50 protein-coding genes (2 of these 50 only partly in view) are annotated in these 57,671 nt (G+C 63.3%); 15 read left to right on the forward strand and 35 right to left on the reverse strand.

Going from position 1 to position 57,671, the window contains the following annotated elements; translation table 11 throughout:
* The 19 genes from PAN08_RS09530 to PAN08_RS09620 all read right to left on the reverse strand — a co-directional run.
* On the reverse strand, positions 1-773 hold the start of the coding sequence (locus PAN08_RS09530) for a sulfite reductase subunit alpha (RefSeq protein ID WP_269791285.1). 838 nt of this gene lie to the left of the window's left edge; only the first 773 of its 1,611 coding nucleotides appear in the window; its start codon is at positions 771-773; its stop codon lies off the left edge, out of view.
* A complete protein-coding gene (locus tag PAN08_RS09535) occupies positions 770-1,744 on the reverse strand; it encodes an FAD:protein FMN transferase (protein WP_269791286.1) in 975 nt (324 codons plus the stop codon). Before PAN08_RS09535 ends, PAN08_RS09530 begins: the two co-directional genes overlap by 4 nt.
* A 271-nt stretch (positions 1,745-2,015) precedes the next feature.
* A complete protein-coding gene (locus PAN08_RS09540; protein ID WP_269791287.1) occupies positions 2,016-2,822 on the reverse strand; it encodes a DUF4198 domain-containing protein in 807 nt (268 codons plus the stop codon).
* Between the two features lie 26 nt (positions 2,823-2,848).
* Positions 2,849-3,370, reverse strand: a complete 522-nt coding sequence (locus PAN08_RS09545) for a DUF2271 domain-containing protein (RefSeq protein ID WP_269791288.1) — start codon at positions 3,368-3,370, stop codon at positions 2,849-2,851.
* A 40-nt stretch (positions 3,371-3,410) separates the two neighbouring features.
* A complete protein-coding gene (locus PAN08_RS09550) occupies positions 3,411-4,025 on the reverse strand; it encodes a PepSY-associated TM helix domain-containing protein (RefSeq protein ID WP_269791888.1) in 615 nt (204 codons plus the stop codon).
* Between the two features lie 119 nt (positions 4,026-4,144).
* Positions 4,145-5,221 carry an acyltransferase gene (locus PAN08_RS09555; protein WP_269791289.1) on the reverse strand — a complete coding sequence of 359 codons (1,077 nt, stop codon included), beginning with the start codon at positions 5,219-5,221 and terminating at the stop codon, positions 4,145-4,147.
* A gap of 182 nt (positions 5,222-5,403) precedes the next feature.
* Entirely contained in the window at positions 5,404-7,788 is a 2,385-nt protein-coding gene (locus PAN08_RS09560; RefSeq protein WP_269791290.1) for a TonB-dependent receptor, read from the reverse strand.
* Positions 7,789-7,923: 135 nt separating this feature from the next.
* Entirely contained in the window at positions 7,924-8,331 is a 408-nt protein-coding gene (locus PAN08_RS09565; protein WP_269791291.1) for a hypothetical protein, read from the reverse strand.
* Between the two features lie 181 nt (positions 8,332-8,512).
* Positions 8,513-9,199 (reverse strand): Fe2+-dependent dioxygenase, encoded by a 687-nt coding sequence (locus PAN08_RS09570; protein ID WP_269791292.1) that lies wholly within the window; start codon positions 9,197-9,199, stop codon positions 8,513-8,515.
* Positions 9,200-9,247: 48 nt separating this feature from the next.
* Complete coding sequence (locus tag PAN08_RS09575) at positions 9,248-11,536, reverse strand: catecholate siderophore receptor Fiu (RefSeq protein WP_269791293.1); 2,289 nt, start codon at positions 11,534-11,536, stop codon at positions 9,248-9,250.
* 207 nt (positions 11,537-11,743) lie between these two features.
* Positions 11,744-12,166 (reverse strand): hypothetical protein, encoded by a 423-nt coding sequence (locus PAN08_RS09580; protein ID WP_269791294.1) that lies wholly within the window; start codon positions 12,164-12,166, stop codon positions 11,744-11,746.
* Positions 12,167-12,454: 288 nt separating this feature from the next.
* Positions 12,455-12,787 (reverse strand): non-heme iron oxygenase ferredoxin subunit, encoded by a 333-nt coding sequence (locus tag PAN08_RS09585; protein ID WP_269791295.1) that lies wholly within the window; start codon positions 12,785-12,787, stop codon positions 12,455-12,457.
* Positions 12,784-13,320 carry a GNAT family N-acetyltransferase gene (locus PAN08_RS09590; RefSeq protein WP_269791296.1) on the reverse strand — a complete coding sequence of 179 codons (537 nt, stop codon included), beginning with the start codon at positions 13,318-13,320 and terminating at the stop codon, positions 12,784-12,786. Before PAN08_RS09590 ends, PAN08_RS09585 begins: the two co-directional genes overlap by 4 nt.
* Positions 13,321-13,560: 240 nt before the next feature.
* Entirely contained in the window at positions 13,561-14,817 is a 1,257-nt protein-coding gene (locus PAN08_RS09595; RefSeq protein ID WP_269791297.1) for a cysteine desulfurase, read from the reverse strand.
* Positions 14,814-16,076: a Fe-S cluster assembly protein SufD gene (gene sufD, locus PAN08_RS09600; protein WP_269791298.1), complete on the reverse strand. Its 1,263-nt coding sequence runs from the start codon at positions 16,074-16,076 to the stop codon at positions 14,814-14,816. The genes PAN08_RS09595 and sufD overlap by 4 nt, the downstream gene beginning before the upstream one ends.
* Positions 16,076-16,840: a Fe-S cluster assembly ATPase SufC gene (gene sufC / locus PAN08_RS09605; RefSeq protein ID WP_269791299.1), complete on the reverse strand. Its 765-nt coding sequence runs from the start codon at positions 16,838-16,840 to the stop codon at positions 16,076-16,078. Before sufC ends, sufD begins: the two co-directional genes overlap by 1 nt.
* A gap of 36 nt (positions 16,841-16,876) precedes the next feature.
* Complete coding sequence (locus PAN08_RS09610; RefSeq protein ID WP_269791300.1) at positions 16,877-17,287, reverse strand: lysozyme inhibitor LprI family protein; 411 nt, start codon at positions 17,285-17,287, stop codon at positions 16,877-16,879.
* Positions 17,284-18,759 carry a Fe-S cluster assembly protein SufB gene (gene sufB / locus PAN08_RS09615; RefSeq protein ID WP_269791301.1) on the reverse strand — a complete coding sequence of 492 codons (1,476 nt, stop codon included), beginning with the start codon at positions 18,757-18,759 and terminating at the stop codon, positions 17,284-17,286. Before sufB ends, PAN08_RS09610 begins: the two co-directional genes overlap by 4 nt.
* Positions 18,760-18,777: 18 nt before the next feature.
* The gene (locus PAN08_RS09620) at positions 18,778-19,224 is read right to left on the reverse strand and encodes an SUF system Fe-S cluster assembly regulator (RefSeq protein WP_269791302.1); all 447 of its coding nucleotides are present in this window, start codon (positions 19,222-19,224) and stop codon (positions 18,778-18,780) included.
* 229 nt (positions 19,225-19,453) lie between these two features.
* On the opposite strand from PAN08_RS09620, the gene PAN08_RS09625 reads away from it, so the two are divergent.
* Positions 19,454-19,921 carry an SET domain-containing protein-lysine N-methyltransferase gene (locus PAN08_RS09625; RefSeq protein ID WP_269791303.1) on the forward strand — a complete coding sequence of 156 codons (468 nt, stop codon included), beginning with the start codon at positions 19,454-19,456 and terminating at the stop codon, positions 19,919-19,921.
* An 89-nt stretch (positions 19,922-20,010) separates the two neighbouring features.
* On the opposite strand, the gene PAN08_RS09630 is transcribed toward PAN08_RS09625, so the two are convergent.
* The 3 genes from PAN08_RS09630 to PAN08_RS09640 all read right to left on the reverse strand — a co-directional run bounded on the left by PAN08_RS09630 (position 20,011) and on the right by PAN08_RS09640 (position 21,672).
* Positions 20,011-20,595 (reverse strand): DUF1439 domain-containing protein, encoded by a 585-nt coding sequence (locus PAN08_RS09630; protein ID WP_269791304.1) that lies wholly within the window; start codon positions 20,593-20,595, stop codon positions 20,011-20,013.
* A 95-nt stretch (positions 20,596-20,690) separates the two neighbouring features.
* Positions 20,691-20,996 (reverse strand): DUF3861 family protein, encoded by a 306-nt coding sequence (locus PAN08_RS09635; protein WP_269791305.1) that lies wholly within the window; start codon positions 20,994-20,996, stop codon positions 20,691-20,693.
* A gap of 277 nt (positions 20,997-21,273) precedes the next feature.
* Positions 21,274-21,672 (reverse strand): HU family DNA-binding protein, encoded by a 399-nt coding sequence (locus tag PAN08_RS09640; protein WP_269791306.1) that lies wholly within the window; start codon positions 21,670-21,672, stop codon positions 21,274-21,276.
* Between the two features lie 303 nt (positions 21,673-21,975).
* On the opposite strand from PAN08_RS09640, the gene PAN08_RS09645 reads away from it, so the two are divergent.
* The 3 genes from PAN08_RS09645 to PAN08_RS09655 all read left to right on the forward strand — a co-directional run bounded on the left by PAN08_RS09645 (position 21,976) and on the right by PAN08_RS09655 (position 24,974).
* Complete coding sequence (locus tag PAN08_RS09645; protein ID WP_269791307.1) at positions 21,976-22,410, forward strand: OsmC family protein; 435 nt, start codon at positions 21,976-21,978, stop codon at positions 22,408-22,410.
* A gap of 109 nt (positions 22,411-22,519) precedes the next feature.
* On the forward strand, positions 22,520-23,200 hold the full coding sequence (locus PAN08_RS09650; protein ID WP_269791308.1) for a glycine zipper 2TM domain-containing protein: 681 nt from the start codon (positions 22,520-22,522) through the stop codon (positions 23,198-23,200).
* A gap of 88 nt (positions 23,201-23,288) precedes the next feature.
* Positions 23,289-24,974: an amidohydrolase gene (locus PAN08_RS09655; RefSeq protein WP_269791309.1), complete on the forward strand. Its 1,686-nt coding sequence runs from the start codon at positions 23,289-23,291 to the stop codon at positions 24,972-24,974.
* A 126-nt stretch (positions 24,975-25,100) separates the two neighbouring features.
* Here the strand turns inward: PAN08_RS09655 and PAN08_RS09660 are convergent, their stop codons facing one another.
* Both PAN08_RS09660 and PAN08_RS09665 read right to left on the reverse strand, forming a co-directional pair.
* Entirely contained in the window at positions 25,101-26,762 is a 1,662-nt protein-coding gene (locus PAN08_RS09660) for a fatty acid--CoA ligase (protein ID WP_269791310.1), read from the reverse strand.
* 32 nt (positions 26,763-26,794) lie between these two features.
* Positions 26,795-28,639: a 3-hydroxybutyrate oligomer hydrolase family protein gene (locus PAN08_RS09665; protein ID WP_269791311.1), complete on the reverse strand. Its 1,845-nt coding sequence runs from the start codon at positions 28,637-28,639 to the stop codon at positions 26,795-26,797.
* An 89-nt stretch (positions 28,640-28,728) separates the two neighbouring features.
* Here PAN08_RS09665 and PAN08_RS09670 point away from each other — a divergent pair, with 89 nt between their 5' ends.
* Complete coding sequence (locus PAN08_RS09670) at positions 28,729-29,427, forward strand: response regulator transcription factor (RefSeq protein WP_269791312.1); 699 nt, start codon at positions 28,729-28,731, stop codon at positions 29,425-29,427.
* A 25-nt stretch (positions 29,428-29,452) separates the two neighbouring features.
* Here PAN08_RS09670 and PAN08_RS09675 read toward each other — a convergent pair whose 3' ends face one another.
* The 4 genes from PAN08_RS09675 to PAN08_RS09690 all read right to left on the reverse strand — a co-directional run bounded on the left by PAN08_RS09675 (position 29,453) and on the right by PAN08_RS09690 (position 36,447).
* Complete coding sequence (locus PAN08_RS09675; RefSeq protein ID WP_269791313.1) at positions 29,453-32,797, reverse strand: PAS domain-containing hybrid sensor histidine kinase/response regulator; 3,345 nt, start codon at positions 32,795-32,797, stop codon at positions 29,453-29,455.
* A 78-nt stretch (positions 32,798-32,875) separates the two neighbouring features.
* On the reverse strand, positions 32,876-33,361 hold the full coding sequence (locus tag PAN08_RS09680) for a MaoC family dehydratase (RefSeq protein ID WP_269791314.1): 486 nt from the start codon (positions 33,359-33,361) through the stop codon (positions 32,876-32,878).
* Complete coding sequence (locus tag PAN08_RS09685) at positions 33,358-34,236, reverse strand: alpha/beta hydrolase (protein ID WP_269791315.1); 879 nt, start codon at positions 34,234-34,236, stop codon at positions 33,358-33,360. Before PAN08_RS09685 ends, PAN08_RS09680 begins: the two co-directional genes overlap by 4 nt.
* Before the next feature lie 12 nt (positions 34,237-34,248).
* Positions 34,249-36,447, reverse strand: a complete 2,199-nt coding sequence (locus tag PAN08_RS09690) for a TonB-dependent receptor (RefSeq protein ID WP_269791316.1) — start codon at positions 36,445-36,447, stop codon at positions 34,249-34,251.
* A 155-nt stretch (positions 36,448-36,602) separates the two neighbouring features.
* Here PAN08_RS09690 and PAN08_RS09695 point away from each other — a divergent pair, with 155 nt between their 5' ends.
* The 4 genes from PAN08_RS09695 (at position 36,603) to PAN08_RS09710 (ending at position 42,328) form a co-directional block, all read left to right on the forward strand.
* A complete protein-coding gene (locus PAN08_RS09695) occupies positions 36,603-38,006 on the forward strand; it encodes a GntP family permease (RefSeq protein ID WP_269791317.1) in 1,404 nt (467 codons plus the stop codon).
* 86 nt (positions 38,007-38,092) lie between these two features.
* Positions 38,093-39,097 carry a PHB depolymerase family esterase gene (locus tag PAN08_RS09700; RefSeq protein ID WP_269791318.1) on the forward strand — a complete coding sequence of 335 codons (1,005 nt, stop codon included), beginning with the start codon at positions 38,093-38,095 and terminating at the stop codon, positions 39,095-39,097.
* Between the two features lie 231 nt (positions 39,098-39,328).
* Positions 39,329-41,674 (forward strand): TonB-dependent receptor, encoded by a 2,346-nt coding sequence (locus tag PAN08_RS09705; RefSeq protein ID WP_269791319.1) that lies wholly within the window; start codon positions 39,329-39,331, stop codon positions 41,672-41,674.
* 228 nt (positions 41,675-41,902) lie between these two features.
* The gene (locus PAN08_RS09710; protein ID WP_269791320.1) at positions 41,903-42,328 is read left to right on the forward strand and encodes a hypothetical protein; all 426 of its coding nucleotides are present in this window, start codon (positions 41,903-41,905) and stop codon (positions 42,326-42,328) included.
* A gap of 60 nt (positions 42,329-42,388) precedes the next feature.
* On the opposite strand, the gene PAN08_RS09715 is transcribed toward PAN08_RS09710, so the two are convergent.
* Positions 42,389-42,772 (reverse strand): glyoxalase superfamily protein, encoded by a 384-nt coding sequence (locus PAN08_RS09715; RefSeq protein WP_269791321.1) that lies wholly within the window; start codon positions 42,770-42,772, stop codon positions 42,389-42,391.
* Positions 42,773-42,812: 40 nt separating this feature from the next.
* On the opposite strand from PAN08_RS09715, the gene PAN08_RS09720 reads away from it, so the two are divergent.
* The gene (locus tag PAN08_RS09720; RefSeq protein ID WP_269791322.1) at positions 42,813-43,448 is read left to right on the forward strand and encodes a hypothetical protein; all 636 of its coding nucleotides are present in this window, start codon (positions 42,813-42,815) and stop codon (positions 43,446-43,448) included.
* A gap of 23 nt (positions 43,449-43,471) precedes the next feature.
* On the opposite strand, the gene PAN08_RS09725 is transcribed toward PAN08_RS09720, so the two are convergent.
* The 6 genes from PAN08_RS09725 to PAN08_RS09750 all read right to left on the reverse strand — a co-directional run bounded on the left by PAN08_RS09725 (position 43,472) and on the right by PAN08_RS09750 (position 47,856).
* Entirely contained in the window at positions 43,472-44,080 is a 609-nt protein-coding gene (locus PAN08_RS09725) for a hypothetical protein (RefSeq protein ID WP_269791323.1), read from the reverse strand.
* 41 nt (positions 44,081-44,121) lie between these two features.
* Positions 44,122-44,481, reverse strand: coding sequence for a hypothetical protein (locus tag PAN08_RS09730; protein WP_269791324.1), 360 nt, complete (start codon positions 44,479-44,481; stop codon positions 44,122-44,124).
* A gap of 17 nt (positions 44,482-44,498) precedes the next feature.
* A complete protein-coding gene (locus PAN08_RS09735) occupies positions 44,499-45,299 on the reverse strand; it encodes a hypothetical protein (protein ID WP_269791325.1) in 801 nt (266 codons plus the stop codon).
* A 125-nt stretch (positions 45,300-45,424) separates the two neighbouring features.
* On the reverse strand, positions 45,425-45,865 hold the full coding sequence (locus PAN08_RS09740; RefSeq protein ID WP_269791326.1) for a GFA family protein: 441 nt from the start codon (positions 45,863-45,865) through the stop codon (positions 45,425-45,427).
* A 21-nt stretch (positions 45,866-45,886) separates the two neighbouring features.
* Entirely contained in the window at positions 45,887-46,762 is an 876-nt protein-coding gene (locus tag PAN08_RS09745) for a PhzF family phenazine biosynthesis protein (protein ID WP_269791327.1), read from the reverse strand.
* A 233-nt stretch (positions 46,763-46,995) separates the two neighbouring features.
* Complete coding sequence (locus PAN08_RS09750; RefSeq protein ID WP_269791328.1) at positions 46,996-47,856, reverse strand: PhzF family phenazine biosynthesis protein; 861 nt, start codon at positions 47,854-47,856, stop codon at positions 46,996-46,998.
* Between the two features lie 334 nt (positions 47,857-48,190).
* Here PAN08_RS09750 and PAN08_RS09755 point away from each other — a divergent pair, with 334 nt between their 5' ends.
* From PAN08_RS09755 to PAN08_RS09775, 5 genes are all read left to right on the forward strand, one after another.
* On the forward strand, positions 48,191-50,794 hold the full coding sequence (locus tag PAN08_RS09755; RefSeq protein ID WP_269791329.1) for a bifunctional aspartate kinase/diaminopimelate decarboxylase: 2,604 nt from the start codon (positions 48,191-48,193) through the stop codon (positions 50,792-50,794).
* Positions 50,795-50,869: 75 nt separating this feature from the next.
* Entirely contained in the window at positions 50,870-52,258 is a 1,389-nt protein-coding gene (gene murL / locus PAN08_RS09760) for a UDP-N-acetyl-alpha-D-muramoyl-L-alanyl-L-glutamate epimerase (RefSeq protein WP_269791330.1), read from the forward strand.
* Entirely contained in the window at positions 52,239-53,678 is a 1,440-nt protein-coding gene (murD, locus tag PAN08_RS09765) for a UDP-N-acetylmuramoyl-L-alanine--D-glutamate ligase (protein WP_269791331.1), read from the forward strand. Before murL ends, murD begins: the two co-directional genes overlap by 20 nt.
* Before the next feature lie 186 nt (positions 53,679-53,864).
* Positions 53,865-54,662: a dienelactone hydrolase family protein gene (locus PAN08_RS09770; RefSeq protein WP_269791332.1), complete on the forward strand. Its 798-nt coding sequence runs from the start codon at positions 53,865-53,867 to the stop codon at positions 54,660-54,662.
* A gap of 1,679 nt (positions 54,663-56,341) precedes the next feature.
* Positions 56,342-57,671, forward strand: partial view of a YadA-like family protein gene (locus PAN08_RS09775; protein ID WP_269791333.1) — the 5' portion only. The gene runs 1,382 nt beyond the window's last position; only the first 1,330 of its 2,712 coding nucleotides appear in the window; it begins with the start codon at positions 56,342-56,344; its stop codon lies beyond the right edge, outside the window.

Genomic DNA, 57,671 nt, shown 5'->3' on the forward strand with positions numbered 1-57,671 from the left:
TGGAATACCGTGCCACCGACACTGCCAGGGTTGAGTGCTTGCCGCTGCTGCAGCTGCCATGGCTGGTAGGCCGGTGCGCTCCAGTCCGGCACGTCGGCGGCATTGCCACCGAGTTGGCCGAGCAACTGCTGCCAATGGCGCAGTGCATCCGGGTCGGCATTGTCCACTTCCACCGTGTCGAACAACGGGTGTGCGCCGTGTTCGCGGAGCCAGTCATCCAGTTGATGGCCGAACGCACAGAAATGGTCGTAGGTGCGGTCGCCGAGTGCGAGCACGGCGTACTGCAGTTGCGGCAACGAGGTGGACTGCGTCATCACCCGGCTGAGGAAGGCGAGTGCGTGATCGGGTGGATCGCCTTCGCCGGTGGTGCTGGCGATGAACAACGCGTTGTGGGTGCTGCCCAGCAACGCGGCGTCCACCTGGTCGAGCGCGCGCAGGCGGGTTTTGTGGCCGGCAGCGCGCAGGCTCTCTGCGGTGCGTTCGGCCAGCTGCTGGGCGAAACCGGTTTGACTGGCCCAGACCACCAGCACCGGCGGCACGCCGTCATCGCGGATGTCTTCTTTGCGTGGGCGCACCCGCCACCACAGCGCGAAGCAGGCCGCTGCATAGATCGCGGCTGCGACCAGAGCGCTCGTCCATTGCACTGGCAGCGGCGACGCCAGCCACCAGCTTTCGCGCAGATGTAGACGCAGCAGCAGGAATGCCACTAGCAGCAGCGCGGCAATCATGCCGAGATTGCCGAGCACGGCACGCGGGGAGCGGTGGGAACTCATTGCGTCTCTGCATCCAGGTAGCGCTGGAAGGCGGGCGTCATGGCCTCTTCCAGCCCGGCGTTGCTACGCGATACAAAGCGCGCGGCAAGGTCATGTTCGTTGGCGAATGCCAAGCCCTGCTCGGCGCCCATCACCGTGAGCGCGGTGGCCCAGGCATCGGCGCGCATCGCTTCGTGGTCAATCACGGTGACGGCGGCCGTGGCGCGTGTCACCGGTGCCTGCGTGCGCGGGTCGAGCGTGTGGCTGTAGGACACGCCATCGTGTTCGTAGTGATGCCAGCGGTCACCGGAGGTGGCCACGGCGAGATCGTTCAAAGCCAACACGCGCGGTGGATATTCGGCGCCTGCGTCTTCTTCCGGTGCCGATTCCACCAGCACCCGCCACGGCTGGCCATCGGGCTTGAGGCCGTAACCGTGCAACTCGCCGCCTACTTCCACCAGCGCCGCGTCGATGCCGTTGCGGCGCAACCAGCGGCTGACCAGATCCACCCCGTAACCCTTGGCGATGGCGGATAAATCCAGTTGCAATCCACCGGGTTGCAGGGCCGACTGCGTTTGCGGATTCAACTGCAGCTTGTTCCAGCCACACCGCCTGGCGACATCTGCCAACTGTGCGGGGTCGGGCGCGCGCTGTGTAGCAGCGTTGGCACCGAAACCCCACAACGCGACCAAGGGGCCGATGCTGGGGTCGAATGCACCATCACTGCGCGCAGCGATGTCATGCGCGGCGACCAGCACGTTCCAGAAATCGTTTGGAATGGGATGCCAACTGCCGGCACCGGCGCGGTTATAGCGGCTGATGTCCGAGTCCGCTTCCCAGGTGCTCATCTGCGCGACTACGCGGTCCAGCTCGGCCTGGATGCCGGCATGCAGCGCATGCAGGTCACGACTGCGTGGCGCGACCAGTTTGGCGCTCCACGTGGTGCCCATGGTGTGGCCGCCAAGGGCGGCGATGTCGGAGTTGGGGGACATCGGTATCTGTTTGGCGGAGGGCTGTTTGCGTGGATTCCCAGCGCGAGAATCGCATGTCACGTCCCTTCTCCCGTTTGCGGGAGAAGGTGCCCCGAAGGGGCAGATGAGGGGGCGCCTCAATGGGCCATGAAACGTCGTGCTGACGAACGCGTCGCCACGCGCCCAGTTGGTGAACCCGTCTTGTCACGAAACGGGTAGTTCAACGACAGGACTTCGATTTTGCCCTCACCCCAACCCCTCTCCCGTATACGGGAGAGGGGCTTTGAGCGCATTACTGCGGCAGTACTTCCAGCGTGGCGACATAGCTCAGGCGACGTACGTTTGCCTGCGGTACCGAGGTCTTGTTGTCTTCGGTGCCGGTTTCCAGCCAGTACATGCCGGCTTCCGGCCAGGTGACCGAGAACTCGCCCTTGGCGTCGGTGGTCACCTTGATCTCTTCCTGCGCATTGCGGTAACGCGTACCGCCACGGGTGATCTCAACTTCCAGACCGGCCTGCGGCTTGCCATCCACCAACAGGCGGAACTTGGCCTGCTCGCCATTGACCAGATCGTTCGGGTGGCCCAGTGCGACCATCTCCAGGCCCTTGCCGGTCGGCTTGAGCGCGGTGTCGTTCGGGTTGCCGTTGGTGACGAACGTTTCAACGCGGCCTGCGGTCTCGGACACCTTCAGCTCCGGCGCGTCCTTCGGCACTTCGGCAGCGAATTTCTCCGCATTGCCACGCCAGCGCTTGGGCTTGCCGTCTTCCTGCCAGGTGGCCGACAGACCGGCATTGACGTTGGCCAGACGGTAGGTGCCCTGCTGGGTGAGCTCCACGTCGAACACGCTACGGTACTTGCCGGTAGCCACGTTCTGCGGCTGCACGGAGCTGCCATCAGGTGCGGTGATGACCAGGTTGTCGATACGCAGCGGCACATGGTTGAAATAGAACAGGTCGTTGGACACGGCCGCGTCCACCGTGATCCACGGATTGGTACCGGCAATGACGGTCTGCGACGGCTGCAGCCAGGCCTTGTGGGCGGAGGCGGTGAACGGCAGTGCTGCGGCAAGGGCGGCAACAAGAATCAGGGAACGCTTCATCGGATAGCTCCAGTGACGTGGGCGAATCAGGGTTTGACGGCGAGAGTGACGGCACCCAGTTCGGCGGTGCCTTGGGCGCTGCCGTTCTGTGCGGCGCGGGCCGGCCAGGTGAAGGGAATCTTGACCAGTTCGCGGCCGCCCACTTCGCGTGCGGCTTCCACCACCAGCGTGTACTGGCCGGCGGCCAGGCCGCGCAGCTGCGGCTGGCGGTCATTGAAACTGAGCTGGTGCTTGCCGACCGGGCGGGTCGGGCCGGTCACGCCATCCACCGGCACCTGCAGCGTGCGCCCGCTCTTGCGCCACCACTGGCGCAGGTCCGGCAGCCACTTGGTGCCATGGCCTTCGGCGGTGTCCTTGAGCTGGTACCAGACCGACAGGTTGGCCGCGACCTTCTGGTCGGCGCCTTCAATCCACACCGCGACATACGGGCGGTGGTACTCGGCCACGTTGAGCGAAGGCACTTCGACATTGACGTCGAGGCTGGCGGCGTAGGCCGCAGGAGCGGTGGCGATCAATCCGCTCAGGGCGATGGTCAGGGTGACGCGCATGGTGCGACTCCGGGGAGGGGAACGTTCGGTGAGGAGCAGGTCAATGGATGAGGAGCAGGGCAATCAACAGCGGGATGAGCAGGCCCAGACCGACCAGCGGCCAAGTCATGCGTCGCTGTCGCGCATGCAGATGCAGCAGGAACAGACCGGTGATGCAGAACACCAGGCAGGCCACGGCGAACAGGTCCAGGAACCAACCCCAGCCCGGGCCGGCATTGCGGCCCTTGTGCAGATCGTTGAAGTAGGACACCCAGCCGCGGCGGGTTTTTTCGAATTCCACCGCGCCGGTTTCGCGATCGATGCTCAACCATGCATCGCTGCCGGGGCCGGGCATGGACAGATAGATTTCTTCCGGCGACCACTCGGCAGGGCGCTGGCCGATGGACACATCCAACTCGCGCGACAGCCAGTCAGCCACCTTGCCCGGCAGCGGAGCATTGCCGTCCTCGCGCGTGCCCAATGCCTTGAGCAGCGGTGCAGACAACTCGATCTTCTGGTTGTGCACGTCGGGCTTGGCTTCGATCTTGGACGCGTGGTTCAAGGTGATGCCGGTAATGGAGAACAGCAACATGCCGATCAGACAGACCGCCGAACTGATCCAATGCCATTGATGCAATGTGCGCAACCAGAAGCCACGGCTGGCCTGTTGTTGCACGATGTTGGCGGATGCGCGGTCGGCTGACACGGGATTAAGACAAATGGGAAGCCAAAGATTAAATCACTAATGAGAATGATTCGCAATTTGTATCCATTTGTATCGTAATCCCGCCGACTTCAGCCTGGCATGGGACGCGGTTCCGGCCGCTTCCCCCTGCGCAGGAACCGCAGCTGCTGCAGCGGGCGTTCAAGCATCCGCCAGGAAATCAACCCGGCCGCGACGCAGGCCAACACGGCCAGCAGCACGAACAGCCAGGAGTGCCATACGGCGGTGTTCAGCCCACTTTTCTGCCAAAGCCGGCCCATGGCGGAAATCACGAAGACATGGCTCAGGTAGAGCGAGTAGGAACTGTCGCCGATCAGCAGCAGTGGTCGGGGCAGGGAAGGCTCGGTCGCACGTTCCCAACGGACCAGTCCGAGCGTGATCAGGGCGGCGGGCAGGCCGAAACCCAGCATGCGCAACGAGGCCGACGTTGCCTGCGCATCGACGTGGGCAAGCGCAAGCATGACGCCCACGAATCCAGCGGCGCCGATGCCGGCGGTGGGAAGGGCGAGGCGCGCGGGCAGCCGATTCCAGTACAGGCCAACCAAGGCGCCGGCGATGAATTCCAGGGTGAGCGGGCTGCTGGCAATGCGCTGCCAGGGAGCGGCGGTGGGCCCTAGTAGATGATGTGCGGCCAAGGTGATCACCGCCCAGCCGAGCAGCAGCCACGGCAGCTGCGACTGGCGGGCGAAGGCAATCAGCGCCGCCATCACCAGGTAGAAAAACATCTCATGGATGAGCGTCCAGCCCACCGTGAGCAACGGCAGTTGTGGTTGCGGCCAGAGCAGATAGGACGCGACGATGTTCTGGTCTTGGTAGGAGCTGTTGGCCATGCCCGGCGCTACCAGCATCAGCAACACGACGATGCTTGTATAGAACCAGTACAGCGGCAGAACACGCCAGCCGCGCCGTACCAGGAATTGAGCCGCGTTGCGTGGGCTGCCGTAGCGGCCGGCGGCGATGGTTGTCATCACAAAGCCGGAAAGGACGAAAAACAGATCCACCCCGCTGTCGGCAAAGCGCAGCAGCGCCGGAATGACGGGGCTGGCGGCGGAGTATTTCTGCTCCACGATCTCCAGATGAAACAACACGACCAGCAATGCAGCGATGGCGCGCAGCGCCTGTACGGAATGGAAGGGTCGGCTGGTCATGAAGCAAGGGCGTTTTTGAGTGTGCGGACTGTATCACCGGGTGCGCGATCCGGTGCCGCTGACAGAAACGACAAAGCCCGCCATCGGCGGGCTTTGAGGTAGTGACTACACCGATGGCAGCGTCCGTATGCTGCCGTCGGTATGCGGGGACCGCCTTGCCCGCGCCGGGCGGGCAAGAATTGTCAGAACCGGGCGTTGAGGCTCAGCCAGAAGCTGCGTGCCTTGTCCTTGTTGTTGTAGTCGTCCATGAACAACACCTCGTTGGTGTTATCGGCATAACTGCCATCGCCGTCCAGGTCGGTAAAGGTGGTCTGGTAGGTGGTGAAGTCACGATCGAACAGGTTGTTGATGCGGGCGTTGACGGTCAACCACTCCGTGGCCTCGAACGATGCGCCCAGATGGAACACGGTGTAGTTCTTGTAATACAGGGGCTTGCCGGTGACGGCGCTGACAGCGTTGAAGCGTTTGGAACGCGCTTCGCCGGTCAGGAACAGGCTGAAGCGATCATTGGCCTGCCAATTGAACGTGGCGTTGGCCATGTGCTTGGCGCTGTTGCCCAGCGGCAGCCCCTTGTTCGCGCCACTCTTCTGCTCGCTGTCGGTGTAGGTGTAGTTGGCGCGCAGGCTGAAGGCGTCGTTGATTTCCCAACGGCCGGCCACTTCCGCACCCTGGATCACAACTTCATCGATGTTCACCGTCTTGCTGCTGGTGGCGTAGCCCAGCTCGGCGTACTCGCCGGTGCTGGTGCAGGCAAGGCTCAGGCCCGCACCGCAGGGCTGCGAGGAAATCTTGTCGTCGAACTTGTTGTGGAACAGCGTGGCGTTGAAGTTGTGGCCGTCCGGATGCTGCCAGTACACCGCCAGCTCGGTGCTGGTGCTGGTTTCCGGCTTCAGATCCGGGTTGCCGAACATCGGCGAGGTGCCCTGGCCCCCGAAACCGGTGACGCCGTCATACAGCTGCGTGGTCTTGGGGGTCTTGAAGCCAGTGCTGACACCGCCCTTGACCGTCCACTGCTCATTGACGGTGTACACACCGTACAGGCGCGGGCTCAGGTGGTCGCCAAACACTTCGTGGTCGTCGAAGCGCAGGCCATAGGTGATGGCCAGCGGCGCGATTACGGTCCAGGTGTCCTCGGCAAACAGGGAGTACATGTTGTGCTCCTGCTTGCGGCCCGGAGTGCCGACTTCCATGCCGAACACCCCGTCGGTCAGTTCACCGCGAATCACCTGCGTGCCAAACACTGCAGTGTGGTCACCGGCGGCCTGGAACGGGACGTCGACCTTGGCATCAAGCGTGTACTGCGAGCTTTCCAGCGTGCGCTGGGGGCGCGGAAGGAAGGCCTGCTCGGCGGCGGCGCGGCGCTGTGCTTCAGTCAGGCCGGCGTACGCACCGGTGGCATTGAGCATCTGCAGCAGTTGGCGGCGCTCAGCCACGGTGAACGGCATGGTGCGGCCGTCGTTATTGGTAGCGACGTGCGAGAGCGAGACAAAGCTGTTGCCGAAGTCCCACTTGCCGTCATGGGTCAGTGCCCAGGCGTCACGGGTGAACTCCTGGGTCGGGCCGTAGCCGACGCGGGGATCGGCGCGGGTGCAGTTGCGACGGGCGATGCAACTGGTGGAATTGCCACGCCAGATCGAGGCGATGCCATCGACCGTACCGACCGGATATTCCTCAACACCCTGATCATTGATCTTGATCGAGTTGTCGTATTCCTGACGCGAGGTGTCGTAGTCCAGGGTGATGGTCTGGTCTTCGGTCGGCGTCCACGCCAGGCTGATGCCGCCGGCCTTGTTGGTGTTGTCCACGGTCTTGCCGCCGCTGCCAAAGCCCAGTGCGCGGTTGTGCTCGACGCCCGCCGGATCGGTGACCGAGGAGTAGACCGGGTTGGAGGCCTTGCGGTCGTACCAGCTGGCGCGCGCGCTGAGGTTCAGCACGCCTGGCACCAGTGGGCCGGTGACGAAGAGATCGGCGGTGCTGTCATCGCCAAACTCGTCGTTGGTCTCGAAGGTACGGGCAACGGTGGCCGAACCATGCCAGCTGTCCAGCGTGCGCTTGGTGATGACGTTGATCACGCCACCCATGGCATCGGCGCCATACAGGGTGGAGGCCGGGCCGCGGATCACTTCGATGCGCTCGATCGCATCCAGCGGCGGAATATGGTTGAACTGGTTGCCACCGAAGTTGTTCGGGTAGATGTCGCCGTGATTGTTCTGGCGGCGGCCGTTGATCAGGATCAGCGTGTAGTCCGAACCCATGCCGCGCATCGAGATGGTGCCCTGGCCGGTCTTGTCGCGGGTTTCGCCCACATCCACGCCTTCCAGGTCACGCACGGCATCCAGCAAGGTCATGTACGGACGCTTGGCCAGCTCTTCCTGGGTGATGACCGAGATACTTGCCGGCGCATCGGTGATCTTCTGCTCGAAACCACTGGCGGTGACGACCACCTTGTCCAGTGTGGTCGGGGCGCCGTTGCCATTGGCGTGGGCGGTGACGCTGAGTGCACCGAGCACGGCGGCGGTGAGCAGGTGGCGGGAGACGGACGCACGACGGCGATGGCACTGGGCCATGGGGAACCTCGGAAGGAAGTAGGTGAGAGCAGGTGCGCAGACGGTTGCCGCGTTGACTTCACTGCGGCGAACGTTGCGACAAAAGAGAGAAAAGCAGGTAACACTCAGGCCGGAAGTGGCCCGGGAGTGAAGCGATCAGGCCAGCGGGGGTGCTTGGCCGCGTTGCTGGCGCTGGCTTGGCAACGTGTAGTGCAGCTGGCCTGACGCCGCGGGGATCCGCGGAGCATGAGCAACGGCGGCGATCTTGAAGCTGTTCCCTTGCAATGAGGGGTACAGCTGGATGGCGCGCGGTGCGCGCAAACGGGTTACCCGGCGAAGCTTGGCGGGGCTTTCTTCTTCAAGCGATTTCTCACCGCCCGAGCGTTCTTCACCGGCAGCGGCGGTGGTGGTTTCGACCAGGCCAACGCGCGGTGCGTGCTGCCCGATCTGCCACAGCGAGGCCAACAGCGACAACACGAGCAACGCGCACAGGACCACCGGACGCAGCGCATTGGAGCGCTGTGCGGTGATGGCCCGGTACTGATGGCGCTGCGGTTGCTGCACTGAAATTCCCAGGTGGAGCGCGCGGCCAAGTCAGCCGGGCGTCTTCGGGCGGGAATTGTAAGTGGGAGTCGTTAGCTTGTGCAAATGAGAATTGATCGTGATTGACGAATGTCACTCACGATCCTCCGGTGAGGCGCGTGGTGAAGGCATACCGAGCCATCGCTGACGGGCTGGCAGGGCCTCAGGTTTCAGCCCATTGCCGCAGCAGGTTGTGATAAATGCCGGTCAAGCTGACCAATGAGGAGTGCTGGGGGACATCGCCGGTCAGCTGCTGGATCGACAGGTCCAGCTCCCACAACAAGCGGCGATGCGCGTCGTCACGCACCATGCTTTGGACCCAGAAGAACGAGGCCAGCCGTGCACCACGTGTGACCGGTTGCACCTTGTGCAGGCTGCTGGAGGGATAAACCACCAGGTCGCCGGCAGGCAGCTTTACCTCGTGCTCACCGTAGGTGTCGCTGATCACCAGCTCGCCGCCTTCGTATTCCTCCGGCTCGCACAGGAACAACGTGCAGGAGATGTCCGAGCGGATATGGCTGCGGTGTTCGCCGTGGCCGACCGCCATCACCGAGCCGTCAACATGGAAGCCATACTCGCCGCCGCCCTGGTAGCGGTTGAAGCGCGGCGGCAGGATCCGCAGCGGCAGCGCCGCCGCGAAAAATTGCGGGTTGCGCTCCAGCGCGGACAGCACCGTAAGCCCCAACGATGCTTTCAATGGCGAGCTGTCGGGGAGTTGTTCATTGCGCTTTACCTGCGCACCGCGATGGCCGACGGTCTGTCGACCGTCAGTCCAGTCGGCGGCATCCAGGGAGTGGCGAATATCCGCCAGTTCCTGCGCGGTCAACACATTGGGAATGTGCAGCAGCATGGGGTTTTCCGGTAGAGGCGCGGGGAGGATATCCCCGCGCCGTCTGGCTCAGAAGCGGAAGTCCGCACTGAACATGAAGGTACGCGGGGTGCCCGGGGTGTAACGGTAGCCGCTCTTGTTGATTGCCGCGACGTACTGCTTGTCGAACAGGTTATAGGCGTTCACGCGCAGCACCAGGTTGTCGTTGACCGCATAGGACGCCACGGCGTCATAGACGCTGTAGGACTTGGTGAACGCCGGGGTGCCCTTGGCGCCGTCGGTGCCGCGGTGCATCTCGCCGGAGTAACGCACGCCGCCACCGATGGTCAGGCCGAACGGGAAGACATAGCTGGTCCAGCCGGTGAAGGCATCGTCCGGCGTATAGGTCAGGTTGTTGCTGCCGTCGGCGGTCAGCAGATTGCCGGTATCCACCTTGCTGTTCATGTGGGTATAGCCGGCCGAGACCGACCAGTTGTCGGTGATCTTGCCGACGGTGGAGACCTCAATGCCTTCCACGGTTTTCTGGCCGTTCTGGAAATAGCCGTCGGCCACGCTGCCGGTGATTTCATTGGTCACTTCGGTACGGAACAGCGCTACGTTCAGTGCCAGTGCGTCATCCATGAACGCCCATTTGGTGCCCACTTCGATGGTGCGGGCTTCCTGCGGGTCCATGTTGATGTTGTTGACGTTGCCGGCTGTTTCGTTGAGCTGGAAGTTGCTGCCGCCCGGGGGCTGCTGCGAAAGGGCGTAGTTGGCGTACAGGCTGACCGCTTCGCTCGGCTTGTAGACCGCGCCGACCTTCCAGTTGATCAGGGTGTCGGAATCTTCCAGCGACGGCAGGGCGATCAACGTGCCGATCGGATTGCCGGCGCAGTTCGCGGCGGTGCACAGCACGGAGCTGCTGTATTCGGTTTTGTAGTGGTCGGCACGCACGCCAGCGGTGAGCATGAAGCTATCGGTGAACTTCAGGGTGTCGAACACATACAGCGAGGACGTGGTGGTCTTGCCGTCGGTGCGGGCACCGGTACGGCGGGTGCTCAGGCCAGTGGCATTCCAGTCCGGGTTGTACAGGTTGGCCGGGCCCCAGTCCGCGCCGACGGTGCCGGCCTTGCCCCAGGATTTCTGCTGCTCCTGGGTGAACTCCAGGCCGGTGCTGAGGTTGTGTTGCACGCGGCCGGTGACGAAGTCGATACGCAGGTTCAGCTGGTCGGTAAGGATGGTGTTTTCCTGATCCTTGTAGGTCAGGTTGCTGCGATTCATCGTGTAGCTGGACAGATCATTGATGTCCGTCCACTTGATGTTGCCAGTGGCGCCGCCGGTCGACATGAAGGCGGTGAGCAGATAGTCCTGCTCGGTCTTGCCCCAGCGGGCGGTGTTGGTGAGCTTGAAGGTATCGGAGAAGTCATGTTCGAAGCGGAACGTCGCCTGCTGCGCGGTCACGTCGTCGTGGTCGTAGCGGGTGCCGTAGAAGTTCTCCGGGTTCACCGGATGGCCGGCCAACTGCTCCAAACCCGGCTGCGGGGTCCAACCCGGCAGGCCGATGGTCGGCACGAAGCCGTCGGGAATGTTGTCCTGCTTCAAGTAGAGCAGGTTGAGGAAGTAGCGGGTGTCGGTGCCCAGGCCGAAGCCGAACGACGGCGCGATACCCCAGCGCTTGTCGTTGACGTGGTCGCGGCCGGCGACATCGCTGTCCTGCCACATGGCGTTCACGCGCAGCGCGGCGGTGGCGCCAAGGGTCTGGTTCCAGTCGCCGGTAGCACGCTGCTGGCCGTCAACACCGGCTGACAGGGAGCCGGACACTGCGTCACGCAGGTTGGCTTGCTTGCTGATCATGTTGATCGCGCCAGTGGGTGCGGTACGGCCGATGTCGGTACCGGCCGGGCCCTTCACCACTTCGACCTGCTCGGTATTGAACACATCGCGCGAGATCGAACCCAGGTCGCGGATACCGTCCACCAGGATGCTGTTCGAGCTGTCGAAGCCGCGCATGTACACGGTGTCGCCGGTGCTGGTATTGCCGTTCTCACCAGCATAGAAGGTGCCCACGCCAGCGCTGTTGCGCAGCGCTTCGGTCAGGGTGGTCGCGCCCTGCTGGTTGAACAGGTCGCTGGTGATCACCTGGATGGTCTGCGGGGTGTTCTGCAACGACTGGGTGTACTTGGTGTTGGCCGACTTCTCGCTCTTGTAGCCGGTCGTGGCATGCACCTCGACCTGGTCCAGCGTCTGCGCCTCACGGCTGGCGGACTGCGCCAGCGCCAAGGCCGGGAACGCGACCAGAGTGATCAGGCCTGCGGTGGAGGCCAGAGTGCCGACGCTGCGCGTCGGGGAAACATGCTTGCGGCTTTTGATATGCGTCATGGGGAAAAGGTGTGCCAGGAAAGGGGAGTGACGGCCACGCACCGACGCAGGCCGAAGGCCGGGGTTCAAGTGCGCAGAACGGGAGGGAGCGGTCAGCAGCTGGCTGGCCATGGCCGAGCGGGAGAGCCCGGGATCATTGGCTTGCAGGCGCGGTGATGAGGGATGGATTACGGCAGTGCACTGGCTCGCCGCCAGCAACGAACGCAATCAGGCCAGCGGAGGGGCGTGGCCGGGATTCAGCAGCAGATACAGCGCCGGGGGATAACGGTGTGACCGCTCCACGGCGTGCTGGAGCAAGGTGTCGGTGGCGGCTGCGACAAACATGCCGGCCGGCGCCGCCACGGGGGCAGTCGGCGGGACGTGGCTGTCGACAGGACGCTGGCGCGCGCTGCGGGAGGACTCGGCGCCGGATTCCGCAATGGCGACAAGGTCGGGCAGATCGTCTGGATGGCCCCGGTCAGGGCTGATCAGCACCTGCGCTTCCGCCGATGAGGCGCTGGTCGTGGCAGGCAGGCTGTGGCCCAACATCGTCCAGGCCAGCAGCATGCCGACTACCAGCATCAGCCACGGCAAGCGCTGCCGCACAAGGGCGGTCAGTTGCTGAATGGCTGAGGACGGCGGGTTGGGCATGGACTGCGGGAAGGGGCGGAATCATTGCGGAAGTGCAATGGATGCGCATCTTATTGAGAATTGTTTGCGTTATCAATATTGAGAAGTGGCTGTACCCATACGAAGAACGGCTGGCTGGAATTGGCCGGAAGCATTGGCAGTGGGGCTAGCCGGGTTCAGCGGCGCAACCGATCAGGTACGAGATGGCTACCCGCTCATCCATCTGCCGTGCCTGGGCCTGGGCCAGGGGCGGAAGCGCGGACGCCCCTTTCGGGGCGCCGGATGGAGCATTGATTGCGGGCCTGTGGATCAGTCGCGGTCGTCGCGGGACCAGATGCCGCCGTGATCCCGCTTGACCGGGAATTTGGGCACCGGCGAGTAGGCAGGCGCGCACAGGGCACGGCCATCGCGGATGTCGAAGCGGGCACTGTGCAGAATGCACTCGATGCTGCCTTCGACCGGGTCGATCACGCCCGAAGACAACTCGAATTCCTCATGGCTGCATTGGTCTTCCAGTGCGTACAGCTCGCCATCCAGGTTGAACACCACCAACGGTGTGCCGGTGACTTCGTCGAAGGCCGTCTTCATTTCGCCGGGGAGCAGTTCTTCGCTGGCGCAGATGAAAGTCCAGGTCTCGCTCATGCCGTGGCTCCCAACCGCTTTTCCAGCACTTCAAATTGCAGGTCGTCACGCTTGGGGATGCCATAGCGGGCATCGCCGTACGGGAATGGCTTCTTGATGCCGGTGCGGACGTAGCCACGGCGCTCATAGAACGCAATCAGTTCATCGCGGCAATCGATCACCGTCATCTGCATCGTCGGCAGTTGCCATTGCTCGAACACATGGCGCTCTGCCTGTTGCATCACCTGCTTGCCGACGCCGCCACCCTGGGCGGTAGGGCTGACCGCGAACATGCCGAAATAGCCATGGCCGTCTTCATCGGCGACATGGCAGCAGGCCTGCAATTGACCGTTTTGTTCGGCGATCAGGATGACGCTGCGCGGGCGGTTGATGTCGGCAAGGATGCCGTCGGCATCAACGCGTTGGCCATCGAGGATGTCGGCTTCAGTGGTCCAGCCCACGCGGGACGCATCGCCGCGATAGGCAGAGGTCACCAGTTCGATCAGGGCCGGGATGTCGGCGGCGGTAGCGGTGCGGAAGGTCAGCTCGTTCATGCGCACATTCTAGAACGGCGGCCAGCGAGCGGGGAGTCGGCTTATGCGGGACGTGCTGGAAGTCTGTTCACGTCGAAATGTTTCGACGCGTCTCAGGAAGACGCGGGGCGAAACGGAACAACAGTTCAAACCCGCCAGAACGTGTTTGCCTGGGGTGCCGTAGTTGCCCGGATGGTAAGGACTGTAGGAGCGTGACGGTTGCGGCGTCACCGCACACGTACCATCACGCACTGCTGGGTTTCAGCCCAGCAGCGTGCGCACTTTCTTCAGCGCGGCCATGAACGACTCGATCTCTTCGTGCGTGTTGTAGAACGCGAGCGAGGCGCGGCAGGTGGCGGCGACGCCGTAGTACTGCAGCAGCGGGTGCGCGCAGTGTTGGCCGGAACGTACCGCGACGCCCTGCAGGTCGAGCAGGGTGGCCAGATCGTGTGAATGCGCACCTTCCACCAGAAACGACACCACGGCCGCCTTGTGCGGTGTGGTACCGAAGATGCGCACGCCTTCCACGCGCTGCAGCTCTTCGGTGAAATGCGCCAGCAATTCCTGCTCGCGCGCTTCGATATGCTCGCGGCCCAGCGCTTCCAGGTAATCCACTGCCACGCCCAAGCCGACGAAGCCGGAGATGTTCGGCGTGCCCGCTTCAAACTTGTGCGGGGCATCGTTGAACACGGTGCCGTCGAAGCTGACTTCCTTGATCATCTCTCCGCCACCGATGAACGGCGGCATTTCCTGCAGCAGTTCGCGGCGTGCCCACAGCGCGCCGGTGCCGGTCGGGCCACACATCTTGTGGCCGGTGATCGCGTAGAAGTCGCAACCGATGGCGGCAACGTCCACACTCAGGTGCGGTGCCGCCTGCGAGCCATCGATCAGGGTGACGATGCCGCGCTTGCGTGCTTCGCGGCAGATCTCGCGGACCGGGTTGATGGTGCCCAGCACGTTGGAAACGTGGGTCAGCGCCAGCAGCTTCACGTCGGCGGTCATGGCGGCATGCAGCGCATCCATGTCCAGGCTGCCGTCCGGGCTGATTTCAGCCACGCGAATGGTGGCGCCGGTGCGCTGGGCGACCAACTGCCACGGCACGATGTTGGCGTGGTGCTCCATGCGCGAGACCAGGATGACGTCACCGGCCTTCAGGCGCGGCAGTGCCCACGAATAGGCCACCAGATTGATTGCGAAGGTAGTGCCGCTGCACAGCACCAGCTCATCGCCGCGCACGTTGAGGAAGCGCGCCAGCTTGGCGCGTGCGCCCTCGTAGGCTTCGGTGGCCTCGGTGCCCAGTGCATGCACCGCGCGGCTCACGTTGGCGTTGTAGCGGCGATAAAACTCATCCACCGCGCCGATCACCGGCAGCGGCTTCTGCGAGGTGTTGGCGTTGTCGAAGTACACCAGCGGCTTGCCGTTGACTTCACGCATCAGCAGCGGGAAGTCGGCGCGCACGCGCTCCCAATCGGGGGCGGTGGCTGGCGCCTGGATCGGGCGCGGGGAAGAGAGGTTCATACCATGCCTGCCTGCTGCAATGCCTGGTCCAGGTGGCGGGCCAGCTTCTCGGTGAGGATGCCTTCCACAGCTGCCAGCGGCTCGTGGCAGAACGCGGCACTCAGCATGGCGCGCGCCTGTTCGGACGGCACGCCGCGCGAGCGCAGGTAGAACAGCGCATTGGCATCGAGTTGGCCCACGGTGGCGCCGTGCGCGGCCTTGACCTCGTCGGCATCGATCACCAGCGTCGGCTGGGTATCGATCTCGGCATCGGCGGACAGCAGCAGGTTCTTGTTGGACAGATACGCATCGGTGCCGTCGGCGCCTTCGCGGATGTTGATGCCGCCATGGAACACCACGCGGCTGCGGTTGGCGGCCACGCCCCGCCACACCAGCTCGGCGCTGGTATCGCGGGCAATGTGCTCAATGCCCAGGCGCGTGTCGATGTGACGACGGCCCGTGCCCAGCAACACGCCGTTGGCGACGAGCTTGGCGTTGTCGCCTTCCAGCCGCACGTTCAACTCGTGGCGGCTCAGCGCGGCGCCCAGTTCCAGATCAATGCGGCGGTACTGCGCGTCGCGTGCCAGCACGGCATCGGTACGCAGCAGGTGGGTGGCACGCGGGCTGTCGGCCTGCACGCGGGCGTGCGAGAGCACGGCATCCTGCGCCAGGTGAACGTGCACCAGGGTGTTGTCCAAGTGCGCACTGTCGCCGGCCTGCAGGTGGTGTTCCACCAGGCCCAGCGAGGCGCCACGGCGCAGCTCGATGAAATGACGGTGATGCCAGGCACGGTCGACTTCATCCGGTGCGCTGACAAACACCAGGTGCAGCGGCGTATCGCTGTGAATGCCTTCGGCAACCTGCACCAGCACGCCTTCATCGGCGAGTGCTGCGTTGAGCTGGGCGAAGACCTCTTCTGCGCGGTTGAAGCGGCGGCCGAGGAAACGGGCAGCGTCCGGCTCCTGCTGTTTGACCGCAGACAGCAGGCGTACCTGCACGCCTGCATCCACGCCGGACAAGTCGCTATGTACATCGCTCGGGCGACCATTGACGAACACCAGACGCGGCGTCGGGATGTCGGCCAGCAGCGCGGCGTCGATATCCAACGCCTGCAGCGGTGCGGCGCTGAAGCTGCGGCGTTCGAGCTGGCGCAGTGAGGTGTACTTCCACGCTTCGTTGCGCGCGGCAGGCAGGCCAGTCTTCAGCGCGGCTTCGAGCACTTCGGCGCGCTCGTTGCTGCCGCAGAAACCAGCGGCCAGTGAGTCGAGCAGGGCAGTCATTACTTGGCTGCCTCGCGAACCACGCGGTCCTTCAGGAAATCGTAGCCGTGTGCTTCCAGCTCCAGCGCCAGTTCCGGGCCGCCGGTCTTGACGATGCGGCCATCGGCCAGCACATGCACCACGTCCGGCTTGATGTAGTCGAGCAGGCGCTGGTAGTGGGTGATGACCAGGAACGAGCGGTCGGGCGAACGCAGTGCGTTGACGCCGTCGGCCACGCTCTTGAGCGCATCGATGTCCAGGCCTGAATCGGTTTCGTCCAGGATTGCCAGCTTCGGCTCCAGCACGGCCAGCTGGAAGATCTCATTGCGCTTTTTCTCGCCGCCGGAGAAGCCTTCGTTGACGCCACGGTGGAGCAGCTCGTCCTTCAGGTGCAGCACGGCCAGCTTCTGGCGCACCAGCTTGAGGAACTGCATCGAATCCAGTTCTTCCTCGCCCCGCGCCTTGCGCTGCGCGTTGAGCGCGGCACGCAGGAAGTAGGTGTTGTTCACGCCGGGGATTTCCACCGGGTACTGGAACGCCAGGAACAGGCCGGCAGCAGCGCGTTCTTCCGGCGCCAGCTGCAGCAGGTCGTTGCCTTCAAACTGCACCAGGCCTTCGTTCACGTCGTAGCCTTCGCGGCCGGCCAGTACGTTGCCCAGCGTGGATTTGCCGGCGCCGTTGGGGCCCATGATGGCGTGGACTTCACCGGGCTTCACGTCCAGCGACAGGCCCTTGAGGATTTCCTTGTCGCCGATGCTTGCGTGGAGGTTTTCGATCTTCAGCATGAGGGTGCGGTCTTCAGTAAGTAGGGGGCAGGGCGATCAGAGATCGCCTTCGGCGCGGTCGATGAAGGTGGCGCGCAACCACTGGGTGCGCTGCCGGGTGAGTTCGGCCAGGGCGGCGGAATGCAGCATCGGGTACATCGACCCGTACAGCACGCGCGGGTTCTCATCCTTGCCGACCGGATAACGCGCTTCGACGTCAGCGTCGCGCAGCGGAACCCACAGGCGCTGGGCCGCGCGCAGTTTTTCGATGGCTACCGGCTGACCCTGCAACTGCTGCATCACCTGCCGGTACACGGCATTGAGCTCGGCATCGGCAGCCTGGGCCTCGCGGGCAACACATTCGTTGATGTCCAACTGCGTGACCGCGTCGGCACAGGCCTTGTCCTGCGATGCGGCAGAGGCGGCGAACGGCAGCAAGGCCAGCAGGAGAAGTGGCAGGCGGCTCATCCGACCGATCCTTCAAGCGACACTTCCAACAGCTTCTTGGCTTCCACGGCGAACTCCATCGGCAATTCCCTGAACACCTGCTTGCAGAAGCCGTCCACGATCATCGACACCGCGTTTTCCTGATCGATGCCGCGCGTGCGGCAATAGAACATCTGGTCGTCGGAAATCTTGGACGTGGTCGCCTCGTGCTCGACAGTGGCGCTGGGGTTCTTCACCTCGATATAGGGGAAGGTGTGGGCGCCGCACTTCTTGCCGATCAGCAACGAATCGCACTGGGTATAGTTGCGCGCGCCATCGGCACCGGCAGCCACTTTGACCAGGCCGCGATAGGTGTTCTGGCCCCGGCCGGCGCTGATGCCCTTGGAGATGATCTTGCTCTTGGTGCGCTTGCCGATGTGGATCATCTTGGTGCCGGTGTCGGCCTGCTGACGATGATGGGTAAGCGCCACCGAATGGAATTCACCCACCGAGTCATCGCCAAGCAATACGCAGGACGGGTACTTCCAGGTGATGGCTGAGCCGGTTTCCACCTGGGTCCAGGTCACCTTGGAGCGGTCACCGCGGCATTCGGCACGCTTGGTGACGAAGTTGTAGATGCCACCGACGCCGTTCTCATCGCCCGGGTACCAGTTCTGCACCGTCGAATACTTGATCTCGGCATCTTCCAGCGCCACCAGCTCGACCACCGCGGCGTGCAGCTGGTTTTCATCGCGCATCGGCGCGGTGCAGCCTTCCAGGTAGGACACGTACGCCTTGTCTTCGCAGATGATCAGCGTGCGCTCGAACTGCCCGGTGTTGCTGGCGTTGATGCGGAAATAGGTGCTCAGCTCCATCGGGCTGCGCACGCCGGCCGGCACGAACACAAAGCTGCCGTCGGAGAACACCGCCGAGTTGAGCGCGGCGAAATAGTTGTCGCCCACCGGCACCACGGTGCCCAGGTACTTGCGCACCAGCTCCGGGTATTCACGGATGGCTTCGGAGATCGAGCAGAAGATCACGCCCTTTTCGGCCAGTTCCTTGCGGAACGTGGTGCCGACGGAGACCGAGTCGAACACGGCATCCACCGCCACGCCGGCCAGCTTGGCCCGCTCATGCAGCGGCACGCCGAGCTTGTCGTAGGTGTCCAGCAGTTCCTGGGGCACTTCGTCCAGCGACTGGTACTTCGGGCCCTTGGGCGCGGAGAAGTAGCTCAACGCCTGCAGGTCGATCGGCTCGATTTCCAGCTTGGCCCAGTTCGGCTGCTGCATGGTCAGGAAGTGGCGGTAGGCGTCCAGGCGCCACTGCGTCATCCACTCCGGTTCTTCTTTCTTGGCCGACAGGGCGCGGATGACATCCTCGTTCAGGCCGGGCGCGAACGAGTCGGACTCAATGTCAGTGACAAAGCCCGCCTCGTACTTGCGGCCCAGCTGTTCGTGGATCTCACGGTTGGGGGTGTCGACGATGCCGGGGTTTTCAATAATTTCGGTGGCCATGGGGCTGCCTACTATGGTTCAGGAGACGACGTCGACGCTGATGCGGCGACGGTCGGCAAGCGGTAAGGGGTGCAGCATCTGGGCGAGGGTGACCGCGCGCAGGGCGTCGCTGACAACGTCGTTGATGAGCCGCCAGTTCGAGCGCACGCCGCATTGGCTGGCGATGCCGCAATGACTCTCACCTTGGCTGCATTCGGTAATCGCAAGCGGGCCTTCCATTGCCTCAACGATCTCGATCAGGGTGATTTCGCTGGCGGCGCGGGTCAGGCGGTAGCCGCCGCGCACGCCACGCAGGCCTTCCACCAGTCCGGCCTGGGCCAGGGGCTTGAGCAGCTTGCTGACGGTCGGCGGTTCCAGCCCGGCCGCTTCGGCCAGCTCGGTCGCGCTCAACACCTCGTCCGGCCGCGCGGCGAGCACGGTCATGACAACGGTTGCGTAATCGGTGAGCTTGGTGACGCGGAGCATTATTTGGCAGGGGGTAATCAATGCGGACCAAAATTGTACGCTTTGCGGGCGCCCGGTCCAAGTTTTCCTGTTCAGGTGGGGCTGGGGCCGGGCAATGAGAGGTGGGAAATGGGCGTGCAATGGGCGCCAACCGCGAGTTGCGCCGTTGTTCCCGAACCCTTGCTGCCTGTTTCCCGCTTGCGCTGTATGGGCGAGAATCCCCGCTTCTCATTAGATTTCGGTCAGATACATGCCCAAGAAAATCCAGGCGCGCAAATCCGCCATCCACGGCAACGGCGTGTTTTCGCTGGCAGCCATCAAGAAGGGCGAGCGCGTCATCGAGTACAAGGGCAAGCGCCGGAGCCACGAAGAAGTGGACGCCGACGATACGGGCGACGTGGAAAGCGGACATACCTTTCTGTTCACGCTCAACGATGAGTACGTCATCGACGCCAACCACAAAGGCAATGATGCGCGCTGGATCAACCACAGCTGCGACCCGAACTGCGAAGCGATGATCGAAGAAGTCGAAGGTGACGACCGCACCGCCGACAAGGTGTTCATCGAAGCGGTGCGTGACATCAAGCCCGGCGAAGAGCTGACCTACAACTACGGCATCACCCTGGCCGAGCGCCACACCGCGCGCCTGAAGAAGATCTGGGAATGCCGCTGCGGCTCGCCCAAGTGCACCGGCACCATGTTGCAGCCCAAGCGCTGATTCGTAAAACAGTGAGCAGGGGCAGGGAATGACCGTGCAGCAGGCATCACGCCGTTATTGCACCGTCATTCCCCGTTTCCCGGCCTTCGTCAGTTGCCCAACAAACCCTGCGGCACATAGCTGCCCAGGTTCTGGTTGAAGGTCACCGCGATGCGGCCGTTCTCGATGCCCACCGACTGCACCTGCAGCACGCCCATCACCTTGGCGATGGCCGGGTCGATCTTGTAGATCGGTTCGCGGCGTGCGTAGTCGGCCAGCCAGCTGTTGAGCAGGCTACGGGTGCTGGAGTCGATCTCGCCGCCGGCCATGGCCGGGCGGAAGTTGTCGACCGTGGGCTGGTCCAGGTGGAAGCCCTGTGTCTGCGGGTTGTAGCGCAAGCCGCTGCTGATCTGCACATTGCCAACCGGCATCGATGAACCACCGGCTGCCATGGCCAGGTCGAAGCCCAGATCCAGACGGCTGCCCTGCGGCAGGGTCAGGTGCGGTTGGCTGACGGTGAGTGCGAGCAGGCCGCCCAGCGCCTTCTGGGTGCGCGGGAAGCTGCCATCCAGGTATTGCTGCACATCGGCGGCGCCCACCGTCAATTGCTTGCCCTGCACCTGTGGTGCGGCGTGAGCGGTGGTGGCCAGGGCCACGCAGGCGATGGCGGGCAGAAGCAGGTGGCGCAGGTTCATCGGAGCGACTCGCGGCAATGGCAGGTAGGGATGCGCACGATAACCGGAACCGGTGAATGCTCAGTTAGTGGAAGCGCAACGTCACCAACAGCGGTTCATTCTTTACTGCGCAGCCCGTCGAGCTTGTGCAGCAGCTGACCCAGCTCTGGTTGGAGTGTGGCCAACGGGCTGTCGGCGCGCACCGACGTTTCCGCCAGGGCAGTGAGTAGGCCAGTGACCACGACCAGGCTGGCGTCGTCGTTGCAGGACAGGCGGCGCAGGCGCTGGGCGGATTCAAATTCGTGCATCCAGCTGTGCTGGCTGTGCTGCTCGAACTCGATGCTGCAGCGGCCGATGCACTGCTGGCCGTCGGTTTCGATGGGGGTGACGCTGATGCGATAGCGATGCTTGCTGCGGGTCATGGCGGCAACGTGACCTATGGGGGAGTGCTTACCATAGGCCCGCCCATGCGCCGGCACGAGGCGTTGAACCAACACGCTGTGTTCCAGTGTTTCAGGGGGCATTGCCGGTGGAACGCAGCGGCCCACGGGAGCGTTGGCACCTTGCTGCCGAGCCATGTTCGGCGGTGGCTTTCCCGATAAATCGACAGCGGAGTTTGGTTCCGCTCTACGGGAATGCGGGCAAAAAAAACGGGACGGCAATGCCGTCCCGTTTCGTCCGCCACAAGGGGCGCGCTGATTAGAGCGCGGCGTCCTTGAGCTTCTTGAGCGGGCGAACCTTCAGCTTGGTGGTAGCCGGCTTGGCGGCGAACCACTGCTCTTCCTTGGTGAACGGGTTGATGCCCTTGCGCTTCGGCTTGGCAGCAACGCTGACGGTGGTGATCTTCAGCAGGCCCGGCAGAGTGAAGCTGCCAGCGCCCTTCTTGTTGATCGAAGCAGCAACGGCGCCTTCCAGGGCGGCGAACACGGCGCGCACGTCCTTGGCAGCAACGGTGGTGGCTTCGGCGATGTGTGCAACCAGACCCGACTTGGTCAGGGCTTCCTTGATCGGCTTCGGTGCGGCCGGCTTTGCGGCGGCCTTGGTGGCGACTTTCTTCACTGCCTTCTTCGGGGCAGCCTTTTTAGCGGTCTTTGCCATGATTTCCTGTTCCATTGAACGGTTGGTTGTTTGGTCGTGCCGACCCCGTCGGCAAGCGAAATGTAGGGCATGAATTGCATGCCGCCAATAGGCAATCGATAAAAAACCCCATAAAAATTGCTTCTGAGTACCTTGTCGTCCCGCATGGATGGCGAAAGTGGCATGAAATCAGCGCTTCCGCGCGGGTATGCAGGCGCTTGTCCCGGTGTGTCCGTTTGCATGGCTGTGTACCCGCCGCGCCGCACAATGCGCTAACACGTGATGTTCTAAGGTGGCCCGGTGTCTACCAACAGGAGTCGTTCCATGGGTATTTCGCGCCACGCCACCGCACATTGGGAAGGGGACCTGAAGTCCGGCCAGGGCCGTTTGAGTACGCCACAAAGTGGCTTGATGGAGAACACGCGCTACGCCTTCAACAGCCGCTTCGGCGATGAGAAGGGCACCAATCCGGAGGAGCTGATCGCCGCCGCGCATGCGGGCTGCTTCACCATGGCGCTGTCGGCCAAACTGAGCGAGGCCGGTTTCCCGCCGACCTCGCTGGACACCCGTGCCGATGTCGACTTGTCCATGGACGGCGGGCCGCAGCTGTCGCAGATCCGTCTGAAGGTGAAGGCAGTGGTGCCGGGCCTGGACGAGACAAAGTTCCGCGCAATTGCCGATGACGCCAAGCAGAACTGTCCGGTGTCCAAGGCGCTCAGCGCGGTGCCGGTCAGTCTGGAAACCGAGTTTTCCGCCTGATTCATGAGACGGACGGGCGGGCCCTGTTGGTTGGGTCCGTCCGGTTCAGGCGTGTTTCACCCGATGCACCTGAGCATCGCCACATTCCAACCCGAGTGATCCTTCCGCCATGCTTCGTTCGCTGCCTTTTGCCGGTGTTCTGATCTTGGGCGGATTGACCGCTTTCAACGCCTCGGCCCAACGTTTCGATGACGGGCAATACCGCCCGGACCCACGCTATGACGACGGCCAGTACCGCCCGGGCAACACGCAGAACAACAACGGCCCGGCCTACGACTACGCCCGTGTGGTGCGGGTGGATCCGATCATCGTAGGTGGCGATCAGGGGCGTGGTGAGCGCTGTTACGAACGTAGTGACGGTGATTATGTCCAGGGCAATGACGGCAACGGCTATCGCAACGACGGCTATGTGGACCGTGGCTATGACAATGGCGGCTATCAGCGCACTGGCAACGAATCCGGTCGGCAGATCGCCACGGTGATCGGTGGCCTGGCCGGCGCGGTACTGGGCAGCCGCATCGGTGGCGGCGATGGCCGCTATATCGGCACTGCGGTGGGCACCCTTGCCGGTGGTGCCGCCGGGCGGGCCATCTACGATGCCAACAATCGCACCCAGGATTACCGTCGTGGTGATGTGCGCGTGTGTGAGCCAAGCGGCTACGGCAGCGAGAGCGAGCGCGTTGACGGCTATGACGTCACTTACGAATATGCCGGCCGCGAGTACCGCACCCGCCGCGATTACCACCCTGGCGAGCGCATCCGTGTGCGCGTGGACGTCAGCGCCGACTGATTCGGCGGTCAGCTTCGCACCTTGATGGTTTGTCACGCCTGCGCGATGACGGCATAGTCGCCGCACATCCTGTTCAGGAGTGCCTGCAATGCGTCGTGTCGCCTGTCTTGCCCTGTTGCTCCCCTGTCTGCCGTTGAGCCCGGCCCATGCCGAAGTGCGGGTACTGGTGGCCGATACCATCCGCACCGGTGATCCCGCCCAACCCGTGGCCGGGGCTCTGGCCTGGGATACCGACAGTGGCCGGCTGCTGGATGTAGGCAGTGCCGAGGCCATGCTGAAGCTCTATCCCGATGCGCCGCGCATCAATGCCGGTGAAGCCACGGTAGTGCCGGGGTTGATCGACGCGCACGCGCACCTGGTTTACCTCGGTGACGCGCTGGCACAGACGGACCTTTCCGGGGCGCGCAGCCGTGCCGAAGTGGTAGCGCGGTTGCAGGCGTTCGAAAAGAACCTGGCGCCGGGTGAGTGGTTGCTGGGAGCAGGCTGGGACCAGAACCGCTGGGACGACACCGCGTTCCCGACTGTGGCCGACCTTGACGCAGCCTTCCCGGACCGTCCGTTGTACCTGGACCGCATTGACGGCCATGCCGGCTGGGTCAACAGCGCGGCGCTCCGCGTCGCCGAGAAGGGCGGCAAATCATTGAGCGGCGACTGGCAACCGGAAGGCGGGCGCATCATGCGTGACGCTGCCGGCAAGCCGACCGGTGTGCTGGTTGATGGCGCTTCAACGTTGGTCCGCGCGCATATCCCGCCGCTGGAGGATGCTGCCCGCGAGAAGCGCCTGACGGCCGCGCTGCAGGCAGCCGTAAGCAACGGTTTGACCGGTGTGCATGACATGGGCGTGTCGCGCGGGGATCTGGCGCTGATGAAGCGGCTGGCCGACCAGGGCAAGTTGCCGCTGCGCATTGATGCCTATGCCAACGGCAACCAGGGCGCGCTCGACGATTTGTGCTCGAACGGTCTCTATACCCATGCCGGTGGCCGGCTGCAGATGCATGGCGTGAAGCTGTTCATGGATGGCGCACTGGGTAGCCGTGGCGCGGCGATGTTGGCCGACTACAGCGATGACCCGCATAACCGTGGCCTGCTGGTGACGTCGCCGGCGGATTTTGAAGTGGCAGTGCGCAAGGCTGACGGCTGCAAGGTGCAGGTGGCCACGCACGCCATTGGCGATCGCGGCAACCGCATCGTGCTGGATACCTACGAAAAAGTGCTGGGCGCGCACAAGAGCGATGACCACCGCTGGCGCGTAGAGCACGCGCAGGTGGTGTCGCTGGAGGACATTCCGCGTTTCGCCAAGCTGGGCGTCATCGCCTCGATGCAGCCGACGCACGCCACCTCGGACATGGGCTGGGCCGAGCAGCGGGTAGGGCCGGAACGAGTGAAGGGTGCTTATGCCTGGCAGCGCTACCTGCACAGCGGCGCGCGGCTGGCATTGGGTTCGGATTTCCCGGTGGAGCAGGTTGATCCACGGCTAGGGCTCTATTCGGCGGTGACCCGGCAGGACCGTGATGGTCGGCCGCCGGGTGGCTGGCAGCCGGAACAGCGTTTGAGTGCCGAAGAAGCATTGCGTGGTTTCACCAGCGACGCTGCGTGGGCCGGCCATGACGAAGCCCAGGTCGGCAAGCTGCAACGCGGCCTGCGCGCGGATTTCGTGGTGTTCGACCAGGATCCGCTGAAGGTGCCGGCCGAGCAGTTGGACGACTTGAAGGTGCTGTCGACCTGGGTGGATGGTGAGCCGGTTTACAAGGCTGCTGTCGCACCTGAGGGTTGAAGCCAGCCGGGATGGCGGCTCAAGCCCCCGAAACGAATGCTGCAGGACGGAAGTACCGTCCTGCAGCGAGAAGTTTGGACGCGGGGTGCTGTGTTCCTGTAGATGTCTCGCCCGTAGGCCGGTGCATCAAGTGCCGGTTTCACCTGTTGGCTGGTCGTGCAGATCGCGCAGCTTCCGCTTGTTGATTTTGCCCACGCTGGTGCGTTCGATCGAATCGACAAACCGCACCCGCTCTGGAATCGCATAGCGGGAAATGTCACCGGATCGACTGCGCGCTGTCACCAGCTCGATGATCTCGCTTTCGGTCAACTCGCTGCCGGCATGCTTGACCACCAGTGGCAGTGGTCGCTCGCCCCATTTCGCGTCAGCGATACCGATGACCGCAACCTCACTGACCGAGGGGTGCATTGAAATGATGTCTTCCAGCGCAAGCGAGGAGATCCATTCGCCCCCGGTTTTGATGACGTCCTTGATGCGGTCGGTCACGCGCAGGTAGCCACCGGTGTCGATATTGCCGATGTCGCCGGTATGCAGGTAGCCGCCTTCCCACAACGCAGCGGAAGCGTCTGGGTTGTGCAGATAGCCTTGGGTAAGCCAGGGGGCACGCACCACGACTTCACCGGTTGCAGTGCCATCGTGGGCGACGTCGTTCATGTCTTCGTCGACGATACGCAGGTCTACCAGCGGTATCGGGATGCCGGCCTTGGTCCGCAGGGACAGTGCTTCGTCAGAACCGGCCAGCGCCTCGGTATCGATCTGGGCAAGGGTAAGGACCGGGCAGGTCTCGGACATGCCGTAGCCACCGAAGATGTCGATGCCACGTGCCAGGGCCTGTTGCGCCAACGCACGCGGCAGCGCCGCGCCGCCGATGATGACTTTCCATCCGCGCAGATTGGTATCTGCTGCCGCAGGGTGCGCCAGCAGCATATGCAGGATGGTCGGCACGCAGTGCGAGAACGTCACTTTTTCCCGCGCGATGAGTTCCAGCAATCGCCCCGGCAGGTAGCGGCCCGGATAGACCTGCTTGATGCCCATCAGCGTGGCCACATACGGCACTCCCCATGCATGGACATGGAACATGGGTGTGATTGGCATGTAGACATCATCACGGTGCAGGCGGCCTTGCGTTGCCGCGCTGCCCAGTGCTGCCATTGCGGCCAGCGAATGCAGCACCAGCTGCCGATGGCTGAAGTAAACGCCCTTTGGCAGGCCGGTGGTGCCGGTTGTATAGAACATCGTGGCGCGGGTGTTTTCGTCGAAATCCGGGAAGCTGCTGACCGGCTCGGCTTGCTTCAGGCCCGCTTCGTACTCTGTGGCGAAACCCTCCGGCAGCTGGCCACCTTCGTCGTCCAGCAGAATCCGCGTGCGCAGATCCGGCAGTTGCTCGTCGATGCCTTCGAGCACCTGCAGGAATTCGCGATTGGCCAGGATTACCCGTGCGCCGCTGTGGTTCAACGTGTAGGCGATCTGTTCCGGTGCCAGCCGGATGTTCACCATCATCAACACCGCGCCGATCATCGGTACCGCGAAATAGCTTTCCAGATAGCGGTGGCTGTCCCAGTCCATCACCGCCACCGCATCACCGGGTTTCACCCCCAACGATTGCAATAGGCCCGCCAATTGGCTGATGCGTGCATGCAGCGTGCGGTAGTCGTAGCGCACGTTGTCGCCGTAGACGATCTCTTGTTCGGGCCGCACCGCCAGCGAGGTATGCAGCAGCTGCTTGATCAGCAGCGGATAGGCGTAGGCGCCGGGATCGGGCGGGTTTGATGATGCGGAAGAAGACATGTGGATTCCTGAAGGGCGGCGTGGGGCGGCCGTCAGCGGCTGGAAACAGCGGGAATGGACAACTGCGCAGGCTGCAGCGGTGCGTCCGCACGCGGCGTTGTTTCGATCAGCGCGTCCTGTGGCAGGCCGCGCGTGGGATCTTCAAGGTGGGCCCACACCTGGTCCATCGCCGCGAACATGTAAGGCAGCAGCGGCACATAGCGCTTGCGGTAGTCCGGGAACGCCAGCAGCGAATCGAAGTGCTGTGCATTGCTTATCCGCCAGTAGGCGATCTGTGCACCGGCAGCGCGTGCCTGAGGTACATAGCGGTCGCTGGTCATGCTGATCGGCACCAGCCCATCGTCGATGCCATGAATGACCACGATTGGCAGGCCGGGGCGGGGAGCGTTGGCTGTTGCGTTGGCGATGCCGGCACGCACACGTTTGGCGTCGGCACTGTCGCCGGTCCACAGCGCACGCAGGCAGCTCAGGCCGCGCAATGGCTCATCCGGCGCCAACACCGCGTTACCGTCCACCAGTGTCACGCCGCTGCCGGGCGGAATGCCACTGGCTTCGCTCCACCAGCTCGCGCGTAGCTCGGCTGCCGCAGGGCCGGGCTTGCCATCGGGGCCGGTGGCCGGGAATGTGTAAGCGCAAGGATGTTCGCCTGCGGCATAGCGGCCATAGGCCGAGGCATACGTCGCCGCAATCGCACGCCACAGATCGAAGCCGGTCGAAAACGCACCTGCACGCAGCGCGCCATCGCTCAGGCCTGCCTTCGCAAGCTGCTCTCGTGCCGACTGCGCCTGTGCAACGACGTCCTCGCCCTGCACCAGCCCAGCGGTTTTCAGTAAAGCGCATTGACGAGCCCCTGCGGGCTGCGTTTGTGCATGCAGGGGCGGCTGTGGCAGATCATCCAGCGCAAGCAGTGCGCAGGGCATCAGCAGCGCGGCCTGGGTCACGAAGTCGTACAGCGGCGCTGCGCCCGCGACCGATACATTGGGTTCACCAGCCACCATTGCATCAAACCAGTCGCCTTGGATCTCAGCGGCACGCAACACGGCGCCGCCACCGTTGGAGACGCCCACGCCAAGCGTGCGCGTGTTGGCCGGCGTAAATGGTGCCGATTGCGGGTAGGCGCGATCCAACGCCTGCAACCCGAATTGCACTGCCTGCAACAGATGCTGGCCCCAGTCCGCTTCGGGGTTGTCGCCCGAATGCGCATGCTTGAACGCAATGCCATGCGAGGTTTCCACAGCTTCCGGCGTAAACGCCAGCGCGCCTTGGGCGGCTGGCGTGCCATCGGCTTGGAAGCCGAGCTTGGCCTCCAGGTCGTAGTAGTCGCTGCCGGCGCCCTTGTCGGTGTAGGCCACGGCACATCCGTGGGCCAAACCCCAACTGCCAGCGACGGAGATCGCACCATAAATGCCACGGGAGCCGGATGACGCCGTTGCTACCAGACAGCGCCGTGAGGGATCGAAGTTGTCGGGTACCTGCACCAGCACGCGATGTGGGTGGCGCGCCCCGGCAATGCGGGCGTAGGCAGAGAACTCGCGTCCCGGCGAAGACTGGACCGTGCCGTAGTTGTCGCCGAAGCCACCGCCAGGCGTCAGATCGGCGATGCCGCGCCAACTGCTCCAGATAGCGCGCTGTCTTGCTTCTGCGGCGGTAGGCAGGGCAGGGTTGGTGAATGCCGGCCCCTTGGTGGAGCGCAGGCCTTCGAGCCCCAGCCCCGCGGTCAGCAGGTCATCGTTGGCGCGGTGCTGGGTTTCACGCCACTGCTCGAACACGGGTGTTGCAGCGGCTGCGCGCAGGTCAGCGGCTTCGGCGACGGAGACGCAGCCAGACAACAGCGGCAGCGCGGCACAAAACAGGGAGACACGACGGGGAATGTTCATCGCTCCACACTATCAATCCCGTGTAGATGTGCCAGCGTACCTAGGTACCCGTCCTCACCTGCGGATGAATTTGCTAACCTCGAATCGCCATGCCAACCCTGCTCATTGCCGATGACCACCCCCTGTTCCGGGCCGCGCTGCATCGCGCGGCCGAGGAGGCGGTTGTGGATCTGCAGATCAGCGAGGCCGATTCACTGGAAGGCGTGCTTGAGACCATCGAGAGCCAGCAGATTGATCTGATGCTGTTGGATCTGCACATGCCGGGCAACCACGGTCTTGCAGGCTTGGCGACGATCCGTGCATTGCAGCCCGGCCTGGCGATCATCATCGTTTCGGCCAACGAAGAACCGCATGTGATCCGCCGCGCCATCGACCTGGGTGCCGCCGGCTACCTGCCCAAGAGTTCGGGACTCGTGGACCTGCAGCAGGCATTGCAGACCGTGCTCGACGGCGAGCGCTGGATCCCTGCGATGCTGCGTGAGACCGTCGCCCGGGTTGCTCCTTTCAACAAGGACGCCGACCTGGCTGCGCGCCTTTCCAGCCTGTCCTCACATCAATACAAGGTACTGAGCCTGGTGGCGGAAGGGCTGCTCAACAAGCAGATCGCGGACCGGCTTGGCGTGCAGTTGCGGACGGTCAAGGCGCATATGACGCGCATCATGAGCCGGCTTGGCGTGCGCAACCGGGCACAGGCAATCCGCGTGCTGCACGAACTCGGCCTGACCGATCCGTCGCGGCAGATTGACGACACTACCGGGCAGAAGCTGGCCGAACACTCAGAGGCCTGAGCTCCGCGCGGCACCTGGTCGTTGATCAGCGAGCGCCGGAGGCCTGATCGACCACGCGTGTCGCCAGCAGGTGGTTGATTGCCCAGCGCAACGCCAGTGGTTTGAACGGCTTGGACAGCAATGACAAACCAACCTCACGCACCGCCTCCCGCGTGTCGATGCCGGTATCGGCGCTGAGGATCACGGTCGGGCGCTGACCATGTGCGGCGGCGAGCCGCTTCCACAACCGGGCCCCGGTATCGCCATCATCAAGGTGGTAGTCGAACAACCACAGGTCTGCGTCGCGCGCGGGCGCATCACAGCTGTCGCCGTCGCGCAGTGCGGTCACTTCGCAACCCCAGGCCAGCAGCATCTGCCGCATTGCTTCCAGCGCATCGGGATCGTTGTCGACCACCAACACGCGCGTGCCTTTGATGGCGCTGTTGCCGCTGGGGTGTTTTTCATTCAGGGAGGACGGGGCCGGCTGTGCACGGGCCACGGCGATGGAGAAGGCCGAGCCGTGGTCGATCACGCTGTGCAGGGCAAGTGGCACGTGCAGCAGCCCGGCGATGCGATGGGCAATTGCCAGGCCAAGTCCCAAGCCTTGTCCATTGCTGCGATCTCCGCGCTGGAACTCTTCGAACACCAGCGTCTGCTGCTCGCGCGCTATGCCTGGCCCGCTGTCGTGCACCGCAATGGATAGCGTGTCGCCCCGACGGCGGATGCCCAGCAGTACGCCGCCACGACGGGTATAGCGGATAGCGTTGGCCAGGAAGTTCTGCAGCACACGACGCAGCAGCAGCGGGTCGCTATGCACCCACGCGCGGGTGGGAACGTAGCGGAACTGCAGGCCGCGTGCGGCTGCTAGCACAGCGAATTCCTGCGCGAGCGGATCGAGCACGGTGGATAGCGCGAATGGACGCGGATCGGCGACCAGCCCACCGGCCTCCAGTCGCGAAATATCGAGCAGGCCGGAGAGCAGGTCATCGGTGGAGTCCAGTGCGCCACGGATCTGTCGCAGGAAGCTGTCCAGGAATTCGGACTCGATGTGCTGTGACATGGCATCGGTGAGCAATTGCGCGGCATGCAACGGTTGGATCAGGTCGTGGCCGACCGCTGTCAGGAATCGCGTTTTTGCCATGTTGGCGCGCTGGGCCTCGTGCACGGCATGCTCCAGGCGCGCAGTGCGATCCTGCACGCGGCGTTCCAGTGTGTCGTTGCTGCGCTTGAGCGCATCCTCAGCCAGACGGAACGCGGTGACATCGGTGAACGTGGCGACATAACCACCGCCCGGCATCGGGTTGCCTCGGATCTCGACGATGGTGTCGTCCGGAAAGATCCGCTCCGATAGATGCGGCGTGCCGCGCCGCATGTGCGCAACGCGTCGGGTCAGTGCCTTGCCGGGGTTGTCGCCGGGTGCATCGCCGATCTTCAGTTGCCCCAATGCCCATGCAGTGAGGTTGGCCACTGGCTGTCCCACCTGCAGAAGGTCGGGTGGAAATTTGAACAGCGCGGCATAGCGGCTGTTCCAGGCCACCAGCTGCAGCTGGGCATCGACCACGCTGATGCCCTGGCTCATGTTTTCCAGCGCCGCTTCCAACAGGCGCTGGTTGAAGCGCAGCACCTGGGTGGCCTCACCGACGGCACGGGTGACCGCCTCCAAGGGTGCTGTGCCGCCATCGCGCGCGGCCTCGATCAACAGGCGTGCCATACCCGCACCCACCACTGCGGTGAGTTCGCGTTCAATGGCGGTGACACGTTCGTCATCAAGCATCTGCCCGGCATGCCCGGCCATCAGCTGCCGTGCCCGTTCCTGGCCGAGAAAACGCCCCGCCGTCTTGCGCAACGAGGCTGCGGCCACCGCCTCCCGCTGCAACGGCAGCGACGGGCGCACCGCACGCGCCACCAACGCAATGGTGATCAGGTTGACCACCAGGCTGGCGCTCATGCTGATGGCGATATGCCCAGGCTGCATGCGCAGCGAGAACAGCGCGAGCCAGTGCAGCCCATCGGAGCTGGCCGAAGGCTCAGCCGCGGGGATCACCATGGGCAACAGCACCAGCCATAGCCATACCAGCGATCCCAGTACGATGCCGGCCATGATGGCCGGTGACGGCGTGCGCGGACGGTACACCGCCAGCAGCACCGCCGGTGCCAGCTGTGCCAGCGCGGTGAATGACATCAGGCCGAAATCGCTGAGTGCCTCGGTGCCGCTCATGGCGCGGCTGTACAGCCACGACATCAGAAATACGGCAAGGATGCCGGCACGGCGGAACGCCAGCACGCGCGGACGCAGATCGGCGCCGGCATCGCCGTCCACGCCGCCGAGCAGGCGTGCGCCGAAACCGTGGTTGCCGAGCATGATCGACAAGGTCAGCCCCGACAGAATCATCATGCCCGTCGCAGCACTCAGGCTGCCCAGGTAGGCCAGCAGCGCAAGGACGTGGTGGCCGCGTGCCTGTGGCAGTGCCAGCACATACAAGTCAGGTGACACCGACTGTCCCAGTTGGGCCGCACCGGAAAGCGCCATGGGCACCGAAGGTAGCCCGATCAACAGCAGGTAGAGCGGAAACAACCAGCGTGCAGTTTTCAAGTCGGAGGACTGGCGCAGCTCGACCACGCCGACATGGAACTGATGGGGCAGGGTGAACGCCGCCATCGCGCCCAGCGCAACCATGGTGATGAAGTCCGGGATCACCGAGGGCGGCGGCAGGTGCAGCATCTTTTCGAGCAAGGGGCTGCCCGATTGATGTACCGACAGTGCTGCATACAGGCCGATGGCCAACAGCGCCGCCAACTTGAGCAGCGATTCCAGTCCCAGCGCCACCACGATGCCGCGGTTGTGCTCGGTTGCCGAGGCCTTGCGCGCACCGAACAGCATGGTGAACGCCGCCATCGTCAGCGCGAACCAGAACGACATGTCCAGTTGGTGTCCGCTGGCTGCGAATTGCTCGCCCAGCAGCGCGGTGAGGCCCTGGCTGACCGCTTTCAGCTGCAGCGCGATGTACGGAATGATGCCAAGCAGTGCGACCAGGGTGATGGTGATGCCAAGCCCCTGATCCGTACGCAGCCGCGCTACCACCAGGTCGGCGATGGTGGCGCTGTTGTGTTGTTTGGCCAGCCGCCCGAGCCGTGCCAGAAAGGGCAGGCCGAAGGCAAAGATCAAGGCCATGCCGATCAACGTCGGGGGGATCGGGAAACCCCATTGCACGCCTTGCGAGGCAGCCCCGTAGTACGTCCACGCGGTGCAGTGCACGGCCAGTGACAGTGCATAGATAGCCGGCCAGACTTTTGTGAGGCGGTGGCCCTGACGCTCGCCCCATAGAGCGACACCGAACAAGAGCACGGTCCAGGCGATGCAGGCGAACAGGACGATGGAGGGTGTCAACATCGCTCCAGTGTAGAGAGATGGGCGGCCGGCGTGCGGGATGCTGGCGGGGCGCCGAAGTGGCGGTGATATGGGCCGGCGCTAGGGCTCAATCACGATCAGCGACAGGTGCTCGGCGACCAGCGCCACTTCGCCGGATGGCACCCGTTCCACCGTCTTGTGCTGGGTCAGCAGCCATTGTCCCGGCTGGCGGCACTCCAGCGAACGGAGTTGTGAGCGCACGCGGATTTCCGAGCCGCTGGGCACCGGTGCAAGGAAGCGGACTTTGTTCAAACCGTAGTTGAGCACGCGGGCGATGCCGGGGAAGCTGACCAGCGCGGCGACGTCTTCCTCGATGGTGAGTGAGAGCAGCAAGAAGCCGTGCGCAATGGTTCGCCCGCCCGGCAACGCGTCCTGTGCACGGACCGGGTCGACGTGGATCCAGTTGTGGTCACCGGTGGCATCGGCGAATGCATCGATGCGCGATTGCGCCACGCGCATGCAGGCGCCCAATCGCTCGCTTGCGGCCCAGTGGTGCAGGGCCAGCAACGCAGTGGGCATCTCTTGGTTTGTGTCGGCGGCGTTCATCGCACACCTCCCAGCAGGGCCAGGATCGCGTCGCGAGCCACCGGCTCAGACAAGGTCGGTGCATGACCGACATCCGGTACTTCGACCAGGGTTGCCGTCGCCGACGTTGCCACCATCTGCCGTGCCACGTCCGCCGGAAGTATGTCCGACAACGCGCCGCGCACCACCAGTACCGGAGCACGGCGGGTCAGCGACCGCACCGCACGCCATAGCACCGGTCGTAGCAGCCACAGCACCCAGGGCCGGGTGGTGCGGATGACGGCGGGATCGTAGTCCAGCTCCAGCAGGCCATCATCGCGTTGGCGGAACATGCGCGTTGCCATGGCACGCCAGTCGTCGGCGCTGAAGCGTGGGAAGGACGCTTTGCCGATTGACTCGGCGTAGGCGGCTGCCTGCTCCAGATCCATCGGTGGCAAGGTCTTGCCGGCATATTTGCCGATCCGCGCCAAAGCCTCGCGCGGCACCTTGGGGCCGGCATCGTTGAGCACCGCTGCGGCGATGCGGCCAGGCGCGCGGGTGGCAAGGGTAATGGTGACCAGCACCCCCAGCGAGGTGCCAATGAACACGGCCTTGTCGACACCTTGGGAATCCAGCAGCGCTGCCATGTCGTCGGCGTACGTCCGTGCGTTGTAGCTGGACGGGTCTGGCGCGCGCGCTGAACCGGCCCGCCCGCGCAGGTCGACGGCGAGCACGCGCCAGCCGGCCGCCGTCAGATACAGGGCGACGGCATCGAAGTCGGCTGCATTGCGGGTCAACCCCGGGATGCACACCACCGTGCCGCGGGGGGATTCCCCCGGGCAAGGTGGATAGTCGCGTGCATGCAGGCGCAGGCCATCGTTGCTGTTCCAGTACAGATCGTCGTAAGACTGCGTCATGCCGGGTAGTTCCTAGAAATCGTAGCGAACGCTGAGACTGTACTGGCGCGGCGGGCCGTAGAAGCCTATCAACGTGCCGACCGCCGGGATGTTGTAGCCCGTGGTGCGGTACTCCTTGTCGGCAAGGTTGGTGCCTTGCAGGGAGAAGGTCCAGGCGTCATTGGCCTTCCAGATCACGCCGGCATTGACCAGGCCATAGCCATCCTGCCTGATCGCTGGACTCAGGTCCGTGGTCGGCCAGACCTCGCTCTGGTAGCTGTAGCCCACCCGAGCGGAGAGATTGCTGCCATTGGACAGTTCGGTGCGGTATTCCACGTTCAATGCACCCGAGAACTCTGGCGCATTGGTGAACTTCATCTGGTCGGCGACGTTGACGCCACGGTCCATGTACTCGTCGTACTTGGTGTCCAGCCACGCCAGGTTGCCGGTGATGAGCCAGTGCTGCGTCGGCAGGTACTGGTACTCGATTTCCAGGCCGTTGACCGTACCGGCACCGGCATTGGTGAAGTCGCCGAAGAACGCATCGTCAACGCCGTCGCCATTGGTATCAATACCGGTGAACACCGACAGCTGGATGTCCTTGTACTTGTTGTGGAAGGCCGACAGGTTCAGGAACAGGCGCTGGTCGAGAAAGGCCATCTTGCTGCCGATCTCGAAGCTGTCCACGGTCTCGTCGTCGAAAGGCTCGGCCGAGCGCGGTACCGCCACGGCATTGGCGCGGATGTTGTAACCACCGGACTTGAAACCGCGTGTTGCCAACCCGTAAACCATGATGTCCGGGGTGATCTCGTAATCCAGCGACACCTTCGGTGACACGTTCTTGAAGTTGGTGGTCTTGTCGAAATCGGCAGCGACGGCAATCGGACGGCTGAAGGTCGCATCGGCGTAGAAGCGGTTCAGCACGATCGCGCGCTTGTCCTCGTCGGTGTAACGCGCACCGACATCAAGCTTGAGCTTGCTGGTCAGGTCGAAGGTCCAGTCGGCATAGAGCGCGATGCTGTCGGTCAATACCTTGCCGCGCGTGTCGCCGAACTGCAGGTTGAAGAAGTTGTTGCGGATCTGCCCGCCCGCTTCACCGCTGAATTGGTACAGGCCGACCACGCCGCGCACACGTCCGCCTGCGTCGTAGTTGAACTGCACTTCGTTGCTGACCTGGTTGTCGGCATACGAGCCGCCGACGTCGGCCAGCTTGATCGGCGTGGTATCGAAGTCGATGTTGGAGTGGCTGTCGGATTCGCGCTTGGCAATCACATATTTCAATGCCACGTCGTCGTTGGGCCGCCAGTTCACCGTCGCCGAGGCGCCCTTGGTTTCGACACTGTTGAGATTGGGCATGCCCGAGCGGATGTCGTAACGGTCGTCCATCGGCGGATACGCAGGAGTGAACGGGTTGGGCGCCAGCATCTTCGAGCCACGCATCCCGGACTGGTCATCGATCCAATCCAATGCGAACTGCACGTCGAAATCGTCGCCCGCGTAGGCACCCAGGTTCAATCGTGCCGCGTTGATCTGTTTGTCGCTGATCGGTTGGCCGGTAAGCGTGTTCTCGCCGAAGCCGTCGCGGTTCATGCTGGCCACCGCGACGCGTGCGCGCAGGCCACTGTCCGCCCCACCCAGCGGGCCACCGATGGCCGCCTTGGCGTCGAGCTGGTTGTAGTTGCCTGCGGTGATCTGGGCGAAGCCCTCAACCTGCGTTGGCAGACCGCGCGAGATGTACTTGATGGCGCCGCCAATGGTGTTCTTGCCGTACAGCGTGCCTTGGGGGCCGCGCAGCACTTCGATACGCGAGACGTCGAACACGTCCAGCAAGGCACCCTGCGGACGCGCGATATAGACGTCATCGAGATAGATGCCCACGCCAGGGTCCGCACCCCAGGTGGGATCGGACTGGCCGATACCGCGGATGTACGCAGTGACCGTGCTGCTGGCACCGCGTGCCGCATAGATGGTCAGGTTGGGCACCTGTGCATCAAGGTCGCCGATGTCCTGCACGTTCAACTTGTCCAATGCTTCGGACGTGAAGGCAGTCACCGCCACAGGTACTTCCTGCAGGGTTTCTTCGCGCTTGCGCGCGGTCACCGTGATGCTGTCCAGGTTGGTGGCCGAAGCGGCCTTGCCCGCTACTGGTGCTGCGCTTTGCGCCTCTTGCGCCAGTGCGGGCCCGGAGGCCAGCAGCGCGCCAATCATCAGGCTCAAACAGTTCCGCTTCATTCGGTCCTCCCCAGGCATGTGCGTTGCAGATGGCCCATTGCCACCCGTGGAGCCTAGGCTAGCGACGAACGTGTGCACCAGCGAGTGGACCTAGGTCCAGTCGGCAGCGGCCGTCAGATACGGATACTGGGCGCCTCCTCATCTGGAAGCGCCGTATGTCGTTACTGATCGTACTTGCAGCGCTCGGCTTCCTCATGCTGGTGGCCTACCGTGGCTACAGCGTGATTCTGTTCGCACCCATCGCCGCACTCGGCGCGGTGTTGCTGACGGATCCTTCGCTGGTGGCACCCATGTTCACCGGCTTGTTCATGGACAAGATGGTTGGGTTCCTGAAGCTGTATTTCCCGGTGTTCCTGCTGGGTGCAGTGTTCGGAAAGCTGATCGAACTCTCTGGTTTTTCCAAGTCGATTGTGGGGGCGGCGATTCGCCTGTTTGGCCCGCAGCGGGCGATGCTGTCCATCGTGTTGGTGTCTGGCCTGCTGACCTACGGCGGCGTGTCGCTGTTTGTCGTCGTGTTTGCGGTGTATCCCTTCGCTGCCGAAATGTTCCGGCAGAGCAACATCCCCAAACGCTTGATTCCGGCAACACTGGCCGTTGGTGGTTTCAGCTTCACCATGGATGCGTTGCCCGGTACGCCGCAGATCCAGAACATCATCCCGACCACGTTCTTTGGCACCGATACCTGGGCCGCACCGGTGCTGGGTGTTCTCGGCAGCGTGTTCGTACTTGCCGTCGGCATGAGTTACCTGGAGTGGCGCCGACGCGTTGCCGTGCGCAATGGCGAGGGTTATGGCGACCCCGCAACCCTGGTCAACGAGCCGCTGCCATTTACGGGCACTGCGCTGGCGAATGCAGGCATCGCGGTGTTGCCGCTGTTGCTGGTGTTTGTCTCGAACAAGCTTTTCACTCTGGGCATACCGCACTGGTATGGCGCCGAACACAGCTTCGTGCCCTCGATCATGGGCAAGTCCGCGCCGGTGGTGCAGGAAGTGCCCAAGATCGCCGCGATCTGGGCGGTCGAGGGCGCGCTGCTGGTCGGCATCCTGTCGGTGATGGTGTTGGCCTGGCGCCCGGTCGTCACCCAGTTCGCCGACGGTACGAAGACCGCCATCAGTGGCGCGCTGTTGGCGGCAATGAACACGGCCTCCGAATACGGCTTCGGTGCGGTGATCGCGGCGCTGCCTGGTTTCATGGTGGTGGCCAACACGCTGGGTTCGATCAAGGACCCCTTGCTGCACGAAGCCGTCACCGTGACCGGCTTGGCCGGCGTAACGGGCTCAGCGTCTGGCGGCATGAGCATCGCGCTGGCGGCGATGGCCGACACCTTCATTGCCAATGCGCAGGCGGCCGGCATACCGATGGAAGTCCTGCACCGCGTGGCCTCAATGGCCTCGGGTGGCATGGACAGCCTGCCGCACAACGGCGCCGTCATCACTCTGCTGATGGTGACCGGGCTCACCCATCGCCAGGCCTACAAAGACATTTTTGCGGTGACGATCATCAAGACGCTCGCGGTGTTCGTCGTGATCGGCATCTATTACGCCACTGGCTGGGTTTAACAGCAGCGTTGCAACACGCTCTGGATGCTTCGTCCAGAGGTTTTTCGGTACGACTTCATCCACGACTCACGCTTGAGGATCTGGTTATGAAATACGGCATCGATACGATCAAGACGGGCATGGTGTTTCTGTTTACATGGCTTGCGTTGGCCGGGAGCGCCAATGCGCAAACGGCAACCGGGCACTGGGATATCGGCTTGTACGGCAATATTTTCGGTAGTCGCGAGTATCAGGTGTGGGTACCTGCCGACTATTCGGAGACACAGGCGCAGCCGTTGTTGTTGGTGCTTCACGGGTGCGTCAACGGGCCGAACCTGATGGGGGAGGCTTCCGGCTTCAATGAGGTTGCCGATGCAGAAGGCTTCATCGTTGTGTACCCACGGCAGAACGTGACGTCCAACCCGGCGCGTTGTTGGAACTGGCAGCTGCCGATCAACCAGGCGCGAGGCAGTGGCGAGGCGGCCATCCTGGCCGGCATCGTGGACGCGGTGAAGGCGGGCTACAACGTCGATCCGCGTCGGGTCTACGTCACCGGAATTTCCGCTGGCGGTGCCATGACGTCGATCATGCTGGCCTGCTATTCGGATGTCTTTGCCGCAGGCGCGGTGCATTCCGGTGGCATGTACAGGGGCGCCACCACGGTCTCCGGCAGTGCCTACGCGCTGTTGGCGGGCAGCATCTACTCGCCGGACAGCAACGGGCGTCTGGCCTGGCAGTGCTCGGGCTCCCCATCGCCGCGTCCGCTGCCGGTGCTGGTGTTCCATGGCAGCGCCGACAGCACGGTCAACCCGGTGAACGGCCAGCAAGCGGTGCGCCAGTTCCTGCAGACCAACGACCTGGCCGATGACGGTTTTGACAATGATTCGGTGAAGTACGTGCCCACCAGCACCCTCAATGCGCAGGTGCCGGGCGGCCGCGCCTATACCATCGACAACTACACCTATGGCGGCAAAACGCTGGTCCAGCACTATGTCGTGCACGGCATGGGGCACGCCTGGAGCGGCAGCGATTCTGGCCTGCCATTTACGGACCCCAAAGGGCCGGATGCGACCTTGATCACCTGGCTGTTCCTGAAAGAGCATCTGCGTTGAGTGGATGAATCACCTATGCCGTCAACGGGGGAATGACGGCATGGGTTGAAGTGTCGGCAACGCCAGCGCCGGGGCAGGTCGCTCCGGCGCTGGCGTTTGTCTTCAGGGCGGCAAACGTGGGCAATGCCATCCAACTGCAACGTTGTGCGGTGATGCTATGCGCGCCTCATGCCGCGCGATCGGCCCTGTCCGGGCCGAGCGGTTTCATCACCTGCCAACCAAGGGCATCCCATGCAGCTTCACCCCGCCGCACCTGCTTCCCGTTGCACCCACCGTACGTTGCCGCGCCGCTCCCTGCTGGCGCAGGCCTGTGCATTGCTGATCCTGCCGTTGGCTGCACAGTCGGCGCTGGCGCAGGAAGTCACCCAGACTGTCGCGCGTAGTTCTGCCACTGCACTGGATGCCATCACCGTCACCGCTGAGCGCCGCGAGCAGAACCTGCAGGACGTGCCGGTATCGGTAGGCGTGGTGCAGGGCGAAGCACTGCGCAGCTACACCGAAGGCGCTGACGACACGCTGCTGGCACTGTCTGGCCGTGTACCGAGCTTCTATGCCGAAACCACCACGGGCCGCATTTTTCCGCGCTTCTACATTCGTGGTTTGGGCAACATCGACTTCTACCTGGGTGCCTCGCAGCCAGTGTCGATCATCCAGGACGACGTGGTGCTGGAACACGTGGTGCTCAAGTCCAACCCGGTTTACGACGTAGACCAGGTGGAAGTGCTGCGCGGCCCGCAGGGTTCGTTGTTCGGCCGCAATACCACTGCCGGCATCGTCAAGTTCGATACGGTCAAGCCCAGCCAGGAAGGCAGCGGCCGGGTCAACGTGAGCTACGGCAGCTTCAATACGGTGTCGGTGGACGGCGGCATGGGCGGGGCGATCAATGATGTGCTGTCGTATCGTATCTCCACGCTGTACCAGCATCGCGATGACTGGGTGGACAACACCTACAGTGGCCCCAGCGCCGACGGCACGGTGACGCCGAAGAAGGACACGATGGGCGGTTACGACGACCGCAACCTGCGTCTGCAGCTGCTATTGCAGCCCAATGACCAGTTCTCGCTGCTGGCCTCGGCCCACACCCGCGATTACGACGGTACTTCGACTCTGTTCCTGCGCAATGCGCTGAGCAAGGGTTCCAACCGTGTGGACGTGGCGCGCGACAATGTTGCCTACGACGAAGCCGACAACAACCCGCAGGCGTATAAGACCCACGGCGGCTCGGTCAAGGCGACTTACGATTTCGGCGCGACCACGCTGACCTCGATCAGTGCCTACGAGACCACCTCCGGCTACAGCCGTGGTGACACCGATGGCGGTGCTGCGGCCGATTTCCCGGTCAATGGCGTGGCCAACGGCTACGGCCAGTCGATGGGTCAGGTGCGTGACCTGGACCAATTCACGCAGGAAGTGCGGCTGGCTTCCAATAGCACCGATCCGTGGTCGTGGCAGGTGGGTGCGTTCTACTTCGATGGCCGTGACACCACCGATTTCTACCAGCGCGCCTGGTTTCTCGACACAGCGGCTCACAACCCGAACAACTGGGTGCGCCTGCGCAACATCAACACCTCGTGGGCGGGCTTCGGCCAGGTGAGCTGGAAGGCCACCGACGCACTGACCCTGACTGCAGGCGTGCGCGGCACCAAGGACGAAAAGAAGACCCGCCTGCTCAAGACCGCCGACACCGCTGCCGGCGTAGTGATCTACAAGGGCCGCACCAACGTCGAGATGTCCGATACCCAGCCCAGTTGGGACCTGAGCGCGATGTATGAGATCAGCCCGGAGTTGAGTGTCTACGCACGCGTGGCACGTGGCTTCCGTGGCCCGACCATCCAGGGCCGCTCGGCAGCGTTCAATGCCGATTTCACCACTGCCGATTCGGAAACCATTCTGTCGTGGGAAGCCGGCATCAAGAGCAGCCTGTTCGAGAACCGCCTGCGTTTGAACGTCAGCGGCTTCACCTATGCAGTCAACGACATCCAGCTCAACGGTAATGACTCCAACGGCAATGGCGTGCTGTTCAATGCCGACAAGGCGCGGGCCTATGGACTGGAAGCTGACCTCGACTGGCGCCCGATCCCGAACCTGTCGCTCAGCGCCGGCTTGAGCCTGCTGCACAGCAAGATCGAGGACAAGCGCGTGTATGCGCAGGTCTGCGCGCTTAACGGTGTGGTGGTGTGTACGGTCAATGACCCGACCATCAAGATCGGCAGCAACGTTTACGCGCAGATCGACGGCAACCCGTTGCCGAATGCGCCCAAGTACAACCTCAACCTGGCTGCCCGCTACGACATCCCGATGGGCAACGACGGCGCACTGTTCTTTGCCACTGACTGGAACAAGCAGGGCGAGACTCAGTTCGTGCTGTACGACAGCAACGAGTTCTACTCAAAGGGTAACTTTGAAGGCGGCCTGCGCGTGGGCTACACCGGTGGCTACGGCGCATGGGAGGTGGCGGCGTTTGCCCGCAACATCACCAACGAGAAGAACCTCAAGGGTGTGATCGAAAACTACATGGCGGCGGTCTATAACGAGCCGCGCGTCGTGGGTGTTTCGTTTAATTACAACTGGCGGTAAGCGCTTGAAGCCCCCTCTCCCGCAGTAGGGGAGAGGGGTTGGGGTGAGGGCACGCTTCTGGCGCAAATGTGCCACTTCCCCCCCAGCTCACGCCATCCCATCCCACCCCGCACCGGAATCCCCACCGGCTCAGACCGGAAGCCGTGAAGGACGTGATGCGCCCACACGTGCCCGGCGTCTTCGAGCGGATCATACTGGCGCCTCATCGGGCGTCATGGGAGAGGGGCGATGCGCACGTTTTTGAAAGGTCTGTTGGCTGTGGTGCTGGGTTTCATTGTGGGCAGCGCAGTGAACATGGGGCTGATCCTGCTGGGTGGGCGAGTGGTGCCGCTGCCCGCAGGAGTCGATACAAGCACCACGGAAGGATTGAAGGCGGCCATGCCGTTGTTCGGCCCGGCACATTTTGTGTTTCCGTTCCTGGCACATGCGTTGGGAACCTTGGCCGGCGCTTTCATCGCGACACTGGTGGCTGGGCGGGTGAGCGGGGTGCCGGCGCTGGTGATCGGCGCGTTGTTCCTGGCGGGCGGCGTGGCCAGTTGTTTCATGCTGCCGGCGCCACGCTGGTTCGAGGTGTTAGACGTGCTGCTGGCTTACTTGCCATTTGCATGGCTGGGCTATGTGTTGGCGCGCAGGCGCGACATGATACGGCGATAGCGCTGCAGCCTGCAGGTTGGGGCGAAACACCAACCTGCAGGCAACTGTGTTTTTCGTGCTTCAGCAGGCGGGCTGTGCCTGCGGTAGCGGCTGGCCGAATGTCAGTACGTTGCCTGCGGGATCGACAACGCTGAAGTCACGCATGCCGTACGGGCGATCCCCAATGGGGACGTCAATGGCTATGCCGGTGTGTTGCAGCTGTGCGTAGTAGCCATCAATCGCATCGATGCTGATATAGAGCCGGCTCGTTCCGCCAGGCTTGGCATCGCTGCGACAGGTGAGGGTGATCTCCACCTGGTCACGACACACCGCCGCCACTTCCAACGGACTGCCCCATTCCCAGGCAAGGTCGAAGCCCAGTTTCTCCTGGTAGAACGCCAGCGCCGCCGGCAGATCGTCGGTGCCGAGGAAGGGGGAAATTGAATGAAAGCGGGACGAGGTCACGGTCTTCTCCGGAATGCGATGACGGCCGGATAGTGGCACGATGCCCATCGCAAGGACACTGGCCTGGGCACTTGCCTCGCTGCGGGCATCACGCGACGACCATGGAGGTACTCTGGTGCGATTTCCTGCCGCGTATTCCCGGTTCATTGCCGGTGTGTGTCTGCTTGCGCTATCTGCCTGCGCCTCCATTCCCCTGTCCACTGCGCTGCGGCTGTCCACATTGGACGAAAAGACCCTGCATCAGCTGGACCCCGCCGGCGTAGGCGTCCGGGTATCGGTCCCGCGCGGCAACGTAGTGGACGTGTCGGGTACCCGCCTGAAGCTGGAGCTGCACCCTCAGGGAGAGCCCGCGCTTGTGGCCGACATGCAGTTGAGGCTGTTGGGGACAGCAGAAGGGAAGCGCAGCACCGGGCTGTTCAGTGCCGATGTTCCGGTCACCACCTACGAACGGGTGCTGACACCGGACGGGGTACGGCAGCTGCGTGAACTCCAGGCGCAGATGCTCAAGGCAGCAGGCCCGGTCAAGTTCAATTTCAGTGTCGACATCTCATTTTCAAAATTTGCCCCAGGTATTCAAGAGATGACGTTCTGGAGCGACCTGAAACTTCGATCAACGGATGCGTACATGCCGTTGATCGACGGGGCGAAGCTGAAGTTCACGTTCAAGGACAGCTGAGCCTGCCCGTGGGCAGGGAGCGCCTATTCGTATGTCCGGGCAACATTGCCGCGGTTGTCGCGCAGTTCGCGTATCCACCATTGATGTGGGGTGGCGTCACTGATGAAGCGTAGGTGGGTGGCGATCACCAGTAGCGCACTGTCATCCAGATCCAGTTGTTTCCATGCGTAGCTGATGATGTCCGGGGCCTGTTCGATGAAGTCGAAGCCATCGTGGTCGAACAGGAATACATGCCCGGCCGGCTCACCGGAGGTGGGTATCAGCAGGTAGTTGCCGGTCCCAGGTTCCTCGCCGATGACCAGCGCCGCATCGACCCATTCGGGCAGATATTCCTCGCGCTCGGCTGGATCCATGGCTTCCGTCCAACCATCAAAATGTCGGCGTAGATGCGCCCAGTCCGAAGGTGATGCCAGCAGTATGGCTGCCTCGCCACTGTCGTTATCGGCGTAGAACAGCGCGCTGCCGAATTGGCTATAGAAAGGACGCAGCCCCGGGAGGTCGGGGATGTCGGCAGTGTCGTGTGCAGGCGTGATGCGGTGGGAGAAGCCGATGTTGCGGGTGATGGTGGCGTCGGACAGTGCTTCACAGTGGAAGGTGCCGCAGTGGTTTGCGATTGCCTGTTGCAGGTCCATCTGTTGTCCGGTTCTCACGTGGCAAGGGGGCGGTCGGCATATCAGCCGTGGCGATGGGATTTTGCGTAACTGTCACGGTCGATGTCGAGGATCTCGACGCTGGTCTGCAGGTCCATACCATTGGTAGGAATAGCGGCTTCCAGGGCGGCCAACAGCGCCTGGGCGATCTCGCGTTTGGTTTCGGCTGTGCGACCGCTGAGGAGGGACAGCGTTGCCGCGACAAACGCACGCGCTGTATCGGCAGTGCCGATGGCGAAATTGTCATGGCCAATCGCGCGACTCTTGATGTCGGCCTCCTGGAACTGACCGGTGTGCATCAACGCTTCATTGGCGGCACGTAACAAAGCAGCTGCGGGGGCGGTACCGAGGTTGCTGCTGTATTCGATGGTGAGGTGGGGCATGGCGAGAGGGTTCCGGGTTATCGCGGAGTGGCTTGCAGCATTGCGTTGATGCGCTGAACCACGGCATCGGAATACGTGATGCGGGTTGGTGTGTCGCTCAGTGGCGCAGGCGCATTGGCGTCACGCAGGGTAGCGTCGTCGAGGCCACTGGTTGTTCCGTAGATGGGGGCATCAACCGTGAAGCCACGTTCTGGATAACGCCCGTGGATGGCCCGATAGAGTTGGATTGCGTCCAGCAGCGTAAGCGCCGGGCCGGGGTGTCCGCCGTCGGCGTCAAACCACTGCAGGTCCGGCGCCGTTGTGGATGCGCTGCGCAGGGCTTCGGATATTTCCACGTAAGGAATGTCTGCTTGTTTCGCTGCAGCAGATTCGCGTTCGACCAATGCGACCGATGCGCGCGGATGGCCCTGATAACTGCCGAGCAGAAACACCCGGGCGCCGTTTTTACGGCCCATTTCGGACAGAGCGGTCACTGCGGCCTGCGACTGGTTGCAGGCATTCTTGTCGGGCATGCATAACAGCGTGCCGCCTTGTTCCTGCAGCACCAGAATTGCCGGACGCTGCGTACTAAATGCTTGCTGCACCGAGCCGTCGGCGACGCGCTGGCTCAGTGTGGCGCCGCCTCTGACGATCATTTGGCTGTGAACCGGTTGACCGTTGGCCTCGCTCATCGCGGCGAAGGTTGCTGGCAGATTGCCAACGTAGATCAGGCTGTTGCCCACGAACAACGCCTTCTCCGGCTGGGCTGCCTGGGCGGCCAGGGCGTTGGCAAGGGTGGCGAGAATCAGGCACAGCCCAACAACACTCCATTTTCCCAAGGTTTACTCCCTGTCTGCAGACGTCGTGCTGCATGGGTTGACGTGTTGGCGGCCGGTGTTGCTTTCAAGCGGGGCCGCCCAGGTGGCAACGGCTCCGGTCTCAGGCAGACAACGCCATTCTCATATCAGTCGTCATGCAGTGGCCCGTCCCAGCCTTCACTGTATTTGGGCAGCGCATCCTGGATGTCCAGCAGGCGGTAGGCATAGAACAGATGGAATGTGGGGGCGTAGGCCTCGGGTAATTGGCCGCCAAAGGCACGCGCAATCAGTGAGGTGCGAATGACGGCCATGCCCAGTCGATTGCTGCCGAACAGCACTTCGCCACAAGCAGCGCAGTAGTGTCGCTGCATCCGTAGCTGCGGGTGTTGGTAGGTAGATAACTGTCCATTGCCGTGAGTAACGGCCAGCGCGTCGCTTGCCCATGCATTGGCAGCCAATACCGGCAGTCCATAAAACTGCTGGCAGGCATGGCAGTGACAATAGGCGCGCGCAGCCGGCGCGCCACTTACCTGAATCGATACTTCGCCGCAGTTGCACTCAAGTTTGAAGGTGTTGCTCTTCGGCATGACGTTCCTTGCGTGGAAGGGTTACCAGTTGATGGTTCCCTGGATGACAGTCTGTACCTGGCCGCCCGACCAGACATCACCGTGTTCATCGACGCTCAGTTCCAGCAGTGCATCGTGGCCGACTTCGCGGCCCTGGCTGGCGGTGTAGCGCTTGTCGGTGCCCGGCAGTGCGCCGCGTTCGTCCAGCCATGCAGCCAGCACGGCATTGGCGGCACCAGAAGCAGCATCCTCAAAACGACGGCCATTGCCGACGAAGGCGCGCACGACCAGCTGATAGCCTTCGCCGTCACTGCGCGCATAAGCGAATACGCCCATTGCGCCGGTAGCTTCGGCCAGCATTGCGACGGCATCCCAGTCCGGGGTGAGTGCGCGCAGTGTGGCTTCGTCCGCTACTTCCACCACCCACCAGCGACGGCCGCCGTCCATCAAGGCCGGCGGCAGTGTGCCCAGCGGCCAGCCGGCAATGGCCGGCTGCAGGCGCGCGTCGTCGGCAATGACAACTTCGGCCACGGAAGCACGCGGGGTGCGGATGGCGATGGTGCGCACGCCGTCGTTTTCGCTAATTCGCAGCGGCAGCTGGCCGGCGATGCCGTCCTGTACCAGTAGACCGTCAATGGCCGCAGCCACGCCGGCTTCGAGCACGGCGTGTGCACTGCCGACGCTGGGATGGCCGGCGAACGGCACTTCCTTCTGCGGCGCGAACATGCGGATGCGATAGCTGCTGCCCGGTGCAACGGGCGCGCTGATGAAGGTGGTTTCCGGCAGGCGGGTCCAGCGGGCGATGGCCTGCATGGCGGCATCGTCCAGGCCTTCGGCGTCGAGAACGACCGCCAGCGGGTTGCCGGTGCCGGGGCGGGGAGCGAAGACATCGAGTTGCAGAAAGCGGCGGGTGGTCATGGGAGCGTCCGTGGAAAGCTGATTTTCGTAGCCCCTCTTTTGCATGCGGGGCAAAGAGGGGTGTTTGCGAACCATCGGTTCGCGATTTGATGAGCGCCCTTGCGCTTGCACAAGAGCCGGGACGTGGGTTCAGCACATACCGGTCTTGCCCCTCGGGCGCTTGTCGCGTTGTCGTCCCGTACACGGGAGAAGGGAGCGCTACGCGGTGTGTTGGTGTGCGTGCAAATGCCGCATCACCACTCGATCTGGCCGCTGATGACCTGCTGCACTTCGCCACCAATCCAGATGTTCGCGTCGGCATCCACCTCCACGCGTACTTCGCCGTTGCGGCCCAATTCGCGGCCCTGGCTGGCCAGATACTGCTGATGCGGCTTGAGCCGGCCCTGGGCCAGCAGGTAGGCAGCGACCAAGGCGTTGGCGCTGCCGGTGACCGGATCTTCGTTGACCCCAACACCCGGGGCAAAGGCGCGCACCACATATTGATAGCCGACATCCGGGCGATCAGCCGCAGCAAAAATGGCCAGCTTGCCGCGTCCAGGCATGGCCGAAATGGCGCCCAGTTCGGGCTTGTAGCGGCGCAGCGCTGCTTCGCTGCTGGCTTCCAGCACACCCCAGTCAGGGCCGTTGTTCCACAGCGCCGGTGATTGGCCCGGATGCGCAAGCGCGGCCAGGCCTTCGGGAAGTTCGCCCAGCTGCGTGTCGCGGCGTTCGGCCTGCGGGCTACGCACCTTGATCTGGCGGAACCAGCGCCCGCCCTGGACCTGCACCGGCAGCAACCCGGCGGCACATTGCTGGATCAAGCGGCCCTCGTCGTCGGCCGTGGCAAGCCCCAGCTCCACCGCCGCCCAGGCCGCGCCCACGCTGGGGTGGCCGGCGAAGGGCATTTCCATCTTCGGGGTGAAGATGCGGATGTGGTAGCTGGCACCGTCGTCCGGCGGCAGAAAAAAGATGGTCTCGGACAGGTTCAACCAAGCGGCGATGGCCTGCATGGCGGGAGCGTCCAGGCCATCGGTATCGACGACCACGCCTAGCGGGTTGCCAGCACCCGCGCGGGCGGAAAATACATCCAGTTGCAGGTAACGACGAGTGGTCATGGATTCGGAGCGGGATAAGGGCAGGCCAGCTTAGGGAAGCGGGGCGGAAATGTCGTCAGTGGGGGGAGAGGGAGGGCCGGATTTGGGGGGCCGTCTCCCAGATAAATGAGCCGTCATTCCTGCGTGGGTGAGGCTTTCAACCGACGGCTGTCGGTTCATCTACCGTCAAAGATGACCCGATTCGTTGCAAGTGCTACTTTCTCCGCCCCGGAAGGGGCCGGGCGACGATGGTATCGCCCGAAATCAGCGGTCCGGCCTGCGCGGCCTTGGCATAGAATCGGGAGTTCCGCCCGCATTGCCGGGTCTTTCTTCCACTAGTGAACCCCCAAAGCCAATGTCCGCTTCCCCAATTGTTGATCGCTGGATCGTCCTCAAGTTCGGTGGCACCTCGGTGTCCCGTCGTCATCGTTGGAACACGATCGGGGAACTGGCGAAAAAACGGGCGGATGAAACCGGTGGTCGCGTGCTGGTGGTGGTGTCGGCCCTTTCGGGTGTCACCAACGAGTTGACTGCCATTGCCGACGGCGCCGCCGACAGCCGTGCGCGCGTCGCCGCGCTGGTGGCCCGTCACAACGAATTTCTTGCCGAGCTGGAGCTGGGCGAAGAGGTGCTGGCACATCGTCTGGCCGCGCTGCAGGCGCTGCTGGATGACCCGCGTGCGGAAAGCCGGCCGCTCGACTGGCAGGCCGAAGTGCTGGGCCAGGGCGAACTGCTCTCGTCCAGTGTTGGTGCGGCCTACCTGCGTAGCACCGGTCTGGATTTCGGCTGGATGGATGCGCGGCAATGGCTGCATGCGCTGCCGCCCGCACCCAACCAGACCGCGTGGTCGCAGCGCCTGTCGGTGAACTGCAAATGGCAGGGCGAGGCGGGCTTCAAGCAGCGCTTCTCGGCACAGCCCACACGCATGCTGATCAGCCAGGGCTTCATCGCCCGCCATGACGACGGTGGTACCGCCATCCTCGGTCGTGGAGGCTCGGATACCTCGGCCGCGTATTTTGGTGCGCTGTTGGGTGCCAGCCGTGTGGAAATCTGGACCGACGTGCCGGGCATGTTCAGCGCCAATCCGAAGGATGTACCGGACGCCCGCCTGCTCACCCGTTTGGACTATTACGAAGCGCAGGAAATCGCCACCACAGGTGCAAAAGTGTTGCACCCGCGCTCGATCAAGCCGTGCCGCGATGCCGGCGTACCGATGGCCATCCTCGATACCGAGCGCCCGCACATGCCGGGCACCAGCATCGACGGCAGCGCCGAGCCGGTGCCGGGCGTAAAGGCCATCAGCCGCCGCAACGGCATCGTGCTGGTGTCGATGGAAGGCATCGGCATGTGGCAGCAGGTCGGCTTTTTGTCGGATGTGTTCAACCTGTTCAAGAAGCACGGGTTGTCGGTGGATCTGATCGGTTCGGCCGAGACCAACGTCACCGTGTCGCTCGATCCGTCCGAAAACCTGGTCAACACCGACGTGCTGGCCGCGCTGTCGGCGGACCTGTCAGAAATCTGCAAGGTGAAGGTGATTGTGCCGTGCGCGGCCATCACCCTGGTCGGCCGCGGCATGCGCTCGCTGCTGTACAAGCTCTCGGACGTGTGGGCCACGTTCGGCAAAGAGCGCGTGCACATGATTTCGCAGTCGTCCAATGACCTCAATTTGACCTTCGTGATCGACGAAGCCGATGCCGATGGCCTGCTGCCGATCCTGCACAGCGAGCTGATCGACAGCGGCGCCATGCCGGTTTACGAAGAGCAGGTATTCGGCCCGCGCTGGCGCGAAATCATCGGCAGCATCCGCCCGCGGCAGACGCCGTGGTGGCAGGCACCGGCCAAGCGGCAGAAGCTGCTGGCGCTGGCTGCACAGGGCACGCCGGCCTATATCTACGACTTGGACAAGGTGCGCGAACGCGCACGCCAGCTGAAGGCGATCAGCGCCATCGACCGCCGTTACTACGCGATCAAGGCCAACTCGCATCCAGAGATTTTGCGCACGCTGGCCGCCGAAGGCTTTGGCCTGGAGTGCGTGTCGCAGGGTGAAGTCGAGCTGGTGTTTGCCTCGGTGCCGGGCATGCCGGCCGAGCGCGTACTGTTCACGCCGAGCTTCGCGCCGATCAGTGAATACGAGGCCGTGCTGGCGCGTGGCGTTACCGTCACAGTGGACAACGTCGAGCTGTTGCAGCGGTGGCCGGAGGTGTTCCGTGGCCGCGCGCTGTGGCTGCGTATCGACCTTGGCCATGGCGATGGCCACCACAAGAAGGTCAACACCGGCGGCAAGGATTCCAAGTTCGGTTTGTCCGCGCTGCGCGTGGATGAGTTCATCGCGGCTGCCCGCGCGCTGGATATCCGCATTACCGGTGTGCATGCGCACCTGGGCAGCGGTATCGAAAACAGCGGCCACTGGAAGCAGATGGTCGATGAAATGGCAGGCTTCGCGCGCCGCATCGGCAGTGTGGAAATCCTCGATATCGGCGGCGGTCTGCCGGTGCCCTACAGCGACGATGACGAGCCGTTTGATCTGGACACCTGGGCTGCGGGTCTGGCCGAGATCAAGGCCGTGCATCCCGCGTTCCAGCTGGCCATTGAGCCAGGCCGTTTCATGGTGGCCGAATCTGGCGTGCTGCTGACCCACGCCACCCAGGTGGTGGAGAAGGATGGCGTGCGCCGCGTGGGCCTGGATGCCGGTATGAACGCCTTGCTGCGCCCAGCGCTGTACGACGCCTGGCACGACATCGCCAACCTGTCGCGGTTGGACGATGCGCGCGACGTTGATTTCAGCGTGGTTGGCCCGATCTGCGAATCCAGCGACGTGTTCGCGCAGCGGGTGAAGCTGCCGTCCACGACCGCGCCGGACGATGTGATGCTGATCGCCGATGCCGGCGCCTATGGCTTCAGCATGGCCAGTACCTATAACCAGCGCGCTTTGCCGCGCGAGGACATCATTGATGCGTGATGATGTCCGTTCCCTGCGAAAACCTCTGTCGTTGCGCGTTCGCGCGTAACGGCTTGCCTGCTTCCCGGATGTGCCATGACAGCTTTTGATAAAAACCAGGTTTCCCGTTTCCGCTTCGTCCGCTGCGATTTCGCTGCCGATACCGGCGTGGCACGGCTGGTCTACGCCTTCGACGACGGCCCGGAACTGACCGAGACCGTCACCGTGCCGGGTGCGCCATTCCGGTTGGAAGGCGAGCGCGCTGCAGCGGTACAACGTGCGCTGCAAGTGCTGCACCTGATCGCGGGCGTGAGCTATTACAAGGCGGCGGTGCCGGAGCAGGTGAGCATCGACAGCTATGCGATTGACGCTGAGACGGCCGCGCTGGTGGAAGAGGTGTATCTCAACGGTCTGGGCGAATTTGCATATCGCAACGGCTTGAATCTGCGTGGCAGGTTCAAGCTGCCGGTCACTGATGCATCCTCACCCCCAACCCCTCTCCCGCAAGCGGGAGAGGGGAGCAAGACGCCTGCGCTTGGTCTCACCCATCACGCCCTCGTCGCCATCGGTGGCGGCAAGGATTCATTGGTCAGCATCGAAGCGCTGCGCAATGCCGATGTGGCGGAAACCGTCACCTGGATCGGCGGCTCGCAGTTGATCCGTGCCTGCGCCGAGCGCACTGGCCTGCCGACACTCAACATCGGCCGCACGCTGGCGCCGGAGTTGTTCGAGCTCAACCGTCAAGGCGCGTGGAACGGCCATATCCCGGTGACCGCTGTGAATTCGGCCATCATGGTGCTGGCTGCGCTGGTGCAGGGCATGGACCAGGTGGTGTTCTCCAACGAGCGTTCGGCCAGCTACGGCAGCCAGATCGCCGGTACCGGCGAGGTCAATCACCAGTGGTCCAAGGGTTGGGCATTCGAGAAGGCATTTGGCGAGTACGTGCAGCGGCACGTCGCGGCTGACCTGAACTACTACTCCCTGTTGCGGCCCTTGTCGGAGCTGGCCGTTGCCCGCCAGTTCGCCAAGACCGATTTCTACGACGCGCATTTCTCCAGCTGCAACCGCAACTTCCATATCCTCGGCGAGCGCCCGGTGAACCGCTGGTGCGGCGTCTGCCCGAAATGCCATTTCGTGTTTCTGGCGCTGGCCCCGTTCATGCCCAAAACCCGGTTGGTGCGCATCTTTGGTCGCAACCTGCTGGATGACAGCGAACAGGCCGGCGGCTACGACGCACTGCTGGAGTTCCAGGACCACAAACCGTTCGAATGCGTGGGCGAAGGGAAAGAATCGCGCGCCGCGATGGCGACGCTTGCGGCGCGGCCGGAGTGGAAGGAAGACGTGTTGGTGAAGCGTTTCGCCAGCTTGATCCAGCCAACGCTTTCGGCCGACGAACTGCAGATCGAACCATTGATGGTCGTCGATGGCGAGCACCGCATTCCGTCCGCACTGTGGGAGCGTCTGCGTGCGAATTTCGCAGCTTGAAGGCAAGCGCGTCGCACTGTGGGGTTGGGGCCGTGAGGGCCGTGCGGCCTATCACGCACTGCGTGATCGGGAACGTGGCAGCAAGAATGCGGGAGTGCCGGAATGCTTTCCTGCACGGCTGACCCTGTTCTGTTCGGTTGCCGAGGCCGTTGAAGTTGCAGCCTTGGGCGATGCCGGCTTGCAGGTTGAGACCGAGCTGACAGGGGAGCGACTGGCCGCGTTCGATGTGGTCATCAAGTCGCCCGGCATCAGTCCGTATAAGCCTGAAGCGCAGCAAGCGATGGCGCAGGGCACGCAGTTCATTGGTGGCACCTCGCTGTGGTTCAGCGAACACGCCGATGCCAACGGCAACCTGCCCAACACCGTGTGTGTGACCGGCACCAAGGGCAAGAGCACCACCACATCGCTGCTGGCGCACTTGTTGCGCGCAGCAGGGCATCGCACCGGTTTGGTTGGCAATATCGGCCTGCCGTTGCTGGAAGTGTTGGCACCGCAGCCGGCACCGGAATACTGGGCGGTGGAGCTGTCCAGCTACCAGACCGGCGAAGTGGCGCGCAGCGGTGCGCGCCCGGATGTGGCCATCGTGCTGAATATTTTCCCAGAGCACCTGGATTGGCACGGCAGCGAGCAACGTTACATCGACGACAAACTGTCGCTGGTGACCGGCAGCCATCCGCGCGTGGCGGTGCTCAATGCCGCTGACGAACATCTGCGCGCACTGCAGCTGCCACACAGTGAAGTCGTATGGTTCAACCAGCTTGACGGTTGGCACATGGTGGGCGAGGTCGTGCATCGCGGCGCTCAGGCAGTGTTTGATACCTCGAATACGCCGCTGCCAGGCCGCCACAATCGCGGCAATCTATGTGCGGTGTTGGCTGCACTGGAGGCGCTCGGCCTGGATGCCGTGGCGTTGGCACCGGCGGTGCAGAGTTTCCGCCCGCTACCGAATCGTCTGCAGATGCTGGGCGAACGAGATGGTCTGCGTTGGGTCAACGATTCAATCAGCACCACGCCGCATGCCTCGCTTGCCGCGTTGGATTGTTTTGCCGGGCAGCGGATTGCGTTGCTGGTCGGCGGGCACGACCGCGGGCTGGATTGGCATGACTTCAGCGAACACATGCGCGACAACGCGCCGATGGAAATTGTGACCATGGGCAGCAATGGGCCGCGCATTCATGCGCTGCTGCAGCCCTTGGCCGATGAGGGCCGGTTCGGGCTGCATGCCGCAGGTGATCTGCCGCATGCGGTGGAACTGGCGCGCGCAGCACTGGGCGCGGAAGGTGGCGTGGTGTTGCTGTCGCCGGGGGCGCCGAGCTTTGGTGCGTACAAAGACTATGTGGCGCGCGGTCGCCACTTCGCCGAGCTGGCAGGGTTTGATCCGGACAACATCAGTGCGATTCCGGGATTGGGTGTGGCGTGAGGCTTGGGTTTCTTTAGCGAGAAGCTTCCCCTCACCCCAACCCCTCTCCCGTGAACGGGAGAGGGGCTTAACAATGCGTCGACTCAGGGTGCTCTAGCCCCTCTCCCGCATGCGGGAGAGGGGTTGGGGTGAGGGGAGGCTTTTAGCCGTAGACTCCAGCCAAACCCAACAAACCGGAGCAATCCCATGCGAGCAGCTCGACAGTGGCAGTTGGCAGTGATGGCGTTGTGCGTGTCGGCAGCACTGCCGGCGTGGGCCAAGATGCAGCAGCGCCCGCTGGAATGGCAGCACGATGGCGCGACCTACAGCGGCGTGCTGGTCTATGACGATGAAGGCGATGCACGCCGCCCGGGCGTGGTGATGGTTCCCAACTGGCGTGGTGTCAACGCATCGGCGGTTGCCAAGGCCGAACAGATTGCCGGCGACGATTACGTGGTGCTGGTTGCCGATGTCTATGGCAAGAACGTGCGGCCCAAGGACAACGCCGAGGCCGCTGCGGCTTCCAAACCCCTGCGCGATGACCGCGCATTGCTACGCGCTCGCGCTGGCGCAGCGTTGGAGGCATTGAAGGCGCAGGCGGGAAGGACGCCGTTGGATGCCAGCCATATCGCGGCGGTTGGTTTTTGCTTTGGCGGTACCACGGTGTTGGAAATGGCACGCGCGGGCATGCCGCTGGCAGGCGTAGTGAGTCTGCACGGTGGTCTTTCCACGCCGACGCCGGCCGCAGCGGGTACCGGCAAAGTGCCGATGCTGGTGCTCAACGGTGCAGCCGATCAGGGCGTGACTGGCGAGGACATCGCAGCATTCGGCAAGGAGATGGATGCTGCTGGTGCGGACTGGCAATTCGTCAATTTCAGTGGCGCGGTGCATTGTTTCGCCGAATCCGATGCCAACAGTCCGCCGGGTTGCCTGTACGACCCGCGCGCAGCCAAACGCGCCTGGAAGATGATGGACAACTTTCTGGAAGAGCGCCTCGGCGATTGATATGACGGGAGTGTCCAGCGGTGCTCGGCAGGAACCGACGAATGATGCTTTGGCGGAGCATGGCTCCGCTCTATCGGAGAACCTGCCGGGCCATCAACATGCGCCGTTGTGGATGGCGAAGCCCGGCTGTTTCAGCCGGGAAACCATAGTGGCAAGCCCCCTTGGCGACACACAACGCGCCGTCCTTCATTACTGAGGCCAACGGTCGCGGTATGTCCACTTAAGAGCCTTGACAGGCCGCTGCCTTCGCTAGCGGCAATGTATGCATCGCACGCGTGGACGAAACGCCGATGCGGTAAGCAATGCTCAAGAAGGAGTGGGAGCGCTGGGGTGATCAGTGCTCTCGATATGACGGTCATGCCATTGGCTTAAAGCGCGAGCTGTGGCAGCAACGGGCATTGCGCTGGAGCGCGTCGAGAAGACCCGGTAGTTCCCCCGGATACTGAGCCACGGTCCGGACGGAATGCGTCTTCCGCACCGATGACGTCGGGTGTTCCCAACGCAAAGTCCGCTCATTCAATGCCGCACCATTTGGCTGCAACGCCGTGGGCATCAGCAACGCATCAGCAAAAACAAGTGGCGCACTTTCGCTTGCGCTTTCAGTAATTCGCGTTGAACACGTAACGCCCTCTCGGCTTGCGCACATCAATGGACGAGGTCCGCACATCCGGTAAGCGTCATGCCGAGGTCGACAACGCTGCGACCGCAATCCGTTCGTACTGCGATGTATCGGTAGGCGCGCGACTGGATGGTTGTGTTCAAAGAATGAACATTGCGTTGATGCGGTCGGTGAGTGAATGACGGCGAGCTCGCAGCTCTCAAGAGCGAAGTGAATGGGATCGCGTCGGCGATGCCGCGCTGCGCGCAACCCCAAACCGGTGCGTACATCACCCCGTTTAGGACTCGTCCTATAGCTGGTCGGGGGAGGGTGAGTGATTCTGCGCGACCCGCGGAGAAGGCTTCGCTGAAGTCACTACGACGCGGGGAAATGTCATGCAGCGTTCTTCCATTTTGCCGGCCATGTTGCATGCCGGCGTTGGTTATGCCGGTGGCCGTCCCTGCATCGATCAGGGACGGATCAGCGCTACCTGCCTGATCTCCGGGTTGCGGTTCCACCGCACCTTAACCCCCGCCGCAAAGAGGGCTGTGAACTGGCCTGGCCCATGTATTTGGCCAGCGGCGACGTTTCCACACATTCATTCGGGCCGGGTCCTCGGAACCTGGCGGCGTGCAGCAAATCCTGTGCCTAAAACCGAACGTTTCTTACGCAATGCATTACTGCAAAAAAACTTGAACGGAAATTACAACGCATGAACGCTATCTACAAACTGATCTGGAATCTCTCAACGGGCACGTGGGCCGTGGCGCATGAGTTGGCCTCTGCGCGCGGCAAGAGAACGGGTCGTAGCCGACTTGCTTCGGCCTTGGCAGTAGCGCTCATCGTGCCAGCAGGTGTCATGGCGGAGTCCGCATATGCGCAAGCCACCGGTAACGGTGGTTTGGAGTTGTGTCCGGGCAGCGACGGTGCGGGGTACGCGTTTGGTTCGGGTGCCACGACAGGCACAAACCTGAGTTGCAATACGGGTGAAAACTCCTTTTCCCTCAACAACAGCGGAAACGAATTTGGTGCTGCTGGCTTCCTCAGCAGCACCGCGCGCGTTACTGGAACCAGGATGGGCATGCTGGAACTGAAAGGGGATGCTGGTGTTTTCATCCTCGGAGCGGCCACCTTCAATGCGGCCGCAAGCTTCGGCAACAACCGCATTACCCATCTTGCGGCGGGCGCTGCCAATACGGACGCGGCCAACATCGGTCAGCTCCGAGGTATCGCCTCCGGGCTGGGCGGCGGTGCCGGTGTGGCTGCCGATGGCAGCATCACGGCGCCGAGTTTCAGTGTGGGCGGCACCACCGTGAACAACGTGGGTGCCGCGCTGACCGATCTGGATAGCCGCACCAACGTTAATACGGCGGACATCGCCAACCTTCACGGCCGTGTCAGCACCAACGAAACGCGGATTTCCAACCTCGATGGCCGCGTGACGGTCAACGAAGGCAACATCTCCCATCTGACCCAGCAGATCGGTGATCTGTCCTCGGGTACCGATGGCATCGTTATCTATGACGCCACGGCTGGCGCGGTGAATGTGGCATCGGCGCAGGGCGGTTCACGGGTGAATATTGAGGGTGCCGACGGGGCGCGCACTCTGTCGGGTCTGCAGGATGGTGCCCTTGTAGCCGGTAGCACCGAGGCAACGACGGGCTCGCAGTTGAACGCCACCAACCAGCACGTGACTACTGCCGAAGGGGACATCATCAACATGCGTCACGATGTGGTGAGCCTTGATGGCCGTGTCAGCACCAATGAGACCACTATCTCCAACCTCGGCGGTCGTGTGACCACCAACGAGGGCGACATCGCCAATCTCGATGGCCGCGTAACCGTCAACGAAGGCAACATCTCCCACCTGACCCAGCAGATCGGTGACCTGTCCTCGGGTACCGATGGCATCGTTACTTACGACGCCACGGCCGGCGCGGTGAATGTGGCAGCGGCACAGGGCGGTTCACGGGTGAACATTGAGGGCGCCGACGGCCTGCGCATACTGTCGGGTTTGCAGGACGGCGCCATTGCCGCCGGCAGTACCGATGCAATGACGGGTTCGCAATTGAATGACACCAACCAGCGCGTGACCATCAATGAAACCAGCACCACCAACCTCGATGGTCGCGTGACAGTCAACGAAGGCAACATCACCCACTTGACCCAGCAGATGGGTGATCTGGCTTCAGGTGGCGGCGGAATCGTCACCTACGACGCCACGGCGGGTGCCGTGAATGTGGCTTCGGCGTTGGGTGGTTCACGGGTGAGCATCGCGGGTGTTGATGGCACGCGCACCCTGACGGGTCTTCAGGATGGTGCGATTGCTGCCGGCAGCACCGAGGCAACGACGGGTTCGCAGTTGAACGACACCAACCAGCGCGTGACCCTCGCCGAAGGGAACATCGCCA

Source organism: Stenotrophomonas sp. Iso1 (genome assembly GCF_027497995.1).
Taxonomy (GTDB): domain Bacteria; phylum Pseudomonadota; class Gammaproteobacteria; order Xanthomonadales; family Xanthomonadaceae; genus Stenotrophomonas.

Bases quoted from the DNA above. Each gene is read 5' to 3' on its own strand.
- PAN08_RS09535 (WP_269791286.1), bottom strand. From the start codon at position 1,744: ATGTCCCCCAACTCCGACATCGCCGCCCTTGGCGGCCACACCATGGGC.
- PAN08_RS09540 (WP_269791287.1), bottom strand. From the start codon at position 2,822: ATGAAGCGTTCCCTGATTCTTGTTGCCGCCCTTGCCGCAGCACTGCCG.
- PAN08_RS09545 (WP_269791288.1), bottom strand. From the start codon at position 3,370: ATGCGCGTCACCCTGACCATCGCCCTGAGCGGATTGATCGCCACCGCT.
- PAN08_RS09555 (WP_269791289.1), bottom strand. From the start codon at position 5,221: ATGACCAGCCGACCCTTCCATTCCGTACAGGCGCTGCGCGCCATCGCT.
- PAN08_RS09560 (WP_269791290.1), bottom strand. From the start codon at position 7,788: ATGGCCCAGTGCCATCGCCGTCGTGCGTCCGTCTCCCGCCACCTGCTC.
- PAN08_RS09570 (WP_269791292.1), bottom strand. From the start codon at position 9,199: ATGCTGCTGCACATTCCCAATGTGTTGACCGCGCAGGAACTGGCGGAT.
- PAN08_RS09575 (WP_269791293.1), bottom strand. From the start codon at position 11,536: ATGACGCATATCAAAAGCCGCAAGCATGTTTCCCCGACGCGCAGCGTC.
- PAN08_RS09580 (WP_269791294.1), bottom strand. From the start codon at position 12,166: ATGCCCAACCCGCCGTCCTCAGCCATTCAGCAACTGACCGCCCTTGTG.
- PAN08_RS09585 (WP_269791295.1), bottom strand. From the start codon at position 12,787: ATGAGCGAGACCTGGACTTTCATCTGCGCCAGCGAAGAACTGCTCCCC.
- PAN08_RS09590 (WP_269791296.1), bottom strand. From the start codon at position 13,320: ATGAACGAGCTGACCTTCCGCACCGCTACCGCCGCCGACATCCCGGCC.
- PAN08_RS09595 (WP_269791297.1), bottom strand. From the start codon at position 14,817: ATGAACCTCTCTTCCCCGCGCCCGATCCAGGCGCCAGCCACCGCCCCC.
- sufD (WP_269791298.1), bottom strand. From the start codon at position 16,076: ATGACTGCCCTGCTCGACTCACTGGCCGCTGGTTTCTGCGGCAGCAAC.
- sufC (WP_269791299.1), bottom strand. From the start codon at position 16,840: ATGCTGAAGATCGAAAACCTCCACGCAAGCATCGGCGACAAGGAAATC.
- PAN08_RS09610 (WP_269791300.1), bottom strand. From the start codon at position 17,287: ATGAGCCGCCTGCCACTTCTCCTGCTGGCCTTGCTGCCGTTCGCCGCC.
- sufB (WP_269791301.1), bottom strand. From the start codon at position 18,759: ATGGCCACCGAAATTATTGAAAACCCCGGCATCGTCGACACCCCCAAC.
- PAN08_RS09620 (WP_269791302.1), bottom strand. From the start codon at position 19,224: ATGCTCCGCGTCACCAAGCTCACCGATTACGCAACCGTTGTCATGACC.
- PAN08_RS09625 (WP_269791303.1), top strand. From the start codon at position 19,454: ATGCCCAAGAAAATCCAGGCGCGCAAATCCGCCATCCACGGCAACGGC.
- PAN08_RS09630 (WP_269791304.1), bottom strand. From the start codon at position 20,595: ATGAACCTGCGCCACCTGCTTCTGCCCGCCATCGCCTGCGTGGCCCTG.
- PAN08_RS09635 (WP_269791305.1), bottom strand. From the start codon at position 20,996: ATGACCCGCAGCAAGCATCGCTATCGCATCAGCGTCACCCCCATCGAA.
- PAN08_RS09640 (WP_269791306.1), bottom strand. From the start codon at position 21,672: ATGGCAAAGACCGCTAAAAAGGCTGCCCCGAAGAAGGCAGTGAAGAAA.
- PAN08_RS09645 (WP_269791307.1), top strand. From the start codon at position 21,976: ATGGGTATTTCGCGCCACGCCACCGCACATTGGGAAGGGGACCTGAAG.
- PAN08_RS09650 (WP_269791308.1), top strand. From the start codon at position 22,520: ATGCTTCGTTCGCTGCCTTTTGCCGGTGTTCTGATCTTGGGCGGATTG.
- PAN08_RS09655 (WP_269791309.1), top strand. From the start codon at position 23,289: ATGCGTCGTGTCGCCTGTCTTGCCCTGTTGCTCCCCTGTCTGCCGTTG.
- PAN08_RS09660 (WP_269791310.1), bottom strand. From the start codon at position 26,762: ATGTCTTCTTCCGCATCATCAAACCCGCCCGATCCCGGCGCCTACGCC.
- PAN08_RS09665 (WP_269791311.1), bottom strand. From the start codon at position 28,639: ATGAACATTCCCCGTCGTGTCTCCCTGTTTTGTGCCGCGCTGCCGCTG.
- PAN08_RS09670 (WP_269791312.1), top strand. From the start codon at position 28,729: ATGCCAACCCTGCTCATTGCCGATGACCACCCCCTGTTCCGGGCCGCG.
- PAN08_RS09675 (WP_269791313.1), bottom strand. From the start codon at position 32,797: ATGTTGACACCCTCCATCGTCCTGTTCGCCTGCATCGCCTGGACCGTG.
- PAN08_RS09680 (WP_269791314.1), bottom strand. From the start codon at position 33,361: ATGAACGCCGCCGACACAAACCAAGAGATGCCCACTGCGTTGCTGGCC.
- PAN08_RS09685 (WP_269791315.1), bottom strand. From the start codon at position 34,236: ATGACGCAGTCTTACGACGATCTGTACTGGAACAGCAACGATGGCCTG.
- PAN08_RS09690 (WP_269791316.1), bottom strand. From the start codon at position 36,447: ATGAAGCGGAACTGTTTGAGCCTGATGATTGGCGCGCTGCTGGCCTCC.
- PAN08_RS09695 (WP_269791317.1), top strand. From the start codon at position 36,603: ATGTCGTTACTGATCGTACTTGCAGCGCTCGGCTTCCTCATGCTGGTG.
- PAN08_RS09700 (WP_269791318.1), top strand. From the start codon at position 38,093: ATGAAATACGGCATCGATACGATCAAGACGGGCATGGTGTTTCTGTTT.
- PAN08_RS09705 (WP_269791319.1), top strand. From the start codon at position 39,329: ATGCAGCTTCACCCCGCCGCACCTGCTTCCCGTTGCACCCACCGTACG.
- PAN08_RS09710 (WP_269791320.1), top strand. From the start codon at position 41,903: ATGCGCACGTTTTTGAAAGGTCTGTTGGCTGTGGTGCTGGGTTTCATT.
- PAN08_RS09720 (WP_269791322.1), top strand. From the start codon at position 42,813: ATGCCCATCGCAAGGACACTGGCCTGGGCACTTGCCTCGCTGCGGGCA.
- PAN08_RS09725 (WP_269791323.1), bottom strand. From the start codon at position 44,080: ATGGACCTGCAACAGGCAATCGCAAACCACTGCGGCACCTTCCACTGT.
- PAN08_RS09730 (WP_269791324.1), bottom strand. From the start codon at position 44,481: ATGCCCCACCTCACCATCGAATACAGCAGCAACCTCGGTACCGCCCCC.
- PAN08_RS09740 (WP_269791326.1), bottom strand. From the start codon at position 45,865: ATGCCGAAGAGCAACACCTTCAAACTTGAGTGCAACTGCGGCGAAGTA.
- PAN08_RS09745 (WP_269791327.1), bottom strand. From the start codon at position 46,762: ATGACCACCCGCCGCTTTCTGCAACTCGATGTCTTCGCTCCCCGCCCC.
- PAN08_RS09750 (WP_269791328.1), bottom strand. From the start codon at position 47,856: ATGACCACTCGTCGTTACCTGCAACTGGATGTATTTTCCGCCCGCGCG.
- PAN08_RS09755 (WP_269791329.1), top strand. From the start codon at position 48,191: ATGTCCGCTTCCCCAATTGTTGATCGCTGGATCGTCCTCAAGTTCGGT.
- murL (WP_269791330.1), top strand. From the start codon at position 50,870: ATGACAGCTTTTGATAAAAACCAGGTTTCCCGTTTCCGCTTCGTCCGC.
- PAN08_RS09770 (WP_269791332.1), top strand. From the start codon at position 53,865: ATGCGAGCAGCTCGACAGTGGCAGTTGGCAGTGATGGCGTTGTGCGTG.